Source organism: Accumulibacter sp., assembly GCF_023806625.1.
GTDB lineage: Bacteria > Pseudomonadota > Gammaproteobacteria > Burkholderiales > Rhodocyclaceae > Accumulibacter.
Window position 1 is genome coordinate 114,321 of sequence record NZ_JAMTDX010000008.1, and the last position, 55,637, is coordinate 169,957.

Here is a 55,637-nt window from a genome sequence, read left to right on the forward strand (position 1 = left end):
ATCGAAGACGCTGAAATCGAGTACCAGCCGCGCACCGCGGCGAGCCGAATCCGGGAATACCGTGCGCAGGTCGCAGAGATGCACAAGCTCGCCCACGACGTGATGCTCGTCCGGCTGCGGCTTCCTCCCGGCGAGACGATCGCCTTCAAGGCTGGCCAGTACATCAACGTGATTCTCGATGATGGGCAGCGGCGCGCCTTCTCGTTCGCCAATCCGCCGCACGAACCCGAGTTCGTCGAGCTGCAGATCCGCCTGATGCCCGGTGGGCGATTCACCACCCAGGTCTTCGAAACGATGAAGGTCGGCGACGAGCTGCGCTTCGAGGGACCGCTCGGAGACTTCACGCTACGCGAATCTTCGCGCCCGATCGTTTTCGTCGCCGGCGCGACCGGCTTCGCTCCGGTCAAGAGCATGGTCGAGGACGCCTTCCAGCGCGGCCTGACCAGGCCGATTCATCTGTACTGGGGAGTGCGCAGCCTCAAGGATCTCTATCTGCCCGAACTTCCCGAGCGCTGGGCACGCGACCACGACAACTTCCATTTCATCCCCGTGCTTTCCGAACCGGCTGCCGAAGACGCCTGGTCGGGACGAACTGGCCTCGTCCACGAAGCCATTCTCGAGGACTTCCCCGAACTCAGGGAGCACGAGATCTACGCCTGCGGCTCGGTGCGCATGGTCGAAGCGATCTTTCCGTTCCTCAAGCAGCACGGCGCCGAAGACGGTGCGTGCTTCTCCGATGCGTTCAGCGTCTCGGCGCGATCGATGGCCTTCCAGCCCCGGCAATCGTAGGCCTGCCTCGCGGACGCGCCCGGCCGGCCCGGCCGTTCCCCTCGCGGGCCGGCCGTCGCGGAGACCCATCCGTGCTCAGTTTGCGGTCAGCCGATCGAGAACGGGTTCGAGGGTCTGTTCGTCGAGCCGGCCGAGGCGGCTCATCGCGAAGCGCCCGTGGTGGTCGATGACCACCGTATACGGCAGCCCGCGGACCTGCAGCGCCGCCGTCTGCGTCCCGGCTGCCTCGCCGACAAGCAGCGGATAGCCGACCGGAGTCTTCCGCGCGAACGCCTGAAGACGTTCGGGCTCGTCGATCCCGATGCCCACGAACTGCACGCCCCGCGCCGCATAGCGTTGCTGGAGACGCGAGAAGGCCGGCATCTCTTCGAGGCACGGCGCGCACCAGCTCGCCCAGTAGTTGACCACCAGCACCTTGCCGCGCCACTGCGCGATACTCTGACGACGGCCGTCGAGATCAGGCAGGACCAAGGCCATGATCGCATCGGTGGCCGCCTGCCCCTGTTCCGGCGGCAGCGACTGGGTCGAGATCGATCCCGCGGGTGGGGCGGACGGGGCGAGCGGCGCCGGCTGGCGCCCCTGCTCAAAGACCCGATAGCCGAGCCAGCCGGTGCCGGCCAGGGTCAACAGCACGAAACCGAGCGCCAGAGCGAGCGCGTGTCCCGGCTTCATTGGCCGCTGCGCCGCGACATCGCCTTGAGGCAGACGACGACGAACATCAATCCGCCGACGACGGCAATCAATCCACCGAGGCCCATCATGCCCATGCCGACCTTCTGCGGCCAGGTGGTCAGCAGCTGGTCTGCACCGGCGACCTTGCGCTGTACGCCATAGCCTCCCGACCACGCGAGACCGAGGATGTGGATCAACTGGCCCAGTCCATAGACATGCGGCTGCCAGACGGCGAGCCAGCCCTCGGGCCGAGCAAAGCCGAGCGCCGGCAGAAGAGCGTAGGCCAGACCCATGAAGGCCAGCGTCACGCCGACCGTCGACCCGTGATAGTGCGCAGGAATGACCACGTTCACGCCCTGGATCAGGTAGCCGAGGACGCCGCCGAGCGCAAAGAGCACGAAGGACTCGAGCAGCGCCGACTTCGCCGGATCAGGCGGAGAGCGACGCAGGCCAACGAGGGCGAGGAACCCGACGACGATCAGCGGCAACATGTACGGATGGCCCCAGATCATCAGTCTGGCGAAGAGATCCATGTGCTCCAGCGAGCCACCCGGGACAAGCAGGTAAATCGTCGGGATGGCCAGCAGCGGCAGCGCGGCGACGATGAAGAGGACGGACTGCGCACGCGCCGAGACCCGCGACGGGTGGCCGAGGCCGGCGGCAATCCACAGCCAGGCGACGACCATCAGCAGTGAATGCTGGAACTGCAGCGTGTGTCCGCCGCCCCAGAAGAGCACCTCGAAATAGACTGTCTCCTCGATTTGCGGCACCGTCAGCCACGACCAGAAAAACGCGACCAGCGACAACAGAGCCGCCAGGGCGCCGAGGAAGGCGCCGAGCCGCAACGGCTCCCCGAGGAATTTTTCCGGCCAGGTGCACCATAGCGCACGCACGACGGCAAGACACAGGCCGCCAGCAAAGAGCCAGAGCGAGGCGAAGAACAGTGGCTGCCTGAGCACCGGAATGTAGTTGTTGAGGACCGGCTCGGCCCCGGGGAAGAACGGCGAGATGCTCATCAGGGCGGTTCCGACCGCTGCCAAGGCGAAACCGCTCCAGCCGAGCCAGGCGAGGCCAGCTCCGCCGACACTGCTCCAGATCACCGCCGCAAAAGCCATGAACCAGACGGCCACCGACAAATCGACGTGCACGACGAGCGCCGCGCGAAACAGATCCTTCAGCGGAAAGACGTCCTGAATACCCGGCGTTCGCGAAAGAACGAGCAACACGGCGAGCACGCCCGAGCCGATCAGGGCCATCACGCCGAGCCATAGCCAGGCCCGGGCCAGGCTTGCCGGAGTCCCCGCGAGGATCACCGGAACCCGGCCCTGCCCGGGAGAAACGCTTGCCGAAAGAGAATTCACTGTATCCTCACAGGACAATCACCCGCTGGCGCCCGCATCGGTCTCCGGCCTTCCGGACGGCGTCCTGCAAGGCAACCCGACCCGACCTGCGCCGGAGCAGCAATGCGCCGACCCGAGATCCCCTCAGACCCACGCCACACCGGACCGCCGAACTGCCCGGAAAGGCGACGATTATAGGCGATGAACAATCGATCCTCGCGCTTCCCGCCGAACAAACGACGATCGCGCTCGTCGTCGTGCTCATGTATTTGAGGCCGGAACACGCCGGACGCACAACGAGCCGCCGCGAGTGGCCGCGGCGTCCCGGAGGACCCGGCGATGGAAGCGTCCATCCTCCGATCCGGGGTCCTATCGGTTCAGCAGCGCGGCCATCGCGTTGCGCAGGTCGGCAAGGAACGGCAGCGGATCATCGGTCGACCAGACGTAGTAGCGAACCTTCGGGCGAAAGAAGTCGGCCACGAAGCGCGAGACCTCATGCCAGGGTCTGAGCGCGAAAGCCGGATCGGCTATCCGTCCGGGCTGGAAAAGGATGCGCCACAGCCGCTTGACTTCGGTCGCCACCATTCGGCAGCGGAGATCGGCGCGCGGCGGAGGCAGCGAAGCCGGCGGAAGACCTGCGGCAGTACGGTAGGCGAGCCAAGCAAAACCCGCTCCCGAATGGACTGCCAGCGGAAAACTGCCCCAGAAGCGCCCGTTGACCTCCATCAGACGAGCCTCCTGGCGCAGCGGATCGAAGCGGTATTCGACCATCGCCACCCCCTCCCAGCCAATCGCCCGGAGCAGGGCGATCGATCGCTCCTGCAGTTCGGCGTGCTCGTCCAGCGGAACGGCGTCGCAGACACTCGAGAACCCACCCTCGGGCGGCCATTCGGCGATCCGTCGATGCTGAAAGCGGCGCAGCACCTGCCCCTGATCGATCAGGAAGAACTGGCCCAGTCCGTAACCGGGGCAGTACTCCTGAACCAGCGGCCACTCGCCAATGGGCGTGTAGCGCTCAAGCGCAGCCTGCAGATCGGATGGACGAAGAACATGTTCGGCCTTGAGCAGTGGCAGGCCGTGCGCCGCCAGCAACGGCGCCACCGACGCCGGATCACTCCACTTGAGCACTGCCGGCAACGGGCAGCGGCGCAGCAGGTCGGCGAGATCCCAGCCGCTTTCGGGGAGAATCGAAACGGGCGTGCGGATTCCCGCCGCCTCGGCCGCTTCGAGCGTCGCGCGCTTGTCGAGCACGACGGCCAAGGCCGTAGCGCTGGGGACGACCGGTGTGACCAGGCCAAACTCGCTGCGCTGGCCTGCGAGCCAGACCAGATTAGCTTCCGAAACGGCCAGCAGCGGACACGGTCCATAGCGCTCGCCGATGCCGCGGACGACGTCGATCAGATGCTCGCTACGCGGTTCAGCGACGACGATCCCCTCCGCCAGGTAACGCGAACGCAGCCCGATGGCCGACGGCTCCTGGGCGACACCGATTACCCGAACCCCTGCTCGCCCCAGCTCACGCACGAGGTTCAAGCCAATCTGTGTCTCCAGCCCGAGAACGACACAGGGCGGGCCGTCAACAGGCCAGGCTTTCAGCATGACTATACGGTCTGGGCGTGGGTCATCGCCCGAGACCGGCGCCGCCGACAGCAGCCAGCTGCTCGACGAGGCTGATCACCGCGGAATGGATGAGCGTGAAACAGGTCATGAAATAGTCGTCCGACTGCGAGGCCGGATCGTGCAAGTGCAGCCTCCGCGGGCTCGACCACGCGCCGAGCAGAGCGATGGCCTCGGCCGGAATTCCGCCGGCAATCAGCCGATGGACATGGCGAATCTCCATCGCCAGCAAGAGGTCGCCGGGGGTGTAGCGGAAATCCGTGAAATCGGTAGCCGCGTGAGCGGAGAGATCGATTCCAAAACGCCCTGCCGTGCTGACTGCCGTCTCGAACGCCGGCGCGCCGGTCGTCGTAGCCAGACCGACCGAGCAGGCGGGCACCCCTCGCGCGCGGGCGACGGCCTCGCCAAAGGCACTCCGGTTGATGTTGCCGAGGCAGACGAAAACCAGCCGCCGAACCTTCTCCGGATCGGCGACGACGAAACGGTCCACCCTGCCGGCCAGCCATTCGATCTCGGCCAGGACGTGCCTGACCCACCCGCGAAAGGTGCCGTAATTGGCTGCAATCAGCAGCCTGCCGGTCGCGAAAGCGCGCCGGAAACGCACGAAGATTTCAGTCATCGAAGAAAGGCAATGGACTCCCGGAAACCGGTCGGGAGCGGGACACGAAGCTGCCAGCAGGCCGCGTCGCACATACCGCCCGCAACCAGCCAGCCGACACGCCCCAGGAGCCCGGCTGCGGCGGATTCTATACAAAACGACCCGCTTCCGCTCGGCGGATCCACCGATGACGCCGTTCGGGAGCGGGCGATCGGCGCAAAATGCCCGACTCATTCCTCAACCGGCATGCCCTCCCCCTGCATTGGAGAGCAGCGCGTACGGGCACTGACTCACGGCAGGCGGCGCCGTGGGTCCTTTCGGCATCGTCCCGACCGGATCACCGGTGGGCATGAGACGGCGCAAGACCGTTGGGCAGCCGACCGCTGCTGCCCCTAGAGGACGTAACGCGAGAGGTCCTCGTTCTGCGCCAGTTCGGCAAGCCGACTATCCACGTAAGCCGCGTCGATCGAGACCCGTTCCTGTCCGCGCTTGCCTGCCGAAAACGACACTTCCTCGAGCAGGCGCTCCATCACCGTGTACAGCCGCCGGGCACCGATGTTCTCGGTCTTCTCGTTGACCGACCAGGCGATCTCTGCGAGACGCTGGATGCCGTCGGGCGAGAAGTCGAGCAAGACATCCTCGGTGGCCAGCAGCGCCTGATATTGCTTGGTCAGGCAGGCATCGGTCTGGGTCAGGATGCACTCGAAGTCGGCAACCGACAGTGAATCGAGTTCGACGCGAATCGGCAGACGCCCCTGGAGTTCGGGAATCAGGTCGGATGGCTTGGCCAGGTGGAATGCGCCACTGGCAATGAACAGAATGTGGTCGGTGCGGATCATTCCGTACTTGGTCGACACCGTCGTCCCTTCAACCAGCGGCAGCAGATCGCGCTGTACCCCCTGGCGCGACACGTCCGCACCGTGCGTGTCGCTGCGTGAGGCGATCTTGTCGACCTCGTCGAGGAAGACGATGCCGTTCTGTTCGACGTTCCTGACCGCCTCGAGCTTGACCTCCTCGTCGTTGACCAGTTTTGCAGCCTCCTCGTCGACGAGCAGCCGCCGAGCATCCAGGATCTTGAGCTTGCGCGACCGCTTGCGGCCCGTCCCGATATTCTGGAACATCCCCTGAATCTGTGCGGTCAGTTCCTCCATTCCGGGCGGCGCGAAGATCTCGGCCTGCATCGACGGCACCGCGACGTCGATCTCGATCTCCTTGTCGTCGAGATCGCCCTCCCGCAACTTCTTGCGAAACTTCTGGCGGGACATGCTGTCTTCGGTCGATTGACCGTCGGCAAAGAAACCGCCGCGCGAGGGAGGCAGCAGGACGTCGAGAATGCGCTCCTCGGCCGCGTCTTCGGCGCGCACACGCACGCCCTTCATCGCCTGCTCCCGGCCGCTCTTGACGGCGATCTCGGCGAGATCACGGATGATCGTCTCGACATCGCGACCGACGTATCCGACTTCGGTGAACTTCGTCGCCTCGACCTTGATGAACGGCGCGTTGGCCAGCCGGGCGAGACGCCGGGCGATCTCCGTCTTGCCCACCCCGGTCGGACCGATCATCAGAATGTTTTTCGGGGTGATCTCCTGGCAAAGCGGCTCGGCCACCTGGGCCCGCCGCCATCGGTTGCGCAAGGCGATCGCCACGGCTTTCTTGGCCTTGCTCTGGCCGACGATGTGTTTGTCGAGTTCGTGAACGATTTCCTGGGGGGTCATCGACGACATGATTATTCGAGCACCTCGATGGTCAGATTCTGATTGGTATAGATGCACAGGTCAGCGGCGATGGCCAGCGACTTGCGGACGACCTCGAGCGGGTCGAGATCACTGTTTTCGAGCAGGGCGCGCGCCGCCGAATGCGCATAGGCCCCGCCCGAACCGATCGCCACGATGCCATGCTCGGGCTCCAGAACGTCGCCGTTGCCGGTGATGATCAGCGAGCTTTCCCTGTCGGCAACGGCGAGCATCGCGTCCAGGCGGCGCAGCACGCGGTCGCCTCTCCAGTCCTTGGCGAGTTCGACTGCGGAGCGCAGGAGGTTGCCCTGATGCTTGTCGAGCTTCGCCTCGAAACGCTCGAACAGTGTGAAGGCGTCTGCGGTTCCTCCCGCAAAACCCGCGAGAATCCGTCCCTGATGGATACGCCGAACCTTGCGCGCACTCGCCTTGATCACCACGCTGCCAAGAGTGACCTGCCCGTCGCCGGCCATCGCTACACGGGTGCCGCGGCGCACCGACAGGATCGTCGTGCCATGAAACTGGTCCATCGGATACTCCTGATGCCTGACCTAATTCCTGGCCAGAATGACCTCGGCCACGTCCGCAACCTTGACGACACGAAACAGTTCGGCGACGAGGTGGTTCGGGTGCCGAAGAACGATCTTCTTTCCCTTGCGCCGGATGTTGGTCAGGAGATTGAGCAGTTTGCCGGCGCTGACGAAATCCATCCGCGTGACGGCTGCACAGTCGACGAGCACCGGGTCGTTGGCATCGGCGTAAGACATCAGGTCACCGAATCCGGCAGCCCTGATTTCGCCCCTGATCTGGTAGGCTTCGGAAAGCAGATCTTCGCTCGCCACGGCAGCTATCGGCAGCGGTTCCGCCTCCATGACCCGCCGCGGCTCCCAGGAAGGAGGGGAAATCTCGAAGGTCACCGCGTACTCGATGGCCAGATCCTCGAAGGCCTCACGCGGACCCGAAAGCTGCAGAAACTCCAGCTTCAGAAGCCAGCACGCCCGATTTTCGGCGCAGCCGGAAACCACCCGGGCGTCGAGCAGGCTGGCGACCGGACCTCTCCCGACCAGATCGAGCTCACGCCGCGCCCGGTGCACCCGCTCGAGCACTGCGACGAGCCGCTCGCAACCCGCGGTATCGATCCGCCGCACTTTCGACAGGTCGAGGCGGCAGCTCGCCGTCTTCGCCAGGGCCTGTTGTACCGCTTCGAAACCCGCATCGTTGTCCCCGGTCAGTTCGCCCTTGAACAGCATCGTTCCCGACGCCCGCGCCTGCACCCGGGAAGCGGGAACGACGCCTCGCCAGACCGGGGGGGACTTTTCGAAACACTCGGCATACTCGAGGCCCAGAGCCTCGAAACCCGATTTCTCCCCAGTCAGCCGCAAGACGTCGAAGAGCATCAGCCACAGACGCTCTCCCGGACCCGAGCGGTAGACGCGCGCCGCCTTCTCGAGCAGAGTGCGCGCTGCCGCGTCCTGTCCGTTGGCGTAGAGAATCGCTGCTTGCTCGGCCTCCGCATCAACCGGGTCGGCGTCGAACTGCAGACCCTCCTCGACGCTGACTTCCAACTCGCTGAGACCCAGCGACTCCGGTTCCGACTTCGGCACCGGCTCGGCGAGCGGGATGTCGGCCCTCGTCAGGACTGGTGGGGGCGCCGGAGAACGCCGGGGGTGATCTTCGACCGCCGCCGGGACCTCACCCTTCTGGTCTTCTCCGGGACGCGGGACGGCCGCCGGCCTAGCGACCATTCTCTTCTCGGGCTGCGGCTTTCTGAAAAACGAAAAGACCATCGGACGATCGGCGAGAGCGTAGGTCAAACGAAGTGTCGTTGTAACACATCGGTGAAATCACTGCAATTTCCCTGCACTCGGTAGGTTTCGCGGCGGGAAATGCACAAGCGTTTGCCGAACACGGCTTGCCTCGCTGGCAATCCCGGCTCCCTGCAGGCCGTCGAGCGATTGACCCCCATGCTCCGGAGTCTGATACTGCACGCGTAGCCCTGCAAGACGCCTGTCCCCATGCTCTCGCCCCGTCGACCTGCCCGCCGCTCGCCGTGCCGCGCATCTGGCTTGTTCGCCACGATCGTGTTCGTGTCGAGTGGCTTGGCGCGCGCAGAGACACTGGTCTGCCACGTCAGCTACGGTGGTGAGACACTGATTCTGCGCGCGCAACCGGTCACCTCGCCATACGGCGTCCCGGTGCGGGCGATCGGCTCGTACTTTCTCTTCCGGATGGTTTTCCAGACCGACCCCCCCGATCTCGCGGCGATCAAGCTCTACGTCTTCGGCGAACGCGAAGGCCAGCCGGTGCCGATCCATCAGGCGACCTACCCCTATCCTCCGCGCGAGCAGGGCGCCGGTTACGGGTTCACCGGCCTGCAGGCGGTCTATGAACCGGTCCGCGACGGCGAGATCCAGTACTGGTGCGAGTTGCCTGGCCAGCGCCGGGGTCGTCGGTGACTCGGGTCTCGCGAACGCGCCTGCTGGTCCTCGCGATCGGCGTGGCGTACGTCTTGAGTGCCGCCAGCGAACCTCTCAGCCTCGTTTTCGCCGGCGACATCATGCTCGACGACGGGCCTGGACGTCTGATCGCCCGCGGCGGAGATCCGCTGGCCGGTGTCGCCGCCCTGCTCGCCGGCGCTGACTACGCCATCGGCAACCTCGAATGCCCGATCGCCACCGTCGGCAAGCCGCTCGAAAGCAAGATCGCCAGCTTTCGCGCGCACCCACGGGTGCTGGAGACGCTGGCCGGGCGCTTCGCTGCCCTCGGCGTGGCCAACAACCATTCCGGGGACTATGGTCGCGACGCGTTCCGGCAAACCCTCGATTTGGTCACTGGCCACGGCATCGCCGTATTCGGTGGTGGAGAGAACCTCGCCGCCGCGCACCGTCCGCTGCTGATCGACGCCGACGGCCTGCGCATCGCCGTGCTCGCCTACAACGAGTTCAAACCTCGCTGCTTCGAGGCCGGCGCCGACTGGCCAGGGATCGCCTGGAGCGAGGACACGCAGGTCATTGCCGACATCCGCGCCGCGCGCCGCGCCGGCGCCAGAATCGTCATTCCTTTCATGCACTGGGGCTGGGAACGCGAAGCGCAGCCCAGCCTGCGCCAGCGGCAGCTCGCCCGCGCGATGATCGACGCGGGGGCCGAACTCGTCGTCGGCGGACACCCGCACGTGACCCAGGGAGCAGAGTACTATCGTGGGAAACTCATCGTCTACAGCCTCGGCAATTTCGTTTTCGACGGCTTCGACTACCCGGCTGCCAGGACCGGCTGGCTGCTGCGCCTGAAGCTTGACGGCAAGGGTTTGCTGGCCTGGGATACCGTGGTCGTGGACATCGATGAGCACGGCAGCCCGCGGCCCCGACCCGATCTTCCGAGTCCCTGTGGCCTGCGCGGCGACCTCCAGATCCGCGAATGCCGCCCGGCCGTTGACGAACCCTCCCGACGACCGCAGGCGGGACTTCAGGAGCCGACGAGCAGATAGAGCCCCAGGCCGATCATGACCATACCGCTGCCCAGCCTGAGCCAGCGACCCTCGCGCTCCTGCAGCCTGCGCCGTGACAGCGTGACGACCCCGACGGCCAGCACGATGGCGTCGTCGAACATGTAAGCCAGAACGTAGAGCAGCAGATACGCATGATAGGTCCATGGGTCGAGCTGCCGAAGGGTCAGGATGCGCGTGTACAGCGCCGGAAAGCCCGAGGTGCAGAGGAGTTCGACGATCTGGACGAGCAGGCCGAGAATCACTGTGCCGACGATTGCCGCGCCCGTTCTACGGGCCTGCAGGATGCCGCGCAAGCGCGCGTAGATTCCCGGCCGGGCCTTCTCGGGAATGGCCAGCAACGGCGCCGAGCCGGGTGCCAGCCCGTCGTTCACGTTGAGCAGACCGGCGGCCATCGCAACCGCCGCGATGATCAGTTCCGAGCTGCGGGAGAGGCCGATCAGCAGGTACAGGTGCAGCCACGCGGCCATCAGCAGGTAGTAAACGACCGCCTCGACGAGGACGAAGGTCCCGGCGATGGCCAGCATCCGCCAACGGTCGTTCAACGGAGCGAGGAGCGAAATCATCAGGATCAGCACCCACATCGAACACGGATTGAAGCCGTCGAGCAGCCCGATGGCCAGCGTGAAGGCAGGCAGGCCGACTTCTTCCAGAGACACCCGGAAGCCGAGCAGACTGACCTCGAAAGCCGGTTCCGGCTGGCCGACGGGACAGACGAGACCGGTCTCAGCCGGGCAGGCGGCGGAATTCACACCCGAGGACTCGCCGGCATTCGGAGTCCCGGCGTGTCCTGAAAGGGCTTCGCGAAGCGCACGGTCGCTCCCCGCCTCGACCGAGAACCCTACGTGGAGCGCATCCCCGACCAGGATCGCCGGCACCGCAACGCGGGCGCCTCGAGCCCTGGCGATCGTCTGCAGACGTTCGATCGCCGCCGGATCCCGATCGAGGTGGTGAACGATGAGATGCAGCCCCGGCCGCTCCTCGCGCAGATCGGACAGGAAGGCCTCGGCCGCCGCGCAGTGTGGGCAGCCTTCACGGACGAACAGCTCGACGGTCGGTTCGCTGGCTGCCTCGTCTCCTGGAGCGGCAGCGACGACACGAGGGACGAGCGAGGCCGTCAGGCTGACGGACAGCCAGAGCAGCCAGCGGAGCAAGGCCTCGGCCAGCGATCGCCAGCGCGAGACAGCCAGACCTCGAACCATTCGTCGGGCAGCAGAGCAGACTCACCTGGCCGGAGCACGGTACCGCGCCAGACAGGGCAAGTCTAGCGTCTTCCGGGCCGCCGCGCACGCGTCACGACTGGCCGGGTCGGCGATGAACCCTTGCTCGCCGCGTAGGGTTCTGCCCGGCCGCCTGTGCCGACGCAGCGCTCCCTCGACCGACGCACTCAGTGCTTCGGCGTGCGGACGGTGGTGTGCGACTGATGGTGCGCGAGTCGGCCGGCAACGCTCCAGTCCCCGCCGCGCTGGTGGCTCTCGATGTGCAGGATCCGGTGGTCACCGACGACCATCGCCAGTACCGCGCTGATTGCCGCGACGTCCTCGGGCGGGATCTCCGACTGCGCAGCGAGCTTGGCCGGCGATGCGGCCCTTCCCGCCCTGAGCGGTTCAGCGCCTGGTGACCGCCGCTCGAAGACACGGTTCAGCCAGGGAAATCCCGCGAGCACGAAACCGATGAACGAGATCACCACGAAGCTCAGAAAGAAATCGATCAGGCTGAGGATCAACGCACCTTCCAGCGTGTCGGGAACGATTGCGCTCATCAAGGGACTCCGGTGAATCAGGAAAACAGAAGGAAGCCGATCGGTCGCGCCGCAGGATCAGCCGACGCCGAGCAGGGCCAGGAGAATCCCTCCGGAAATCGCCGTGCCGAAGACACCGGCGAGGTTGGGGCCCATCGCGTGGTAGATCAGCAGGTTGTTCGGGTTCTCCTGGTAGGCGACGATGTGCGAAACCCGCGCCGCGATCGGCACCGACGCGATTCCTGCCGAGCCGATCAGCGGATTGATCGGCGTCTTGAGGAAGGCGTTCATGATCTTGGCGGTGACCACCCCAGACCCCGTTCCGAAGACGAAGGCAATCAGCCCGAGGACGACGATCTCGAGCGTCTGCCAGGTCAGGAATCGATCGGCCGCCATCGTCGACCCGATGGCCACGGTCAGGATGATGATGATCACGTTCATCAGCCCACCGGCGGCCGTCTTCGCCAGGCGATCGGTGACCCCGACTTCCTTGAGCAGGTTGCCGAGCATCAGCATGGTGATCAATGGAGCAACCGGCGGGAAGAACAGGTTGACGATGATCGCGATGACCAGGGGGAAGGCGATCTTCTCCCTCTTGGTCACCTTGCGCGCCTGGGCCATCGGAATCTGACGCTCTTCCGGCGTCGTCAGCAGCCGCATCACCGGTGGCTGGATCATCGGCATCAGGGCCATGTACGAATAGGCCGCCACGGAAATCGGACCAAGCAGATGGGGAGCCAGCTTGACGGTGACGAAAATGGCCATCGGGCCGTCGGCACCGCCGATGATCCCGATCGCTCCCGCCTCGGCCAGCGAGAAGCCGACCAGCTTGGCGAGGATCAGCGCGACGAAGATCCCGAGGTGTGCTCCGGCGCCGAGGATGACCAGCTTGGGGTTGGCGATCATCGGACCAAAGTCGGTCATCGCCCCGACACCGAGGAAGATCAGCGGCGGGATGATCAGCTTGGCGACCCCCTCGTAGGCGTAATGGAACAGCCCGCCTTCCTTGACCGCGTAGAGCAGCGCCGAAATTGCCGGCCCTCCCGGAACATCGTCGGGCGGTCCGGGGACGTTGGCGACGATGCACGCAAAGCCGATGCCGACGAGCAACAACGGCTCGTAGTGGCGGCTGATCGCCAGGTAGATCATCGTCGTCCCGACGACGATCATCACCAGATTGCCCACCGAGAAATGTGCCGCACCCGTCTGATCCAGCAGGGCCTGGAGAAACGTCACGACCTGGTCCATCACCGCCTCCTGCAAGCTGGCAAAGCTGAATCGTCCGCACCGCCGCGCCACGGCCGGCAGATCGCCGCCATGGTGCTTTTGTAGTATAAGGAGCCGGGTGTCGTCGCTCGAACTAGGGTTGACCCCAGTTCTCGTCCTGGTGGTGACCCCCGAATCGCGCCGGCGAACCTGCCGCCCTCCTGCCGATGAAGCCAGATCACCGTTCCACCCGTTCCGTCGATCCAGCAGTCCCAACGGGCCCGTCCCACGCTGGGGCGAGCGACGGCGCGGTCCACTCGCCCGCGCTCCCGTCGCCGCTGCCTGGCGACACGGTGTTCACCAGCCGTTCCGGCTCGAATGGCAAGGGGTGGCTAGCCGTGGCGATCGTCAGCGCCGGACTCGTCGGCGTCCTCGACTACCTGACCGGCTACGAACTGCGTCTCGGCGCGCTCTACCTCGTTCCGGTCGCCCTGGCGACCTGGAAGGCCGGACGCACTGCCGGGCTGGCGATCGCGCTGGCCAGCTGCGCCTGTTGGGTGATCAGCTTCAGCTCGTCGCACGGCTACGCCCACCCGGAGCTGTTCTACTGGGATGGGGCAGTGATGGGCGCGACGCTGCTTGCCTTCGTCGTCCTGCTGGCGAAGCTGCGCCAGGCTCTGGCCAACGCCGACGAGCGCTTCGTCCGGGTACTCAACGAGCTGCACGCGGCGATATACGTCGCCGACGACCAAGACGGGCGGATTCTCTACGCCAACCCACGCTTTTCGAGGCTGCTCGAAGCCGACCCGGCAAGTCTTCCCGACAGTCCCCCAGGCAACCGGAAGGTCGGAGTGCCCGATCATCGTCCCGGTGGACGAGGTGACGCCGATTTCGGCGCGCGCGGCTTCGAGTCGTTCGAGTACCGGGGTCCCGCCTCGGGCCGCTGGTATCTGATGCAGGCCGGCCCGATTCCCTGGCTCGGAGGCCGAACGGCCAGACTGCACCTGATCACCGACGTATCCGACCGGCGTCACGCGCAGCGCCTGCGCCGCGAGAATCAGGACATGCTGCATCGCAGCCAGCGCCTTGCGGCGCTCAGTGAAGCCACCGCAGCTCTGGCGCACGAGATCAACCAGCCGCTGATGGCCATCGCCAGCTACAGCGACGCCAGCCTGCGCCTGCTCGAGAGCGGGACACCGGCGCGGGAAGAACTCGTCAGGGCGCTGAAGAAATCGCGCGACCAGGCCATCCGCGCCGGGAACATCCTCGCCAGGATGCGCGATTTCGTGCGCCGCAAGCGGCCACGGCGAGTCCCCTGCGACCTCAACGCGATCGTCCGCGAAGCGCTGGAACTGATCGACGCGCACCTCGAGGGCAACGGCATCGTCTCCAGCTTGAGCCTCGCCGACAATCTGCCACGCGTGCTCGCCGACCCTTTCCTCGTCGAACAGGTCATCGTCAACCTGCTCGACAACGCAGTCGATGCCTTGCGTCCGCTCGACACTTCGTCCCGCCGCCTCACCGTGTCCACCACTCGTCAGAGCGACGGGATGCTCCGCGTATCGATTGCCGACCTCGGCGGGGGCGTCCCGCCGTCGATCAGCAGGCACCTCGGCACTCCTTTCCGGTCGACCAAGGCGCAAGGACTCGGACTCGGCCTGTCGATCTGCCGCTCGGTCGTCGAAGCCCACGGCGGGAGGCTGTGGCACACCGCCAATCCGGAAGGCGGAGCGATCTTCCACTTCACGATCGCTCCGGAGACGCCGTGAAGGCGTCCCAGGAGACCACGCCGACGGTCTTCGTCGTCGACGACGACGAGGCGGTCCGCGACGCGCTGTCGATGCTGCTGCGCTCCGCCGGACTGCCGGTGAAGGCCTTCAAGTCGGCGACCGGCTTCCTCAAGCATTTTCGGCCTGAACAGACCGGCTGTCTGCTGCTCGACATTCGCATGCCCGGAATGACCGGTCTCGAACTTCAGGAAGAACTGTCGAGGCGACGCTGCCGGATCCCGATCGTCTTCCTGACTGGTCACGGCGACATCCCGATGGCCGTACGTGCGCTCAAGAAGGGCGCCTTCGACTTCATCGAGAAACCGCACGACGCCCGACGCCTGCTGCTCGCGATTCTCGGCGCCCTGCGCTTCGCCGACCAACGGCGCAGCGGTCAAAGCGCACAACGGCCTGCTTCGCCGGACCTCGCCAGTCGACTGGCTCTCCTCTCGACGCGCGAGCGCGAAGTGCTCGACCTGGTTCTCGAAGGTTTGCAGACGCGAGCGATCGCCGAACGACTCTGCGTCAGCGTCAAGACCGTCGAGTTTCACCGCGGCCGGATTCGCGAGAAACTGCAGGTCGGCTCGCTCGCCGAACTGTTTGGCCTGTTCCTGCCGCACGCCAGAGGCGGCAGCGAGCACGGCGAGCCTTGACCGACCGCCGGCGTCGCACCGAGGCGGCCTACCGGGAAGGCCTGCGGCTGCGCGCCTTTTCGAGATGCTCGCAGAACAGCTCGGCACCTTCGAGAAGCCGCGGCGTATGGCGCTGGATCAGGTCGGGGGGGACGAAGAAAAGATTGCTGCGGGCGACCGCCTGCACGGCAGGCCAGCGTCTCCAGTCGTCGAGCCACTCGGGTCGCGACTCGTCCATTCCGCTGGCGACGATCGCCTCGGGATTGGCGGCGACGACGGCCTCGACGCTGACCACGGCGGCCAGTGCTTCGATCTGGGCGAAAACGTTCTCGCCGCCACACAGCCGGATCACGTCGGAAATGATCTGACTGCGACCGACGGTCATCAGCGGCTGCTTCCAGATCTGGTAGAAGGTACGCACCGGCGGACGATCGGAATAGCGCGTCTGCAACTGCACGAGACGCCGGCGGAACGTCGCAGCCGCGGAGCGGGCCTGGGTCTCGCTGCCGGCGAGCACGCCCAAGCGCTCGAGCGAACTGGCAATGTCCTCGATCCGCGAGGTCTGCGAGAGGTACAGCGGAATTCCCGCAGCGCGCAGTCGTTCGAGGTGGGCAGCGGGGTTGCCCCTCTGCCAGGCGACGATCAGGTCCGGCCGCAGCGCGACCACGCGCTCGAGATCGATTCGAGAATAGCTGCCGACCCGGGCAATCGCTCTCGCCTCCTCGGGGTAGTCGCTGTACTCGACCGTGCCGACGACGCGCCCCGCGGCGCCGGCAGCAAAGAGCGTTTCGGTCAGGTCGGGTGCGAGGCTGACGATCCGTCTCGCTGGCGCAGCGAGGCGAACGGTCGCGCCGCTGTCATCGACGACGGCGACCTCGGCACGCGCAGCGCTCGCCGCGGCGAGGAGACACAGCCCGACGAGCAGACTCCGGAGTGCTCCATTCATCTCGAGCAGGGTGAGGCGAGCGGTCGCGCCGCTCCCGGACTAGGCGTCGGGTTGTTCACCGCGGACCAGCAGCAGCGAAGTCTGTCCCTTGCGCACCAGTCGCTCGGCGACGCTACCGACGAAGAAGCGCTCGATGCCTCGGTGCCCGTGCGTGCCGACGATCAGCAGGTCAGCCTGCCATTCGCGGGCGGCATCGATCAGCATGTCCGAAACGTGCTGGTGCTCGGACTCGACGAGCCTGATCTCGGGGTCGACGCCGGACGCACGGGCGGTCTCGGCAAGCCTGCCGAGGAAGCCTTGCGCGCCCAGGCGCAGGCGGGCCTCGGACTTGCCGACGCTGTTCGGCAGCATCATCGCCATGTCGCGTCGGGCGAAGATCGTTTCGTCGATCGCGTGGCAGATGGCCAGCCTTGCGCCACTCGCCCGACTCAGCTCGATCGCCGCTTCGAGCACCAGCGTGGTCATGAAGCTCTCGTCGACGGCCACCATGATCCGCTTGTACATTCGTCTCAGCTCCTCATTCGCCAGAACAGTCGAAGAGCTTCAACGATAGCACCGATTGCGCCGAGCTGGCAGCCGATGTCGATCGGCAAACGCCGGGGCGGGCAACCCGGCGGCACAGTCGGCGACCGAGGCGATCTGCCTGGCGATCGGCGAGCAGGCCGGCCGACGTATAATTGGCCGGTTCCCTGTGCCGGCGGCAACCATGGACTTCTCGATCGAGCCCCTTTCCCCCGTCCCTGGCCTGCGGGAACGCATCGACGGCAAGACCAAGCCACCCGGTTCGCTCGGCCGGATCGAACGACTCGCTCGCCAGATCGGCGAGATCCAGCGGTCAACGAGCCCGCGACTCGACCAGCCGCAGATCCTGATCTTCGCCGGTGACCACGGCGCCGCCCGCGCCGGAGTCTCGGCGTATCCGCAGGCGGTCACCTGGCAGATGGTCGACAACTTCCTCGCCGGTGGCGCGGCGATCAACGTCTTCGCGCGGCACAACGGACTGGGCATCACCGTCGTCGACGCAGGCGTGGCGCATGACTTCGCCGCGCGCGACGGTCTGATCGACGCCAAAGTCGCTCCGGGGACGCGCAACTATGTCGACGAGCCGGCGATGACCGCCAGCGAGAGGGACATCGCGTTGGCCAGCGGCGCGCAGATCGTGCGCAGCATCGCCGATCAGGGCTGCCGCGTGATCGGGTTCGGCGAAATGGGCATCGGCAACAGCGCCGCTGCCTCGCTATTGACCCATCACCTGATCGGAACCCCGCTTGCCGACTGCGTCGGCCGCGGCACCGGACTCGACGACGCGGGGCTCGCGCGCAAGCGCGACATCCTGGCCCGGGCGAGCCGTCGCGCCGCGCTGCCGCTCGACGCCGATCCGCTGGCGGTACTCGCCGAGTTCGGCGGCTTCGAGATCGCCATGCTCTGCGGGGCGCTCCTCGCCGGGGCCGAGCGCCGCCTGGTTCTGCTGATCGACGGCTTCATCGTCACCGCCGCGCTACTCGTCGCCGCACGGCTTTTTCCGGCAGTCTGCGACTACTGCGTGTTCTCTCACCGCTCGGCCGAACCCGGACACGCGGCGCAGTTGCACGCACTCGCGGCGACGCCGCTGCTCGATCTCGGTCTCCGCCTCGGTGAAGGGACCGGCTCCGCCCTCGCCTGGCCGCTGGTCCGGGCGGCTGCCGCGCTCCTCGACGAGATGGCCAGCTTTGCTTCCGCAGGGGTCAGCGAACGACCTTGAGCAACAGCCGAAAGCTTTCAGCCGCGCAGGCGACGGCGAGAGAGCAGGGCGCCAAGCGCCGACAGCGAGAGGAGCAGCGTGCCCGGCTCGGGAACCCGGGGTGGCGGGGCGACCTCGAGCGTCGTGGTGATGGCGAAGTTCGACTGCGTCGTGTGCCGCTCGGCGAAGAAGATGTCGAGATCGTAGAGCGTGCCGGCGCCGAGGCCCTTGGCCTTGAGGTCTTCCTCGGTAAAGCTCGCCGTCGCCGCGCCGTGCACCCCGCCGAGATCGAGCACGAGTTTGCCATCGACGAAAACCCAGAGGTCGTCGTCGCCGGTGAAGCTGAAGATCCGGTCGGCACCCCCAGTTGGATCGCTGAACGCCACCTGACCCTCGAGATGCAGCGTGAAGTGGTAGTTGTGGGAACGGCCCTGATCGCCGTAGAGCTGTCCGTCGATCGGGAAGAACGCGCTGTTGCTGTAGGTGTAGGTTCCCGTCGGCCCCTCGACCAGGGTCAGCGACGCCGGCGTCGCCAGATTGTAGCCAGGCGTGTCGACGTACCACTTCGCGAAATTCGCCGCCGAAGACGCGCCCGCGGCGATGTTCGCGCCGGGGGTCGGCAAGCCCGCCGACAGCGTTGGCGAGACCATGCCCGTGACGACTCCCGGGATCGCACCCTCGAAGTCGGCGAGCTGGTTACAGACGCCGCTGATCGACGGCGCGCAGAAGTCGCGGATCGTTCCGCCGAGGGTCACGCTGCCGCCAAAGCTGGCCGAGCTGAAGCCCAGCCCGAGGAGTGCGACGGCGGCCAGCGTCATGCGCCGGCGAGTGTTGCTGGTGGTTGAGGTCATGGTTCTGTTCTCCGGAAGAATGGGTTCGACGGGCGGAGCCGAGGTCGGCTCGCGACCCGCCGGAAGGTCTTCGCCCCGGCGGAAGCAGCGCCGAGCGGCTTCCTGACCGAGCAGAGCAAGACCGATGCCAGACGCTCCCAAGAACTCAGAATTCATCGTTAATTCAGCAGCCTGGAGCAAGCTGGCGATGTGCCGCGGTCGCCCTCCCCGAAAAGCCGGAAAACAAATGTAAAATCGATCGACGAGCAATATTTCTCGCTGTTCAGAGCAGGATGCCGACGACGCTGCCGCACGACAGCGTGGCCAGCGTGCCCGAAACCAGCGTCAGCGGACCGAGTTCGACGACTTCGCTGCGCCGCGAGGGCACGATCGCACAGATGCCGCCAAGCAGGATGCCAAGGCTGCCGAGATTGGCAAAACCACACAGGGCATAGGTCATGATGACCCGACTGCGCGGGCTGAGCGCTTCCGGCGGCAGTCGCGCCATGTCGAGATAGGCGATCAGTTCGTTGAGGACGGTCTTCGTCCCGAGCAGCGAACCGGCGACCGCCGACTCTCCCCAGGGAACCCCGGCCATCCACGCCAGAGGTGCCATCAGCCAGCCGAGAACGCGCTGCAGCGACAGCGGGGCGCCGGCCACCTCCGGCAGCAGCCCGAGTGCCTGATTGACCAGGCTGACCAGCGCGACGAGAACGATCAGCATCGCAACGATGTTGATCAGCAGATTGACCCCCTCGGCAGTGCCCCGCGTGATCGCCTCCATGGTGCTGCGGTCGGCCCGGGACAGGTGCAGGTCCCGGCCGGTTGGCGATCCCTCGGGCGGGACCAGAATCACCGAAAAGACGATCGCTGCCGGGGCGCTGATGAACGATGCCGCGAGGATGTGGCCCAGGGCGTCGGGCACGACCGGCCCGAGAATTCCCGCATAGAGCGCCATCACGGTGCCGGCGACGCCGGCCATGCCACCGCTGAGAATGATGAACATCTCGCCGCGGCTGACGCTGGCCAGGTAGGGCCGGATCAGCAGCGGCGCTTCGACCATCCCGACGAACACGTTCGCCGCCGCGGACATGCCCACCGCACCGCCAACGGCGAGGGTGCTTTCGAGGACCAGCGAAAAGGCATGCACCAGCCACGGCAGGATGCGCCAGTGATAGAGCACCGCCGAGAGCGCACTCATCACCAGCACCACCGGCAAAGCCTGGAAAGCGAGCACGAAGCTGCTTCCCGAAGCGGTCTCGGCGTAGGGCAGCGAGGCGCCGCCGAGAAAACCGAAGACCAGGCTCGTTCCATCGCGCGTCGCCGCAGCGATCGCCAGGAGTGCGTCGTTGCACGCCGCGAAGCTCTCGCGCGCCCCGGGCAGTCGGAAGATGAACAGCGTCAGGGCCAATTGGAGAGCGGCCCCGGCCAGGACGGTTCGCCAGGGGATCGCCCGTCTGTTTGCCGAGGCGACGACCGCCAGCAGCACCAGCAGCAGGTACCCGACACCGGCCTGAAGCTGCGAATTCACGGCTGCTCATCCCCTGCCGCCCGCTGCCGCCCTCGGGTCAGCCAGAAGGCGGCAGACCTCGGGGGGCCGCGCCGGAACCGACAGACGGAAGGGTGCCGGATCAGCACATCCCGCCGTCTGAGCCGCGCTCGCACAGAGGCCCGGGAACGCCCACGGCCTCTCCCGACTCCGCGAGCGCTCTGCGCCGACGTCGATCCGTCAGTGCTCACCGGCCAGCGGGCGGCCGCTCGCTGGGCGCCGCCCCCGACTCCCCGAACTCCGGACGGACCTGGCTGGCGCCGCGGTAAGCCGGCTGAATGTTTCCCTCCGGCGTCGGCGGCACGTTGCGCGGCCCGGCCGGCGAGGTCGGCGGCGGCTGCTCGGGTAGGAAGCGCTGGCCGTAGTTGCGCTCGTAGCGGTCGAGAAAGCGACGCATCTGTTCGTAATCCAGGCAAGTCATCGGCGTCAGGCAGCGGCCCCAGGGATCGTAGATCACCGCCGGCGGTGCGACCATTCCGAACGGCGTCCACCACGGTCCGACGATCACTTCGCCGCCAGCCACCACGGTGACCGCCCAGCCATCCGCGGCGATCAAGGGGACCAGCAGAAGCAAGAGAAATCTGCGCATGGCGGTCAGTGTACCACCGGCTTGCTTGCCCGACCCGACCGTGAAGTCCGCGGGCGAGGGCTTGAAGTCACCCCGGAGACTCCACCTGAGGCCTCGCCGACCTCGCGGATGACAGGCATTTTTTTGCGCAAAGCACTCGCAGGGTGGCGATCGGTGGTAATATTTTTGATTGATCGACGTGCTAGCCGGTCAACCATCATGCTTTTGGCTCGTTACATAGTCTCCATTGTCGATAAGGAACCCCATCATGAAGAATTCACTTCTGGTTGCTGCGATGCTCGCTCTGGCCGTTGCCGCCTGCGGCAAGAAAGAGGAGCCCAAGAAGGAAGAACCGAAGCCGGCCGCTGCCGCTCCGGCTCCGGCTGCCGCTCCGGCAGCCGCACCGGCTGCTGAACCCGCCAAGCCGGCTGAAGCTGCGAAGCCGGCCGAACCGGCTGCCCCGGCTGCCGCTCCTGCGGCCGCTCCGGCTGGCGGAGCTGGGAAGTAAGGCGAGCCGCCCACGCGGAGAGAAAGCCGGCGCGAGCCGGCTTTTTTTTGCGCTGCGCAGGGCGGCGATCGAGGATTCCGGAAAACCCGGGAGTTCGTCGGCTGCTCCCCGGCCTGTCCAGACGTATCCAGCACTCCCCCGCGATCGCGACAGCCGCACAGGGCTTGCCCGCCCGGCAGCGGGTCAGAGGATCTGGCGCCAGGCGAAACCGCCCTCCTGGTCGGCTACCCCGATCCAGTCCTCGGTGCAGCCCAGGGCCTCGGCAAGAGCCCTGGCCGCGAGATGCGGACGATTGTTTTCTGCGCTGAGATGCGCGGCGACGACGTGCTGTAGATGATGCCGGTCGATCTGCGTCAGCAGCGCTGCCGCCTGATCGTTGGCCAGATGTCCGAGATTCCCGCCAATCCGCCGCCTGAGCACGGCAGGGTAACGCGAACTACCGAGCAACTCCGGGTCGTGATTGCACTCGACGACCAGGCCATCGCAGTCCCGGAGAACATCGACGATATGCGCGGTGACAGAACCGCTGTCGGTGAGCACGCCGAGTCGGCGGCAACCATCGCTGAACGTGTACTGGACAGGCTGCCGTGCGTCATGGGGTACGGGAAAAGGCTGGACTTCGAGCGCGCCGATGCTGAAAGGGGTTTCCCCGTCGATCAGCCGGCAGTCAGGCAACGCAGCCTCGCGCGGCCAGGCCGCCGCGCGCGTTCCATGAGTCAGGTACACCGGCAACCGGTGGCGCCGAGCCAGCGCGAGAACGCCGCCGACGTGATCGCCGTGCTCATGGGTGACGAGGATTGCGGTCAATTCGTCGGCCGAGACCCCGAGTCTCGACAGGCGCAAGCTCGCCGATCGCTGCGAAAACCCGCAGTCGACGAGCACCCGCGTGTCGCCGGCATCGACGATCAGGGCGTTGCCCCGGCTGCCGCTGCCCAGCGACGCAAAGCGGATCACTTGAGCTGATCGTAGAGCAGACCGAGAATCTTCCTCGCCGTATCAGACTGGTCGACACCCCCCTCGGCGGACAGTACCTGGACCGTCGACCGGCTTCCCTCCTCGCGGACGAAGATCCGGTACTGGGTCTGGACCTTGCTCGACGAACTCCTGAACGGGTTCAGCCGGGCCAGGAACCCAGCGTCCTTCTTGTCGTTGTCCGATTCCGGATCGACATAGCGAACGAAGTACAGACCTCTCGATCGATCACGATCCTCGACGGTGAAACCGACTCGGTCGAGCGCCAGACCAACGCGTCTCCAGGCCCGATCGAACGACTCCTCGACTTCGAGCGTTCCGGCACCGTCGGCCCCGCGGGTCAGTCTCGCCCTTTCGGCGGGCTTTTCCTCAGCGGCCTTGACTGCGGCAGTCGCCCGCTTGTCCTCGGTGCCCAGGAAGACCATCAGGCGCCGGAGCATCTCGGCCTCGAGTTCAGGGTCGGCCGGACGCGGCTGCCATTTGGTCTGATCCTTGCCTTCCGAGACGAAGATCTCGTACATCCCGCGGTGACTGACGAAGATGTCGATCGTTCCCGGGGTCACGCCGGGCTCCAGGCGAGTACGGAACTTGTCGCGTTCAGCCGTCGAATAGACCGAATCGATGACCTTGCCGAGAATGTTGCGAATGAAATCCTGGGGGATCTTCGCGCGGTTCTCGGCCCAGTCGGTCTCCATGACCCCGGCGTCGGGCAACTCGAGCTTGATGACGAAGCCGTTTTCCTGCCAGAAGTCCTTGACCTGACCCCACAACTTGTCCGGAGAACCCGTCACGACCAGCCAGCGCTGGTTGCCCGAACGCTCGATGCGCGCCTTCTCGACCTCGGGCAGGACGTCGCTGCGCTGCTGGGCACGTCCAGCCGGCGAGCGATCGGCCGTATAGGCCGAATAGGTGGCCGTCCCCTTGCCTGCGGTATCGGGTACCGCGTATCGGTCGTCACGCGTCGGAGAGGTCAGGTCCGGCGGCACTTCAAGAGGCGGCACGTTGCTGCTCGATGCGGTCTTGTATTCGATCCGCTTCGGTTCGAGCAGCGAACCACTGCACGCAACCAGCGCGCCGAGAACGACGACCACGGCGCAACGGGAAAGAACTGCATGTTTCATCGCCGCTCCCCGCTCCTAGGCGATCACACCGGCCTGCACCATCGCCGCTCGAACTCGGGCATGGTATTCGGGCGCAAGCGACGTCAGAGGCAGTCGCAACCCGCCTTCGATCAGGCCGAGCTGCTGGCACGCCCATTTGACGGGGATCGGATTGGCCTCGCAGAAGAGCTGGCGGTGAAGGCCCAGCAGGCGGCCGTTGACCGCCCGCGCCCGGGTCGCGTCGCCAGCTACGGCGAGCGCGCACATCTCATGCATCAGGCGTGGGGCGACGTTGGCGACGACCGAGATATCCCCACGGGCTCCCATGAGCATCAGCGCACACGCACTGGCATCGTCACCGCTGTAGACCGCAAAGCCCTCCGGCGCACGCGCAATCAGCTCGATGCCACGGTCCATGTTCCCCGTGGCGTCCTTGATGCCGACGATATTCGGTATTTCCGCCAGGCGCAGAGCCGTCTCGTTGGCCAGATCGGCAACCGTACGGCCAGGAACGTTGTACAGGATCAGCGGAATGTCCACCGCTTCAGCCACCGATCGGAAATGACGGTAGAGCCCCTCCTGGGACGGCTTGTTGTAGTACGGAACGACGGACAGCGCGGCGTCAGCCCCGGCCCGATGCGCAAAGCGCGTCAGCTCGATCGCCTCGGCAGTCGAGTTGGCACCTGTCCCGGCAATCACCGGAACCCGACCGGCGGCCTGTTCGACCGCCACACGGATCAGCTCGCAGTGCTCGTCGAGGCTGACCGTCGGCGACTCGCCGGTCGTGCCGACGATCACGATCGCGTCGGTCCCCTCCTCGACGTGATGATCGACGAGCCGGCGAAGACCCGGCCAATCGAGGCTGCCGTCTTGGTGCATCGGGGTGACTATCGCGACGATCGATCCTGTAATCATGGGGTAATTCGGAGCCTGAGCAATTGACCGGGATAAATCCGCTCGGCAGACCCGGGCGGAGCGCGGAATACTGAATCACGGAATGTTGAATTCTAGCCCAGACTGGCCTGCGCCGGAGCGCCGGCGCACCCTTGAACCGGTGCACCGCGCGCAGGCACCGCAGTCAGATCTCGGCCAGGACGCGCAGATGGGCGACGACGCTGCGTGCCAGCGCCGACAGCGAGTAACCTCCTTCGAGAACCGAGACGATCCGCCCTTGAGCGCACTCTTCGGCGAGAATCTTCAGTTGCTCGGTGACCCACGCGTAGTCCTTCTCGACCAGCCTCAGGCCGCCCATCTCGTCCTCGTAATGGGCATCGAACCCGGCCGAGACGAGAATCATCTCGGGCCTGAACTCGCGTAGACGCGGCATCCAGATGTCGCTGACCACACGGCGGAACTCGTCTCCGTCGGTACCCCGTCCGAGCGGCACGTTGAGCATGTTCGCTGCCGGATTCTCGGTGCCCGAATAGGGGTAGAAGGGATGCTGGAAGGTGCTGACCATCAGCACGCGCGGGTTTCCCTTGAAGCAGTCTTCGGTACCGTTGCCATGGTGGACGTCGAAATCGACGATCGCCACCCGCGACAGCCGGTAGGCATCGAGAGCATGCGCCGCCGCCACGGCGATGTTGTTGAAGAAACAAAAGCCCATCGCCGTCCCACGCTCCGCGTGGTGTCCAGGCGGGCGCACTGCGCAGAAGGCATTCTGCACCTCGCCACGCATCACCAGATCGACGGCCAGGATGCCGGCCCCGGCGGCACGCAGCGCAGCCTGCCAGGTATGCCGGTTCATCGCGGTGTCCGGATCGAGGTGTACGATCCCCAACTCCGGAGCGGCGCGCTTGAGTCGCTCGAGATGCCTCGTCGTGTGGACGCGCTTCAGCTGTTCGAAGGTGACCAGCGGCGCATCGTGGTAGACGAAGTAGGAGTCGATCCCCTGGGCGATCATGTGGTCGCTGATCGCGTTCAGGCGTTCCGGAGTTTCGGGGTGGTAAGACCCCATGTCGTGAAGCTGGCAGTCGCGGTGGCTGATGAATGCCGTCGTGGTCACTATGGCCTTTCCCTCGCAGAAGGGTGGCGCCCTGGGGAAGTCGAATCTGAGGGACGTCGGGTTGCTCGCTGATGGTTTATTATCATCCGAATTGCACCACGACGACAAGCCATGCAACCCTCAGCAGGTCATTCCCGGGTCAGCGAGATCCTCGCCGCCGCCAATGCCGTGATCCTCGGCAAGCCGACCCAGACCCGCCTGGCGCTCTGCTGTCTGCTGGCCCAAGGTCACCTGCTGATCGAGGACCTGCCCGGGGTGGGCAAGACGACCCTGGCGCACACGCTTGCCCGGCTGCTCGGCTTCCACTTTTCACGCATCCAGTTCACCAGCGACATGCTCCCGGCCGACATCCTCGGCGTATCGATCTTTGACCGCGAACGCGGCTGTTTCCGTTTCCTTCCGGGGCCGGTCTTCTCGCAGGTCCTGCTCGCCGACGAGATCAACCGGGCCACGCCGAAGACGCAGAGCGCCTTGCTCGAAGCCATGGAAGAAGGTCAGGTGACCACCGAGGGAGAAACCCGGCCGCTGCCCGAACCGTTCTTCGTCATCGCCACGCAGAATCCGTCTACCCAGGTTGGCACGTTTCCGCTCCCCGAGTCTCAGCTCGACCGCTTCCTGCTGCGCATCGAGATCGGCTATCCGGACCGCAATGCCGAACGCCTGCTGCTCGAGAGCGGCGGCCGGCGCGAGCAGCTACCCGGCATCACGGCACGGCTCGCGGCCGGCGAATTCACCGGACTGCAGAAGGAAGTGGCTGGCGTCTACGCTTCGCACCCCCTGCTCGACTACGTGCAGCTGCTGGTCGAGGCGACGCGTCAGGATCAGCGCTTCGTGCATGGTCTGAGTCCGCGAGCGGCGTTGTCGCTCGTCTCGGCGGCGCGCGCCTGGGCGTTTGCCGCCGGCCGCGACATGATCCTGCCCGAGGACGTACAGGCCGTGCTGCCCGCCGTCTCCCGCCACCGGCTGCGCCTGGTGAGCGGCGGGCAGGCCAGTGCCGAGGACATCGATACCCTGGTCCGCTCGCTGCCACTACCCTGATGCGTGTCCTGGCAGTCCTCCAGCGCTGGCTCTTTCGCCTTGGCCACGACGACCATTTGCCGATCGTCCTTGGCCAGCGGAGGATCTTCATCGTGCCGACGGCTGCCGGCCTGCTCTTTGCCATTGTCCTGCTGGTCATGCTCGTCGGCGCGATCAACTACAGCCTGAGCCTCGGCCATGCACTCGTCTTCCTGCTCGGCGGATTGGGGCTCGTCGGCATGGTGCACAGCTTCCTCAACCTGCACGGCCTGCGCCTCACCCCCGGTCGGGTCCAGCCGGTCTTTGCCGGTGACGTCGCAAGCTTCGCTCTCGACGTCGAGAATGTCCGCCCGCAAGCGCGACGAGCGCTCGAGTTCGCCTTCGCCGGGCAGGCCATGGTCACCCTGGACCTCGCCCCGGCGAGCCGTGCGACGGTCGCCGTGCCTTTCGTCACGTCGCGACGCGGGCTGATCGAACCGGGACGCGTGACGCTCACCACGCGCTACCCGCTCGGCCTTTTTCGCGCCTGGAGCTATCCGCAACCGGCGTGGTGCTGTGTCGTCTATCCGAAGCCGCTGCGCACCCCGTTGCCGGTGGCGACCGGCGGCACACCCGCCGACGATCGTCACGGCACGAGCGGTCGTGACGATTTCGCTGGCCTGCGCACGCGGGAACCCGGCGACCCCACCCGACACGTCGCCTGGAAGGCCGTGGCCCGCCGGTCAGACGACCAGGAATTGCTCGTCAAGCAGTTCTCCGGTGCCCTGCGCGACGAACTGTGGCTCGACTGGGAGCGGACTCCCGCCAGGCTGGGCATCGAGGAGCGACTGTCGATCCTTGCCGGGTGGGTACTCACTGCCGACGAGCAGCAGGCGCGCTACGGGCTGATTCTGCCCGGACTGCGCATCGACCCCGGGCAAGGCGGGGTCCATCGCGGCAGTTGTCTGCGCGCCCTGGCACTTCATGAGCAGAAGCAGACCCGCGTTGGCGGCTAGCCCGACGAGTCCGCTCGACCACCACGTCCTGCCATGGCTGCTCGCGGTCGCCCTGGCCACGGCCGGTCCGCACGCCGCGCACCTGCCGATCTGGCTGTCGGTGCTCTTCGTCACCGCCCTGCTCTGGCGAGCCTGGATCTGGCGCCGGCGGGTGCTTCTCCCGCCACGCTGGCTGCTCGCGCTGTTGATCCTCGGCACGACCAGCGGCATTGGCTGGCAGTTTCGCAGCCTGTTCGGCAAGGACGCCGGGGTGGCGATGCTCGTCGTCTTCATGGCCCTCAAGCCGCTCGAGACGCGCAGCCGCCGGGATGCGCTGATGATCATCATGCTCGGCTTCTTCCTCCTGCTGACCCACTATTTCTACTCGCAGAGCATTCCCACCGGGCTGTGGCTGCTGGCTGCCTGCACGCTGCTCACCGCCACGCTGATCAGGCTGCACGGCGGCGGCCCGTCGATACCCGAGACGCTCCGTCACGCCGGGCTGCTGATGCTCCAGGCGCTGCCCTTCATGCTCATCCTCTACCTGCTCTTCCCGCGCGTCTCGGGCCCGCTGTGGGGCCTCCCGCAGGATGCCTATTCCGGGCTGAGCGGCCTGAGCCACGAGATGGCCCCGGGATCGATCAGCAATCTGATCCAGTCCGGGGCGATCGCCTTCCGCAGTCAGTTTGCCGGAGAAGTTCCGGAAAAGGCTGAACTTTACTGGCGGGGCCCCGTCTTCGACGAGTACGACGGGATGACCTGGCGGGCGCGAAAGCGCCCGCCAGGCGAGCCCCCGGGGCAACCGGTGATCGAGGCCAGCGGACCCGGGCACGCCTACACGACGATTCTCGAGCCGCACAACGAGCGCTGGCTGCTCGCTCTCGATCTGCCGATGCGCCTGCCTGCCGACAGCGCGCTGGCTCCGACGTTCGAGGTTCTCGCGCGCGAACCCGTGCGTGTCAGATCGCGGTTCAGTTTCGTCTCGTCGGTCGACTACCACGCCAACCGCGCCGAGACCCCCGAAACGCTGCGCGAGTCCCTCGCCGTGCCGGCAGACATCAATCCGCGTGCGCGGGCCCTGGCCAACACTTGGCGGGGCCAGTCAACTGCGGCCGTCGCTGAGACGGTGCTGCACATGTTTCGCGAACAGGACTTCCGTTACACCTTGCGGCCACCGCTGCTCGGAGCGCACCCCGTGGATGAGTTTCTCTTCGAAACCCGGCGCGGCTTCTGCGAGCATTACGCGTCGGCCTTCGTCTTCCTGATGCGCGCTGCAGGCGTTCCGGCGCGGGTCGTCGCCGGATACCAGGGCGGCGAGATCAACCCGATCGACGGCTACCTGATCGTTCGCCAGTCCGACGCCCACGCCTGGGCGGAAATCTGGGTGGCCAATGAAGGCTGGACGCGCGTCGACCCCACCGCGGCCGTCGCCCCCTCACGGATCGAGCAGGGGATCACTGCGGCACTGCCGGCTGGCGAGCCATTGCCAGGGATCATCCGCCTCGACGCCGGCTGGCTGCGCGGCCTGCGCCATCGCTGGGAAGCAACCAACAACGCCTGGAACCAGTGGGTCCTCGGTTACAATCCGCAACGCCAGCGCGAAGTCCTTTCGCGGATCGGCGTGCCTGACCCCGACTGGCGGCAAATGGCCGCGCTGCTCGCGGCACTCTGCGCGCTGACCCTGCTGCTCGTTGCCGTGTGGGCACGGCCGCCACGCCGCCGCGAAGACCCGGTCGAGCTTGCCTGGCGGCGATATTGCAGCCGGCTCGCGCGCCTCGGCCTGGGCCGCGCAGAATGGGAGGGACCGCTCGACTTCGCCGAGCGCGTCGCGCGCGAGGAGCCCCGCCTGGCCGCCGTGACCGGCGAAGCCGCGCGCTGCTACGCCGAGTTGCGCTACGGACGGAACGGCGCCGATCAGCTTGCCCGGCTACGGCGCTGCCTGCGCGAGTTGCCCAGTTACAGGAGAAAGACGTTTTGAAATTGCCAACCCTGCCCGCACTGGCCATCGTACTCGGCGGTCTGGCCGCAACCCCGGCGTACGGCGAAGCGCCGGCCAGCTTCAGTCAGGATCCGGAAGTCCGGGAGTTCATCATCGGCATGCACGAGCGCTACGGCTTCGACGTCAGCCACCTGACCCGCCAGTTCTCGGCGATCCGGCCCAATGCGACGGTGCTGCGAGCGATCCGTCCGCCTGCGTTTCCCGAACGGCAGCGCTCATGGGAGCGTTATCGCGAGCGCTTCGTCAATCCTCAGCGCATCGCCGGCGGCGAGTCGTTCTGGCAGCGACACGCGGCGACGCTACAGCGCGCGGAAGCGATCTACGGCGTTCCGCCGGAGGTCATCGTCGCGATCATTGGCGTCGAGACGATTTACGGCCAGCACATGGGCAGCTTTGGCGTCCTCGAAGCGCTCGCCTCGCTGGCCTTTCGCTATCCACCACGGGCCGAGTTCTTCCGCGGCGAACTCGAGCAATTCCTGCTGCTCGCTCGCGAGAACGGCATCAGCCCGCTCGAGATCAAGGGTTCCTACGCGGGCGCGATCGGCATCCCGCAGTTCATGCCAAGCAGCCAGCGCCTTTACGCGGTCGATTTCGACGGCGACGACCGGATCGATCTACGCCGGAGCTATGCCGACGCCATCGGCAGCGTCGCGCGCTTCCTCAATCAGCATGGCTGGCAGAAAGGCGAGCCGGTAGCCATACCCGCACGCGTCGTGCAGGATCCTTCGGAGCTGATCGCCACCGGCATCAAGCCGTCGCTGACCGTCGAGGAACTGCGCGCCCGCGGAATTCTCGCCGACGGGGCCGAAGCCGACCGGCGTGCTGCGCTGATCGACCTCGTCAGCCCCGGAGAAGCAACGGAATACTGGCTTGGCTTCGACAACTTCTACGTGATTACCCGCTACAACCGGTCGAGCTTCTACGCGATGGCGGTCTTCCAGCTCGCCGAGGCGCTTCGGGACTCGCGCAGCCGCTTCGCAGCCAATCGCTAGAGCAGATTCTCGACGGTTCCACCGCCACGCTTGATGATCCGCCGCAACTGATCGAGCGCTTCGATCTGAATCTGGCGAACCCGCTCACGGGTCAGATTGAGGTCGGCGGCGATTTCCTCGAGCGTGCTGGCCTCCCTGCCGCAAAGCCCGTAACGACGCTCCAGGACCTGCTGCTGCTTTTCGGCGAGCTGTCCGACCCACTTGCTTAGCAGGTCACCGATCTCGCTGTACTGCAGCAGTTCATCGGGTTCGATCAGACTGTCGTCGGCGATCACATCGCCGATCGTCCGGCTGGGATCAACCTGCAGCGGCGCGTCGAGCGATGCGATGTGCTCGTTGAGGACCATGACCCGGCGTACGTCATCGAGCGGGCGGTCGATCAGATGGGCGATCTGATCGACGCTGACCTCCCTGCCGTTGGCCGCCTCGATATGCCGGATTGCGCGCAGCACCAGGTTGATTTCCTTGACCACATGGACCGGAAGGCGGATCGTTCGCGACTGGTTCATGATCGCTCTCTCGATGCTCTGTCTGATCCACCAGGTCGCATAGGTCGAAAAGCGGAAACCACGCTCGGGGTCGTACTTCTCGATCGCGTGAATCAGCCCGAGGTTTCCTTCCTCGATCATGTCGAGGAGCGGCACACCCCGGTTGAGATAGTGCTTGGCGATATTGACCACCAGCCGCAGATTGTGCTCGATCATCTTCTGCCGGGCGACGAAGTCACCGGCGCGGGCACGCCGTGCCCAAAGCGCCTCCTCGCTGGGCGAGAACAGGGGCTTGGCCCCGATCTCGTTGAGATAATGCTGGGTGACGTCGTTGAGCAGGTCCGTTTCGGACGGCGGGAAAGTCTCGGCCGAGTCGACCACGCCTGGCTCATCGGTCACCGGGAGGTCAGCGCCGTCGAGGTCGTCGTCGAACGGATCGGCGTCCTGATCGAGGAAGGCAGCCATGCTCAACGCGGCGGGAGATGCTTGAGCGGATCGACCGGCTTGCCCTGGCGCCGGATTTCAAAATGCAGCTTGACCTGGTCGGCATCGGTATTGCCCATTTCAGCGATCTTCTGCCCTTTGGTCACCGACTGCCCTTCCTTGACCAGGACATTCTGGTTGTGCGCGTAGGCGGTCAGGTAAGCATTGTTGTGCTTGACGATGACCAGCTTGCCATAGCCGCGAAGACCGGTCCCGCTATAGACGACCTTGCCCCCGGCGGCGGCCAGCACCGCGTCTCCAGCCTTGCCCTGGATGTCGATTCCCTTGTTCCCCCCTTCGCTGAAGGTACCGATCAGCTTGCCACTGGCCGGCCAGCTCCAGACGACCTCCTCACTCGTCGCAGCTGCGTCGTCCGCCGGCGCCTCGTCCCTGGGCTCGGTCGGCGACGCCGACCTGGTCGCCGCGCGAACCTCGCTCCTGATCTCGGTCTTCGCCACTGGCGCTGGAGCGGCAGCCGGCTCGGGTGCCTTCGCCTGTGCCTGGGCGCGCGCCAGTGCCTGCTCGGAGTACGGTTCCTTGCCCGCGCGCGGTTCGCGCTTGACCGGCTCGGCGCTGCCCGCCTGTGGTCGCTGCTCGACGACTGCCCCGGCGCTGCCAGCCAACGGTCGCTGTTCGACGCCGGCCCCGGCGCTGACCGGCCGGACGACTGCCGTCTCGGCCGTCGCTGACGCGCCGGGAGGCCTGATGCGCAGTTGCTGGCCGACGAGGATTCGGTTCGGATTCTCGATGTTGTTCCAGGCGGCGAGTTCCCGATAATCGACGCCTTGGTCGAGGGCAATCGAATGCAGCGTGTCGCCCTTCCTGACGACATAAATGTCCCTGCCCGAAACGGCGGCTCCGCCTGCAGCCGCCGGCGCACCCGCGCCGCGCTCGGCGACCGGCGGCTTGCTCGCGCAAGCGGCCAGCATGAAGACCAGCGCGACAGTCAGGCCCCGGCAATGACGCGCGACGAGCCGTGGCAAATCGTTCATTCCACTCCCGATCGTAACGGTACGAAGCGAACGGCGTCGAGACGGGTTTCGACCCACGCATCGGCCCGTCGTTCGATCAGCGCCAGTTGTTGACTGACGGTGCCCAGCGGCAGGATCAGACGACCGTTCAGGGCGAGTTGCTGCGTGAGCAGCGGAGGAACGCGTGCCGAGGCAGCAGCGACGACGATCGTGTCGAAAGGCGCCGCTTCCGGCAAACCGAGTTGGCCATCGGCGTGCTTCAGGCGGACCTTCTGCTCACCGATCGCGCGCAGGTTGACTCTTGCCCTGGCCAGTAACGGCCCGATCCGCTCAATCGCATACACCTCGTCGGTCAGCTGCGCGAGGACGGCCGCCTGATAGCCACTGCCGGCGCCGATCTCGAGAGTCCGGCCAAGTGCTGCGCGCCCGGCGCGCAGCACCTCGATCATCCGCGCGACGACGTAGGGCTGCGATATGGTCTGCGCGAAACCCAGCGGCAAGGCGGTGTCCTCGTACGCGCGAGAGGCGAGCGCTTCCTCGACGAAGACGTGCCGGGGAACCGCGGCGATTGCCGCCAAGACGTCCTCGTCGGCGATGCCCTGCTCACGCAGGCGCTCGATCATCCTGCCGCGCGTGCGCTGGGAAGTCATGCCGACTCCGGCCAGCGAGCCGCTCACTGACCGAGCCATCGGCGAACTAGTGGCAGGTGGGCAACGTGCGTGAGGTCGACCTGCAGCGGAGTCACCGATACGCAGTCGTTGTGCACCGCGTGAAAGTCGGTGCCCTCGCCGGCATCCTGCGCCTCACCCGCCGCGCCGACCCAGTAAACGGTTTCATTGCGCGGCGACGAAGTGCGCACCACCGGCTCGGCCTTGTGCCGCTTGCCCAACCGGCTGACCGCAAGACCGCGCAGCGCCTCGTAGGGCACATCGGGGACGTTCACATTCAGCAGAACCGGCTCGGAGAGCGACTGACGCTGGAGCATCAGGACCAGCTCGCGTGCCACTCTCGCCGCGCAGGCGAAGTGCTCACCCGTCTTGCTGCATAACGAGACGGCCAGCGATGGAACGCCGAGCAGGAAACCCTCGGTCGCCGCAGCGACGGTTCCCGAGTAGATCGTGTCGTCACCCATGTTCGCCCCGATGTTGATTCCCGAGACGACCATGTCGGGGAGATCGTCGAGCATGCCGGTGACCGCCAGGTGCACGCAGTCGGTCGGCGTGCCGTTCACGTAATAGAAGCCATTCGCCGCACGCTTCAGCGACAGCGGGCGGTCGAGGGTCAGCGAATTGCTCGCCCCGCTGCGATCACGCTCGGGCGCAACGACAGTGACCTCGGCCACTTGCGAGAGTGCTTGCGCCAGACACTCGATTCCCGGCGCGAAATAACCATCGTCGTTAGAAAGCAGGATGCGCATGACACTCCAGGAACCGCGACGAACTCGGCGTGACCGAACTGACCAGCCGGCCTGCCTCCCCGCCTGATCTGCGTCGCGCACAGCCGGGACCGCTCGCCCGACTGCGAATCGACGCCGGAATAATGGCAGCAGTCGGCTGCTGGCCCGCAGCACGCCGGACGCGCGCCGATTATACCCGGCTCTGGCGACCCCTGAAAGCAGATGGTCGGGCCCCGGCCGGCATCCCGTCTGGCGGCTCCGGACCTTGCTTGCAGTACGCAGGAAGCGAAGACACGATGGGCACGACACAATGCCCGCTCAAGTTCGCCAAGAGCCAGTCGTTAGAAAAACTGCTAGCAAACGAATCACCGACTGGAGTGCCAGGCCAGCAGCCGGCCAGCCCCCCAGCCGAATCCAGACTGATCGCAACAGGAGAAGGACCATGCCGCAAGTCATCAATACCAACGTCGCGTCGCTGAACTCACAGCGCAGCCTCAACGCCTCGCAAACCTCACTCGCCACCTCGCTGCAGCGCCTGTCCTCCGGCCTGCGCATCAACAGCGCCAAGGACGACGCCGCCGGACTGGCCATCTCGGCACGGATGAGCTCGCAGATCAGCGGCCTGAATCAGGCGTCGCGCAACGCCAACGACGGCATCTCGCTGGCCCAGACCGCCGAAGGCGGGCTGCAGAGCATCACCGATTCGCTGCAGCGGATGCGCGAACTCGCCGTCCAGGCGTCGAACGCGACCAACACCGCGACCGACCGCGCTGCCCTGCAGCAGGAAGTCGACCAGCTCGTCCAGCAGATCAACACCGTCGCCACGCAGACCGCGTTCAACGGCGTCAAGCTGCTCGACGGAACGTTCAACTCGCAGGCCTTCCAGATCGGGGCGAACACCGGCGAAACGATCTCGGTCAACTCGATCGCCAGCGCCAAGGCCGACGCCCTCGGCGTCGGCACGACCTCGTCGTATCTGACGACACTGACCGCGACGGTGACCAACGGCGCCGTGTCGACCGGTGGAATCACGGTTAACGGCTACGGCGTCGGGCCTTCGGTCAGCGACGGCGTGTCGAGTTCGGCGCAGGTGACCGGAGTAGTCAACACGACGCAGAGTGCGATCACCGCCGGTGACCTGTTGATCAACGGCGTCTCGGTCGGGGCAGTCGCCGCCGGCGCCAATGCTACTGCGCAGGGCGCGAACCTGGTCACGGCAATCAACGCCCAGACTGCAACTACCGGCGTTGTGGCCACCAACAACGCCGGCGTACTGACGCTGACCTCGCACGACGGTCGGGATATCAAGATTGATATGAGCGGCACGGCGACGCTGGCCACCACCGGCCTGACCGCCGGCACGACGAGCGTCGGGTCGGACAGCGCGATCGCCAAGGCAGCCGCGTTCAATACCGTCACCGGACAGACCGGCGTGTCGGCCGTCGCCACGTCGACGAGTGTGACCAGTGGTGCGCTGTCGGCGAATGCAGCCGTAGCCGGAGACACTACCGACTACATCAAGATCAACGGCGTCAAGCTCGGAGCGATCGCCGCCGGCACGTCCGCCGACTTCACCGCTCAGGGCAACAACGTCGTCGCGGCGATCAACGCCGTGTCGAACCAGACCGGCGTGACCGCGGCCTTCGATAGCAGCAGCAAGAAGATCGCCCTGAGCGCCGTCGATGGACGGACGATCACCGTCGAGACCAAGGGAGCGGCGGCGGCCACCAACACCGGCTTCACGGCGAACACGACGGCCAACACCTACGGCGGCATCAAGCTCACCTCGACGAGCAGCGCAGGGATCAATCTCGGCGGAGCGAACATCGCCACGACCGCGCTGACCGCTGGTTATACGGCGGCAACGGCGACCTTCGGCGCCGGAATCTCGAGCGTCAACGTGAGCACGGCAACGGGCGCGGCGAACGCGATCGCGACGATCGATTCAGCGCTGGCGAACATCAACTCGAGCCGCGCGAATCTCGGCGCGGTGCAGAACCGTTTCAGCAGCGTGGTCAGCAATCTGGCGACGACTTCCGAGAACCTGTCGGCATCGCGGAGCCGGATCCTCGACGCCGATTTCGCGGCTGAAACGGCCAACCTGACCCGCGCGCAGATCCTGCAGCAGGCCGGCACGGCGATGCTCGCTCAGGCCAACGCGCTGCCGCAGAACGTCCTCTCGCTTCTCCGCGGATAAGTGGCAGCAAGGGAATCGCGGTAAGATCGGGGCGCGCGACCGCGGTGACGTGGTCGCCCCCCGACGCCTCTTTTCTGAGGAGTGAGAGATGAACATCCAACCCACTGGCGCTGCACTGACCCACCAGGCCAACACCTCACCCGGAGCACCGCCGCGCGAAGTCAGAGTCCCCGCAGAACAGGCGCTTCGCTCACCCGATTCGCCGCAGGCGGCAGCGGCCGAAGCGGCGGTCGATCGCCGGCAGCTCGAAGTGGCCACGAAGAGCGTTCGCGACTTCGTCGAACCGATCAACAGCAACCTCGAGTTCAGCATCAACGCCGACACGCGACAACTCGTCGTCAAGATCATCGACCGCACGACCAAGGAGGTCATCCGGCAGATTCCCTCCGCCGAGATGCTCGCTCTGGCCAAAGCGCTGGACAGCATCAAGGGGCTCTTCGTGCGTCAGACGGCCTGAGACGGGACTGCGGGCAAGAAGCGAAGGACTCACGGATGGCCATTTCCTCACCCGGTCTGGGGTCCAACCTCGACGTCAACAGCATCGTGAGCCAGCTGATGGCCCTCGAAAAGCGCCCGCTGACCGAGATCGCAACAAGAGAGGCGAGCTACCAGGCCAAGCTTTCGGCGCTCGGGTCGCTGCAGGGCGCGGTGTCGGCCGTACAGACGGCGGCCGCGAGTCTCGTTCCAGCCAGCGGTTCGACCGCGCTGGAGAGGTTCTCCGTCTTTCGGACGACCGTCGCCGACAACAGCGCGGCCTCGGCGAGCGCGTCGGCGACGGCGGTGAGCGGCAGTTACACGCTCGAGGTGACGCAACTGGCGCAAGCGCACCGCATCGTCAGTGCAACCGGATCTGCCTCGCCTTTCTCGGGCGTCGGCAACACGCTGCCTGGCGGCGGCACGCTGACCATTTCGCTGGACAGCCTGAATGGCGTCAGCCCCAACCGGACGACGAGCGTCAGCATCGCCAGCGGAGCGACTCCGGAAAACGTCCGCGACGCCATCAACGGCGCTGCTGCCGGCGTTTCTGCGGTGGTGATCAACGGCGTGGCCGGCAAGCAGCTCGTCCTGACCAGCGACACGGCGGGCAGCAATCAGTTGATCACGCTTTCGGGAATCATCGGCCTGGCCTACGACCCGAATGCCGCGCCGCAGCCGGCAACCGACCCCTTCTCCGAAGCGCAGGCCGCGCAGGGAGCGAGCCTGCGGATCAACGGCATCGACGTGCACAGCGAAACGAATTCGGTCACTACCGCGATCGAAGGCGTGACCCTGACCCTGCTCAAGGGACCCGAGGCGCCGGCTGCCGCGCTGACCACGACGCTCGCGATCAGCAGGGATACCTCGAGTCTGAACAGCGGCGTCAGCGCGCTGGTCAAGGCTTTCAACGACTTTCAGGCAACCGCCAGCAGCCTCGGCAGCTACGATGCGACGAGCCGGAAGGCAGCTGCACTCACCGGCGACAGCACCCTGCGGACGGTGCAGAACAGCCTTCGCGCGGCGCTCGGCAACGTGCCGTCGGAGCTCTCCGGCGCGGCGCTGCAGCGGCTCTCCGATGTCGGCGTCAGCGTCCAGAAGGACGGCCGGCTGAGCGTCGACTCCACGAAGCTGTCCGCAGCGATCAGCGACAACCTCCCCGCCGTGGCCGCCCTCGTCGCTGCCTACGGCAGGGCGATCAGGAGCGCTGCCGACGGCCTCGTCGGCACGAGCGGACTGATCGCCGCGCGTACCGAGGGGATCAATGCGTCGATCAGGGGTCTCGGCTCCCAGTCGGCAGCCCTCTCGACTCGCCTCGACGCGATCGAGGCGCGCTATCGCCGACAGTTCACCTCTCTCGACACGCTGATCTCCGGAATGACCAAGACCAGCAATTTCCTCGCCCAGCAGCTGGCCAACCTGCCAGGAGCCAAAAACAGTTAGGAGCGTCGAATGTTCGGCAATGCACATCACGCCATCTCTGCCTACCGGAAAGTCAGTGTCGATGTCTCGGTCGAGGTCGCTGATCCTCACCGGCTGATCCTGCTGCTCTTTGCCGGTGCCCAGGCGGCGATCGCCAACGCCCGGGCCGCGATCGCGAGAAACGACGTCGCCGCCCGCGGCGAGGCGATCTCGAAGGCGATCGACATCATCGGCAACGGGCTCAAGCTGAGTCTCGACCCGGAAAGTGGCGGACAGCTCGCCGATCGGCTCGCTGCGCTCTACGACTATCTGGTCCTCCGACTGCTCCGGGCCAACATGAACGGCGACCTCGCGGCGATCGACGAAGTTTCTGCGCTGATCGAGGAGATTCACGGCGCTTGGCGGGAAATCTCGCCGGCAGCCCGCGAGCAGGCCGTTGCATGAGTGAGTGCCTGGATTCGTTCGAGCGGCTGCTCGACCTCTCCGAGCGAATGGTCGAGGCCGCTGAAGGCGAGAACTGGTCGGTCCTGACCAGGCACGAAGCCAAGCGCCGTGAGCTCGTCGAATCCCTGCCGGCCGATCTGTGCGCCGGGCTTGCCGACGCCGAGCAGGTCAAGGCACGCGTCCTGCTCGAGTCGTGCCAGCGATGCGACGCGAAGGTTCGTCCGCTCGTCGAGACCCATCTCGACGAACTGCGTGTGCTGCTCGGCCCAGGCCCGCAGTCTGGCTCGGGATGATCCCGCCGCCGAGTAGCGACCGGTGAGCGAACGGCAGACGCTTGACAGCACCAGCCTTGGCTGGCTGCTCCGCCGGTGATCCGCGCCGACCTCGACAACCGGCTGCCCGCGGCCGGCGGATCGGCGCCGCGCGCGACCCTCCCCTTGCGCCAGCTCGCCGACAGCCTCCAGGAACTGATTCCCGGCCAGCGCCTGCTCGCCGAAATCCAGGCAGTCCTGCCGGACGGATCGTACCGCGCGCTGATCAACCAACGCAGCGTGACGCTCGCGCTGCCTCACGCGGTGAAGGCCGGCGACGTCATCGAACTCGAAGTCAGGGCGAGCGATGGCCAGCTGACCCTGGCCGTGCTGCGCGGCGCATCCCCGGCGGCCACGAGCGCCGAGCTCGAGTCGGCTGCGACTCGCCTCAGCGTTGCCGGACGCCTGATCGGCCAACTGCTCGGTCAAGCGCTCGATGCGGGCAAGACGCCGATGCCGCTCAACGCGAGCCAGCCGATCGCCAGCGGGTCGTCGGCGCACGGAGCCGAACTGCTGCCCCTGCTCCGGCAGGCGATCGTCGAGAGCGGGATGTTCTATGAAGCGCACCAGGCGCGCTGGGTCGCAGGCGATTACAGCAAGTCACTGCTGCTGCGTGAGCCGCAGGGCAGACTCGAGCCCCGCGTCCCGGCGAGGACAGCGTCTCCTCCGCTCACTCCGGACGACGACCGCGCCGGCAATGCACGGTCGGAGACGACCGGCACGATTCGCGCGGCTCCAGCCTCCGGTGAGTCTGCCCTTTCGTCAAACGCGGTCGAGCCGGTGGCAGAGCCGCTCCGGGCGATCGTCCAGCAGCAGCTCGAAGCCCTGGCCACGCATAGCTTCATCTGGCAGGGACAGGTCTGGCCAGGCCAGTCGATGGACTGGATCATCGACCGGTCACCCGACGGCCAGGCGGGATCCGGAGCGGACAGTGAAGCGACCTGGGAAACCCGGCTGCGCCTGACGCTGCCACGACTGGGCGAAGTCGACGCACGTATCGGCGTACAGGGCAGCCGGATCGTGCTTTCGCTGCTCTGCGCGAGCAGCGAGTCCCGCGAGATCCTCGTCGGCAGCGCGCCCTCCCTGCACGGACAGTTCGAGCAGGCCGGACTGGCGATCGTCTCGCTCGGCTTTGCCGGCCCCGATGATACCGGGCACGCGGCACCGGCGGCCTGATGATCAACGCCCGGATGCGGCTGCCGCCAGCTCGGCTGCACTGATGCCTGAAAGACCGGTTGAGCCCCTGAAGAACGCCGTTGCACTGGCCTACGGCGAAGCTGACGCAGCCCCACGGGTCATCGCCAAGGGACGAGGGCTGCTTGCCGAACAGATCATCGCCCGTGCTCATGAACATGGGGTTTATGTCCACGAATCACCCGAACTCGTCTCACTGCTCATGCAGGTCGACCTCGACCAGCGCATCCCGCCGCAACTCTATGTGGCGGTGGCCGAGTTGCTCGCCTGGATCTACCGCCTCGAGAATGGCCAGACGCAGTCGCCGGCGTAGCCTGAGCGCGGGAAGCGGATCCTCTCCCCGCGCTCGACTCGGGCTGTCCATGACCGCTCGCCGGATTTTCCTCTACACTCTCGTCTGCAGCCGAATCCGGGAGTTTGAATGGAAGAGACGGACCTCGCGGCACCAGAAGAACCGGTACCGGTCGGTTTCGAGATCGAACGCCGCGACGATTACGGCCGCTACCTGATCCGCGCGCGAGCCGAAGTCGTCGCCATCCTGCGCCTGCTGGTTCAGCGAAAGTCGCTGATCAGCGCCTATTTCAACGATCGCCGATCCTTTTTGCTGACCGCCATTCTGGAGGTCGACAGCCAGGCAGGCGAACTGATCATCGACTGCAGCCGCGACGCGAACATCAACCGGCAGGCTCTGCTGGCCGACAGGCTGACGATGACCACGACACTCGACAAGGTCAAGGTGCAGTTCGTCCTCGGTCGGCTCGACGAGACGCAGAGCGGCGGGCTGCCCGCTTTCAAGGCAGCGATCCCCGCAGAGATGCTGAGGCTGCAGCGACGTGAACACTACCGGCTGACAACCCCGATCAGCCGGCCGGTGAAACTCCAGACGACGATCCGTCGCCCGGACGGCAGCGCGCTGGCCGCCGATGCGACCCTTCTCGACATCAGCGGCGGGGGTATCGGCCTGATGGCCACCCCGCTGCTCGCCGGACTGATCGCCCGTGGTGCGGTGCTCGGCAACTGCAAGGTGACGTTGCCCGAGGAAGGCTTGCTGGTCGCCGACCTCGGCGTGCGCAACCGGATCGAGATGACCACCCGCGGTGGCGCGCGGTACGTGCGCCTCGGCTGCCAGTTCATCGGCCTGCCGGGGATCCGGATGAACATGGTCCAGCGCTACATCGCGCGCGTCGAACGCGAACGCAAGGCCAGACTCAGCGGCCTGGCCTAGAGTCCAGCAAGGCCGGGGGCCTAGAAGCCGACCGCCAGCAGCGCCCAGGCGGCGATCACCGTCCCGACCAACGCCAGACCGTAACAGACCAGCTTGGCGCCCGTTCCGGCATGCACACCGACATCGTGCAGGCTGTGGAAAATGCGGTGGGCCGCGTGCCAGAGAAACAGCGCGATGACCGCAAGGATGAACGCCTTGCCTGCCCAGTTCCTGGCGAAAGCGAGCACGTGCGCATAACTCATGGTGTCCGCCGGCAAGAGCAGACCGAGAGGCACTGCCAGACCGGTGATGAACACGAGCATCGGTCCGATCAGCGCGGAGAGCATCCCTCCAGCCCCGAAGAGCGCCCAGAAGATCGGAGCGTTCGAGCGTTTCAGCGTCGGTTTCATCGGACCATCCCCCAGACCACACCGAGCAGGATCAGGCTGGCCACGACTGCCGCGGCGAGGCCTCCCCCGGTGATCACCCAGGCGGGCAACCGCTGCCCTTCGACGATCACCGGCGGCATCGTGCGCGGCATGATCTTGAACCAGGTGAAGCTGTGGTAAGCGAGCGCGGCGAGCGCGAAAAGGTGAAACCCGACATACCACGGATTCTTCAGCGCCGCGAGCCAGGCGTTCCATGCCGCCTCACCCTCGGCGAGACGGACCAGGCCGGCGAGCAGGATGCCCGCGTAGGCGGCGACGAACAGGGCGGTTCCCTCGTGAATCATGTACTCGACGAAATACGGATTCCTGCGCCACCAGCCATCCATCGAGCGGACATAAGGACGACGCTTGCTCACCTGGCACCTCCTTTCGGAGCGAGAAACCGGAGAAAATAGTCGATCGCGCTGTTGGTCTTGTTCTGGTTGACGGCGTTGGCCGGGTCCACGTGTTTGGGACAGACCTCCGAGCAATAGCCGACCGCCGTGCAGTTGAACACGCCGTCCTCGGAGTTGACCAGTTCCATCCGTTCAGCCTTGCCGCCATCGCGCGAGTCGGCGTTGTAGCGGTGCAGCAGCGCCAGGGCCGCGGGGCCGACGAAGCGTGAATTGAGGCCGAACTGGGGACATGCCGCGTAACACAGCAAACAGTTGATGCACGAACTGAACTGCTCGTAGGCGCCGAGCTGCTCGGGCGTCTGCAGGTACTCACCCTCGGACAGCGTCCGAGCCTCCCTGGGGATGATGTACGGCTGGATGCTTTCGAGCTTCTCGATGAATCCCTCCATATTGACCACCAGATCGCGCTCGATCGGGAAATGCGCCAGCGCCTCGACGCGGACCCGCGCCGGATAGTAGTCACGAAGGAAGGTCTGGCACGACAGGCTCGGCACGCCGTTGATCATCATCCCGCAACTGCCACAGATGGCCATGCGGCACGACCAGCGGAAACTCAACGAGCCGTCGAGGTGGTCCTTGATGTACTGCACACCCTGGAGGACCGACATGTCGTCGGTGAACGGGATCTCGAAAACCTGTGCGTGCGGTTCCGTGTCGTTCTCTGGGTGATAGCGCAGCACTTCGATCTCGATAGTTTTCTGACCTTCAGCCATGGGACGCCTTCCTTTCCTGCTCGGCCTGCTCGCCGGCAGCACCGTAGGCGCGGGTACCCGGCTGCGACCTGGTGATCCTCACGGAGCCGTAGTCGATTCGCGGCGGACCCCCAGCCACGTAATGTGCCTGTGAATGCTTGAGGAAATTGACGTCGTCGCGCTGCTCGAAGCCGTCGAGCCGCTGATGGGCGCCCCGCGACTCCCGCCGCTCCAGCGCCGAGCAGGCCATCGCCTGGGCGACGTCGAGCTGGTACTCGAGTTCGATGGCCAGCAGCCACTCGGTGTTCCAGACGCTCGACTGATCGTCGAGGCGGAGGTTCCGGAAACGCTGCTTGAGCTCTTCGAGCTTGTCGCAGGTCTGCTGCATGGTCGCCGCCAGACGATAGATCCCGCAACCATCTTCCATCGTCTGCGCCATTTCCTTGCGCAATACCGCAATGCGCTCGTTGCCGCGGCCGAGTTTGAGTCCCTGGACGCGCCGCTCGACTGCCTGCGCCTGTCGGTTGAGGCTTGCCGAATTGCCCGCGGCAACTGACCGGGCGAATCGTGCCGCCTCGACTCCGGAGACCTTGCCGAAGACCAGCAGTTCCGAGAGCGAATTCGACCCGAGCCGGTTGGCGCCGTGGATCCCGACACTCGAGCATTCGCCGGCGGCGTACAGACCGGGCAGCGGCGATGCACAGCGACCGTCGACGAGGATCCCGCCCATCGTGTAGTGCACCGCCGGGCGAACCGGAATCGGTGTGCGCGCCGGATCGATGCCGAGAAACTGCTCGGCGAGCTCGTAGATTTGTGGCAGACGCTCGCGCAGCTTGGCTTCGCCGAGGTGACGCAGGTCGAGATGGACGACCGACCCGTACTGCCCCTCTATCGTCCGGCCTTTCTGCTGCTCGTACCAGAACGCCTGGCTCAGGCGGTCGCGCGGCCCGAGTTCCATGAACTTGTTGCGCGGCTTCTCCTCGGCCGGACCGAGTCCGTAGTCCTGGAGATAGCGATAGCCGTCCTTGTTCACCAGAAAGCCACCCTCGCCGCGACAGGCTTCGGTAAACAGCAGACCGGTCCCCGGCATGCACGTGGGGTGATACTGGACGAACTCCATGTCGCGTAGCGGAACGCCGTGACGGTACGCAAGCGCCATGCCGTCACCGGTCACGACGCCACCATTGGTGTTCTCGCGGAAAACGCGGCCCGCCCCGCCTGTGGCGATGACCACCGCTCGCCCCTCGATGCACAGCAGTTCACCGGAGGCGATCTCGATCGCCACGACCCCCTGGACACGACCGTCGTCAACCAGCAGATCGACGCAGAAATGCTCGTCGAATCGCTTGATCGAAGGGTATTTGATCGAGGTCTGGAACAGCGTGTGCAGCATGTGGAAGCCGGTCTTGTCGGCGGCGAACCAGGTGCGCTCGATCTTCATGCCACCGAAAGCGCGCACGTTGACCCGCCCGTCGGGCGTGCGGCTCCACGGGCAGCCCCAGTGCTCCAGCTGCGTCAGCTCTTCGCTGCAATGGGCGACGAAATAGTCGACGACGTCCTGCTCGCACAACCAGTCGCCACCATGAACCGTGTCGTTGAAATGGTACTCGAGGCTATCGCTGGCCTGCTTGACCCCCGCCGAACCCCCTTCGGCGGCGACCGTGTGGCTGCGCATCGGATAGACCTTGGATACCAGGGCGATCCGCAGCTCGGGATCGGCTTCGGCTACAGCGATGGCCGCTCGCAGGCCCGCGCCACCGCCACCGACGATGACGACATCAGCCCTGTAACTCTCCATGCTCGCTCCTTTCTCGGCCGGGCTCTCCGCCCGGCGCGGTCAACATCTGGAGTCCCGCAATTCCCGATCACGGAACCCGTCTGACTATCGATCCACGCTTCGATCGACAACCCTGAGCGTCAACATCTGATACATCCCTCCGAAGAAGCTCTGCCTGCCGACCGTCTCGTAGCTGCCGTCCTGCGGCAACCAGGCCTCGACGTCTTCACTGAACAGATCCCTGGCGAAGGGCTCGAGCCGATCGAGGACCGGCTTCCAGAAGTAGCGAAGCGGGTTGAGACGACTCGGGGGAGCATAATCGACGATGGTCAGCGTCCCGCCGGGACGGACGACCCTGAGCGCCTCGGTCAGCGTCTTCTCGCGGACCCCCTGCGGCTGCTCGTGCAGCAGGAAGAAGAGCAGCGCCCGGTCGAAACTTGCGTCGGCAAAGGTCAGCGCGGCCGAATCCATGCAATGCAGGCCGATCGGCGCATCGCTCGCCAACTTCGCCGACAGGTTGTCGAGCTGGATCGGCAGGATATCGACGACTTCGAGCAGACCGCCCGGACCCACGCAATCGACGAGACGCTGGGTCAGATCTCCGTAGGCACAGGCGATCTGCAGTGTCCGCCCCGGCAGGTCGTGGCCGAACTCGTCGAGAACGGCGTTGCACAGGCGCCGGTAATTTCCCCAGAGAATCAGATTGACCAGCCACTGCCTCTCGAAAACGTGTACGGCTCGCGGATGGACGTAAGCCCACCAGTAATGCGCCTGGAGATAGTGGGGCACAGCTGGCAGGCCCTCGTTGACGGCCACGCAGGTGACCGCAGTCTGGTCGACGCTGTTCTTCATGATGGGGCCACACCCTACCCGATCAGATCGGCAAACGCAACTCGGGCAGAACGGCGGCTGCGTTTGCCGAAGTGACGCGGGCCAGTTCCCCGGCCGGGATGCCGCGCAACCCGGCGAGCAGCGCGTTGATCCGTGGCAGCTGATCGGGCGTGTTGCGCGCCCCCGCGAGCCATTCGGGAGGCATGTCCGGCGAATCGGTCTCGAGGACGATCGCCTCCAGCGGAAGGGATGTGGCCAACTGCCGGATGCGCGTCGAGCGGGCATGGGTCACCCCCCCGCCGAAGCCGAGCCGGAAACCGAGCCGGATCAGTTCGTCGGCCTGCTGCCGGCTACCGTTGAACGCATGCGCGATGCCTCCAGGCACCGGGATCCGGCGCAGGTGCGCGAGCACCAGATCGACGGCCCGGCGAACGTGCAGGAGCACGGGAAGCTGCGCCTGCCGAGCGATCTTGAGTTGCTCGACGAAGAAGTGCTCCTGTTTGGCCAGGTCGGGCTCGGCGACGAAGCGGTCGAGGCCGATCTCGCCGACAGCCACCGCAGGAAGCCGGCCGCCCCGGCTGTCGGCCAGCTGCTCGCGAAGCCGTTCGAGGTCGGCTTCGGCGGCCTGAGCGACGTACAGCGGGTGGATGCCGTAAGCCGGAAAGCAGCCGGGGAGATCCGCGCAGCAGGCGCGCACGGCGGCGAAACTCGCCCGGTCGACCGACGGAACGACGATTGCCGACACCCCGGCGTGCCGCGCCGCCTCGGCCACCCGCTGGCGATCCCCGGAGAACTCGGTGGCAGCGAGGTGGCAATGCGTGTCGACGAGCAAGACCGTCTAGCCTCGCGCGTAGTTCGCCGGACGGCGCTCGAAGAAGGCGGCCAGGCCTTCACGGAAATCGGGCTCCGCACCACAGGCGGCAAAGGCGCGTTGCTCCGCATGCAGCTGTGCTTCGAGCGAAGCGGCCAGCGACTGGTTGAGCAGCGCCTTCGTCCGCGCCAGGGCACCTGCCGGGCCGGCAGCCATTCGCCGTGCCAGACTCAGCGTCTCCGAAGCCAGATCGGCCAGCGGAAGAACCCGGTTGACCAGACCGAGCTCGCGCGCCCTGATCGCGTCGAAACGCTCACCGAGCAACGCAATCTCCATCGCCTGCCTCAGCCCGACCTGCCGCGGCAGCGACCAGGTCGCGCCGCCATCCGGAGACAGCCCGATATTGCAGTAGGCGAGCGTGAAATAGGCGTTGTCAGCGGCGAGGACGAGGTCGCAGGCCATCATCAGCGACATGCCGAAGCCGGCAACGGCACCCTGTACCCCGGCGACCACCGGCTTGCCCATCCCCCTGAGGTTGAGAACCGACGCGTGGAGATCGGCCAGCATTCCCTCGAAGCGGGCCTGGCGCTGGTGCGGCGGCTGGGCAAGCTGTTCACGGAACCACTTCAGATCGCCGCCGGCCATGAAATGATCTCCGGCTCCGCGCAGCACGACGGCGCGGACCTGCGGATCGAAGGCAATTTTCGTCGTCAGCTCGCGCAACTGCTCGATCATCAGCAGGTTGAGCGCATTCAGCGACTCCGGGCGATTCAGCGTGAGGACGGCGACCTCGTCGCTGATCTCGAGAACGACAGTGCTCATCGAATCTCCTTCGGCTCCGCGGCCGGGCTAAAGAAACCGGAAATCGGGTTCGGGTCGGCAACCACTGACGATGTCGGCGAGGGCCGCGCCCGAACCACAAGCCATCGTCCAGCCAAGCGTCCCGTGCCCCGTGTTGATGAACAGATCGGCCACCGGTGAGCGGCCGATCAACGGCACGTTCGACGGCGTCGCCGGGCGCAGCCCGCACCAGAAAAGCGCCTCGCCAGCCGGGCGCAGGTCCGGGAACAGCTCGTTGACCCTGCTGATCAGCGCTGCGCAGCGCACGGCGTTGAGCTCGAGGTTGTAACCGTTGAACTCGGCTGTCCCGGCGACTCGCAAGCGCTGGCCGAGGCGCGAGATGACGATCTTGCGGCCGTCGTCGGTCAGACTGACCCGGGGCGCGACGCTCTGCGCAGTGAGCGGGATCGTCGCCGAATAGCCCTTGGCCGGATACACGGCCAGACGCAGGCCGAGCGGCCGCAGCAAGAGCGGCGTGTAACTGCCGAGCGCGGCTACGTACGCGTCGGCCGAGTGTACCTGGCCACCGGCGAGCACCCCGGTCATCCGCCCGGAGTCGGCGAGCAGCCGGTCGATCGCCAGCCCGAAGTGGAACTCGACGCCGCTCTCGACGCAGCGCTCGGCAAGTTGCCGCGTAAAACGATGCGCGTCGCCCGATTCGTCGGCCTCGGTGTAGTCGCCGCCGACCAGCAGACGCCGCGCTGCGACCAGCGCGGGTTCGATCGCCAGACATTCGTCGACACTCACCGTGCGTCGGTCGCAACCGAACTCGCGCATCACCGCGGCAGCGCCGATCGCCGAGGAGAATTCGCGGCGATCGGTATAGACGTGGAGGATTCCCCGCCCGAGGTGGTCGTAGTCGAGCGCAAGCTCGGAGCGCAGTTCCTGGAGTTTCCGCCGGCTGTACAGCGCCAGCGCAACGATCTGGCGGACATTGTCGCGCGCCCGCTGCGCGGTGCACTCGCGCAGGAAACGCAGGCTCCAGTCGAACAGTGCCGGGTCCCAGCGGGCCCGAAAGAGCAACGGCGAGTCCTCGCGACGCATCCAGGCCAGGGCGCGCAGCGGAGTGTGCGGGTTGGCCCAGGGTTCGGCGTGCGAAACCGAAATCTGGCCACCGTTGGCAAAGCTGGTCTCCAGGGCGGCAGCCGGCTGCCGATCGATCACCGTCACCCGATGTCCGGCCCTGGCCAGATACCACGCGCTGCTGACGCCGACGACGCCGGCTCCTAGAACCAGGACCTTCAAGGCTTCAGCAGGCCGGCACGAAGACGGCACCAGGCTGCGCAGCGCCGACCGGCGATCGCCCGCGAAACGACCCAGCGCGGCCAGTTGCGCAACCGTCGGCGATCACTCGGCGCCTCCCTGATCGCGGGTGATGCGCACGACCTCGGGAAGCCGGCGCAGACCGCGCATCAGGCGCGCCAGTGAAGTGCGACTGGTGACCTGCACGGTGAAGTGCAGCGTGGTGTACAGCCCGGGATGCTTCTCATCCATCTTGACGTGCTCGATGTTCGTCCCCGAACGCGATATCTCGCTGGCGATCCGGCCCAGCGCGCCGACCGTGTTCTGCAGGACGATGCGCAGGCGGACGCTGAACAACTTGCCCGGCTCGGGCTCCCACTCGACCTCGATCCACTTTGCCGGCCTGGCGCTGCGCACCCTGCGGATCGCCGGACAGTCGTGGGTGTGGATGACCAGCCCCTTGCCCTTCCAGATCGAACCGATGATCGGATCGCCCGGAATCGGCTGACAACAGGGAGCAAACTGCACGGACATGCCCTCCGTGCCGCGAATGACCAGCGCGGCAGGGGGCTTGCCGGCCGGCTCACGCGACTCCTCGCGGGCCAGCAGCCGCCTGGCAACGACGCCGGCCATACGGAAGCCCAGGCCGATGTCCGCGTACACCTCCTTGATCAGCTTGTTCCCCGAATCGCGCAGGACGTTCTTCCAGCTCGACACCGGCAGCTCGGAGGCGACGACGCCAAGAGCCCTGAGTTCCTGATCGAGCATCTTCTCGCCGAGTGCCGTCGACTCGTCGTGATGAGCGCTCTTCAGATAGTGACGAATCTTGCTGCGCGCCCGGCCGGTCTTGACCGAACCCAGCCAGGCCGCGTTGGGATGGGCGTCGGCAGCGGTGACGATCTCGACGCGGTCGCCGTTGGTGAGCTCGGTCGACAGCGGCATCGGCTTGTAGTTGATCTGCGCAGCGACACAATGATTCCCGATGTCGGTGTGCACTGCGTAGGCAAGGTCGATCGCCGTCGCCCCGCGCGGCAGGGGAATGATCTTGCCTTTCGGGGTGAACACGTAGATCTCGTGCGGGAACAGGTCGACCTTGACGTGCTCGAAGAACTCGGACGTATCGCCGCTGGCGTTCTGCAGGTCGAGCAGCGACTGGAACCACTTGGTCGTCTTCTGCTGCAGGTCGGCGCCGAAGTGCTCATTGTCCTTGTACAACCAGTGCGAGGCGATTCCCTCCTGAGCGACGTAGTCCATCGACTCGGTGCGGATCTGCACTTCGAAGGGCGTGCCGTGCGGACCGATCAGCGTCGTATGCAGCGACTGGTAACCGTTCGGCTTGGGGATCGCGATGTAGTCCTTGAACTTCCCCGGAACGGGCTTGTACAGGGCATGCAGAGCGCCAAGCGCAAGGTAGGCGGTCGGCACGTCCTTGACCAGGACGCGGAACCCATAGACGTCGAGCACCTGCGAAAACGACAGCCGCTTCTCGATCATCTTGCGATAGATCGAGTACAGGCTCTTCTCGCGGCCAACAACCTGAGCCTCGATGCGCGCCTCGCGCAGGCGGCCCCTGATCCCGTCGAGGATTCGCGACAGCAGCTCGCGCCGGTTGCCCCGCGCGGACTTCAGCGCGCGCGCCAGTACGCCGGCGCGCATCGGGTAGATCAGCTCGAAGGAGAGGTCCTGCAGCTCGTGGTAAAGCTTGTTCAGCCCGAGCCGATTGGCGATCGGTGCGTAGATCTCGAGCGTCTCGCGGGCGATCCGGCGGCGCTTGTCGGCGCGTACTGCAGCCATCGTCTGCAGATTGTGGTGTCGGTCGGCGAGCTTGATCAGCACGACGCGCAGATCGCGCGCCATGGCCATCAGCATCTTGCGGAAATTCTCGGCCTGGGCTTCCTCGTGCGACTGGAACTCGATCTTGTCGAGCTTCGATAGACCATCGACGAGTTCGGCGACCGGCTCGCCGAAGCGCTCGGCGATCGTTCTCTTGCCCACCGCCGTGTCCTCCATCACGTCGTGGAGCAGTGCGGCGACGACGCCCTCGACGTCCATCTGCCATTCGGCGATGGCCCCGGCGACGGCCAGCGGATGAGTGATGTAGGGTTCGCCCGAGAGGCGCCTCTGCCCGCGATGAGCCTGTTCGCTGAACAGATACGCGTCACGAACGGTGGCGATTTCTTCCGGAGGAAGGTAACTCAGGCTGTCGATGAACACCCGGTACGCCGGGTCGTCCTCCGGGTCAGGAAAAACGACCAAGTCGCTCGCCGGCGAGTCGGCGGAAACGCTCGCTGGCGCGAGCGCATCCTCGACCGGGCGACCGAGTTCCCTGCGCATCGACTCGGAGGCTGCGAGTGGATCTGCTGCGCCGCCGATCTGCGACGCTGCTCGCTCGCCCACTTCTCGCCTATCCGTCCGACGTCTCTCGTCGGTCGCCCACACCTTGCATTCCGGCCCGCTCGCTAGGATCTTTTCACCCTTGCTCAGGCCTGGCCCCGGTTGAGCATCTCCTGCCCGACTTTTCCGACCGCGATCTCACGCAAGGCGATCACCGTCGGCTTGTCGCGACCGGCGTCGATCAGCGGCGATGCGCCGGCAGCGAGCTGCCGCGCCCGATAGGTCGCCGCCAGCGTCATCCTGAACCGGTTGGGAATACGTTGCAGACAATCGTCCACGGTCACTCTCGCCATACCAGACTCCCGAAAAGCTCAGCGGTCCGAGAAAAAACGGACCTGCGCGATCCGCAGCCTCGCCCGATCCCGGCCAAGGCCGCATCATTCACCCTCATCTCCCCGACAGCCGGCGCCCTCCAGAGTTCCCGTGAACGCCCTGCCTCGCCTGTCGACCCCAGGCCGGCGATCGCCGCGTTCACTGGCCTGTCCGGTTGCTCCTTGTCCCCTGCCGGTGCTCACTGGCTACCCGGCGAACTCGGCGAACAGGCTGGCATGGCGGCGATGCTGCGCGGCGTAAAGCAGACGGTTCGCCCGAACCACCGCCAGGAGATCGCGCACCGCGTCCTGCAGATCGTCGTTGATGATAACATAGTCGAATTCGGCCGCATGGCGCATCTCCTCGCGTGCTGCCGCGAGGCGTCGGAGTATCGTTTCGCTGCTGTCGGTCGCCCTTTGGCGCAGGCGGGTCTCGAGTTGGTCGATTGAAGGAGGCAGAACGAAGACCGAGATACTCTCGGGAAACAGCCGGCGAATCTGCCTCGCCCCCTGCCAGTCGATCTCCAGAAGCAAGTCCTGGCCCTGAGCCAGGGCCGACTCGACGGCGCCGAGCGACGTGCCGTAGTAATTGCCATGCACCTGGGCCCACTCCAGGAACTCGCCACCAGCGACCTTGTCGACGAACTCCTGAACACTCACGAAGTGGTAATCCTGGCCGTCGACTTCGCCGCTTCGCGGCGCACGCGTGCTGTGCGAAACGGACAGGCGAACCTGTGGATCGTTCTCCAGAATCAACCGCACCAGCGACGACTTCCCAGCGCCCGACGGAGCGCTGACAATGTACAGCTTCCCGGTCATCAACGGCTCCTCACCTCCGATTGCCGCTCATTCTACGCGCGCGCCGACCGATTCACCCCTTCCGGATGCCTCAGGGGGCTTGGACGGCCGCGGCCCGAGCGAAGAAAATGATGCCCGTGAAGCCTTCCCGATCCCAGGAGACAAGAGATGCCCCCGTCGAAGTTGATGCTGGCCGCAGCCCTGGCCCTCGTGGCCGTTGCCGGACTGTCGGTCGGCGCGGCAACGCCACTGAGAGTACTCGGTTTCGACGACATGTCGTGCCGCGCTTGGGCGGCATCCAGGGACGACGCCGAGCAACGCGCGCTTTATGTCGCCTGGATCCGCGGCGTTCTCACCGGACACAACTACGCCAACCAAAGCCAGCAGGTGACGACGATTTCGAGCGGCACCGTCGACCAATGGGTCACCCGCTACTGCGCAGAGAAACCGCTGAGCCAGTTCAGCGACGCGGCTTTTCGCCTCAGCGACCAGTTCTCCGGCCGCAATTCGGCGATCACCAAATAGACCGGGCCGCTGCCGGAGCTTTCGCTCCGGCCGGCGATCGCCGGCCCGGGAGATCGACGCGATCTCGCGTCAGTTGCCCCGCTGCTGTTGCTGCTTGCCCTTGATGTTGCCGACGGTGCCGCCGACGACTCCGCCGACCGCTGCGCCTGTCCAGCCGCTGCCCCCAGAAATTGCCGCAATTCCCGCCCCCGCAGCCGCACCGATCGCCGCACCGCTGACCGTTCCCTGCTCGCGCGGCGTCATGCTCGTGCATCCGGCAGCAAGCAGCACCGCGGCCGTTGCCAGAACCCATCCCTTTCCGCTCATCGGTCCATCCTTTCTCACGGGCGCTTCGGCAGAGCCGGGACGACCATCTCGAACCAGATCGTCTCGACGACCGGACGGCGCAACTCTTCGGGATGCGCCGCGTACCACCGGTCGAGCGCCTCGAGGACGCCGCCGAGCGTCTGCCCCTTCATCCCAGCCACGACGCGCGGCGAGAAACCCGTCCCCGCGAGCGACGGGTTTTCGGCGTGGTACGCGGCCTCGACCTGAACCACGTTGGCGAGACCGACCAGATACGCCTTCTTGACGTCCTCGCTCGATTTCACCCACATCGTCCCATCGACCAGCGGGATCTCCTCGACCACCGCGGCAACCGGGCCGGCAACCAGCGCCAGGCACGCAGCCGAGAGCGGCAGCGCCCATCTGCGCAACACTGATCCGACCATCGTCATCCTCCTTCCCACGTCACGCGAAGAGCCAAGCGTAGCACGATTCGGGCGCGCCGACGCCGCTCGCCTGAAGCCCGCCCGCGGCGACCGCAAGGCGACGCGGACAGCGTGGCCGACGCGCCACGACGCCCCCCGGCCGCTTCGACGGCCATGGTGGAGCCCACCGCCCGGCGTTTGGCGGATGCGTTTCGCGACGCTTTCTAGGATAATCCAAAGCCTTCGATACCCTACCGTCGCCCGTCCCCGGGCGACCGACCCGCCGAGTGAAGCGCAAGACAGTGAGCGAAGCCCTTTTTGAAACGAGCATCAGCAGTCTGCCGCTGATTGGACGCGGCAAGGTGCGCGACATCTACGCGGTGGGTTCGGAATCGCTGCTGATCGTCACCACCGACCGGATATCGGCGTTTGATGTCGTGTTGCCCGATCCGATTCCCGACAAGGGAAGGGTGCTGACCCGGCTGGCCAGCTTCTGGTTCGACAAGCTTGCGACGATCGTCCCCAACCAGCTGACCGGAATCGACCCGGAGACGGTCGTCTCGGCCGGCGAGACGGAGCAGGTGCGCGGACGGGCACTGGTCGTCAAACGGCTCAGACCGCTGCCGATCGAAGCGGTCGTCCGTGGCTACCTGATCGGCTCAGGCTGGAAGGACTACCAGAGCACCGGCTGCGTCTGCGGAATCGCGCTGCCGCCCGGGCTGATACTGGCCAGCCGTCTCTGCGAACCGATCTTCACCCCGGCGACGAAGGCGACGATCGGGGAGCACGATCAGAACATCTCTTTCGGGCAGGCCCAGGCTGCCTGCGCAGCGGCCTTCGCAGACATCTCGCCGGCGCCCGGGCTGCGCTCCGAGGGCATCGCCGATCAAGTGAGAAGAGTAGCCATCGCCCTGTACGCCAGCGCCGCCGAGTACGCTGCAGAGCGTGGCATCCTGATTGCCGATACCAAGTTCGAATTCGGTCTCGACGTGCACGGCCGGCTGCACCTGATCGACGAAGTGCTCACCCCGGATTCGTCGCGTTTCTGGCCGGCGGACGGCTATGTTCCGGGCAGCAGCCCGCCGTCGTACGACAAGCAGTTCGTTCGCGACTATCTCGAGACGCTCGCCTGGGACAAGCAGGCGCCGGGTCCGCGACTGCCACCGGCGGTCATTGCCCGAACCCGGGCCAAGTACGTCGAAGCTTGCGAACGCCTGACCGGCGAACCGTTTGCCGTCTGAGGATCGGCTCGACGGACCACGCGGCCCGGGCAGAAAAGGAGGAACCATGCGACAGACCGGTCAGGACGAGACTCGGGGGGCGACGAGAACCGGCTACCCCGAAGTGTGCAGAGTCGAACTCGATCGGCCACTGTCATGGCTGGCGGCAGGCTGGCGCGACCTGCGCGCGAACCCGATCGCCAGTCTCGCCTATGGTCTGCTCTTCGCGATCGCCGGCGACCTGATCACCATCTTCGCCTGGCGCAACGGGCACCTGTTCATCGTCGCGACCTCGGGCTTCTTCCTGGTCGCCCCACTGCTCGCCGGCGGACTATACGAAATCAGCCGGAGGCGCGAGGCCGGGCTGTCGTCGACCTTCTTCTCCTCGCTCGCCGGCGGCCGACGCAACGCCGTCGAACTGTCCAAGTTCGGCCTGCTGCTCGGACTGATCGGTGTCTGCTGGGAACGCCTGTCGACGCTGCTCTTCGAACTGCTCGCCCCGGGACTGCCCGCCGACCTGCTCGCGTTGCTCGCCGAGATCCACTTCCCGCCCGAAAATCGCGACCTGCTGGCCATATGGATCCTCACCGGCGGGACGGTCGCGGCGATCGTCTTCGCGATGACCGTCGTCTCGGTTCCGCTTCTGCTCGACCGCCCGGTGCGCGTCGGCACGGCGATCCTGACCAGCGTCCGCGCGGTCGACGCCAACCTCATGGTGATGGCGTTCTGGGGAGCGATCGTCGTCGCCCTGACCGCGCTCGGCTTTCTGACGCTGTTCTTCGGTCTCGTCGTCCTGATGCCGCTGATTGGACACGCCTCCTGGCACGCCTATCGCGACCTCGTCCGGGCCGACGCGGGCGAATCCTCCTCGCCGCATCCGGAATACCGATGACCACCGACACCCCGTACGACAATCCGCTGCTCGACTTCTCGGGCCTGCCCCGCTTTTCAGCGCTGGCGCCGACCCACGTCCGGCCGGCGATCGCCGAACTCCTCAGCCGCTGTCGTGGCCTTGTCAAGCGCCTGACCCCGGACGAAGTGCCCGCTACCTGGGCCGACTTTGCCGGACCTCTCGGCGACGGTCTCGAGCAGCTGTCGCGCGCGTGGGGAACGGTCGCTCATCTGCATGCGGTCAACGACATCCCCGACTGGCGCGACGCGTACAACGCGATGCTCCCCGAAGTTGCGCGTTTCTACGCCGAGGTCGGGCAGAATCTCGCGCTCTTCGCAAAATATCGCGCGCTTGCCGGCAGCGACGAGTACCACCGGCTCAGTGACCAGCAGCGACGAGTCGTCGAGC

At 66.1% G+C, this 55,637-nt stretch carries 59 protein-coding genes (2 of these 59 cut by a window edge); 23 read left to right on the forward strand and 36 right to left on the reverse strand.

The window, feature by feature from the left end; genetic code table 11:
* Window positions 1–789 carry the 3' portion of a 2Fe-2S iron-sulfur cluster-binding protein gene (locus tag NFW05_RS01725; protein WP_295302241.1) on the forward strand. The gene continues 1,128 nt to the left of window position 1, outside the view, so 789 of the gene's 1,917 nt are visible here — the last part of the coding sequence; its start codon lies off the left edge, out of view; it ends in the stop codon at window positions 787–789.
* Window positions 790–864: 75 nt separating this feature from the next.
* Here NFW05_RS01725 and NFW05_RS01730 read toward each other — a convergent pair whose 3' ends face one another.
* The 7 genes from NFW05_RS01730 to NFW05_RS01760 all read right to left on the reverse strand — a co-directional run bounded on the left by NFW05_RS01730 (window position 865) and on the right by NFW05_RS01760 (window position 8,494).
* Window positions 865–1,461 carry a TlpA disulfide reductase family protein gene (locus tag NFW05_RS01730; protein WP_295302243.1) on the reverse strand — a complete coding sequence of 199 codons (597 nt, stop codon included), beginning with the start codon at window positions 1,459–1,461 and terminating at the stop codon, window positions 865–867.
* Window positions 1,458–2,822, reverse strand: a complete 1,365-nt coding sequence (locus tag NFW05_RS01735; RefSeq protein WP_295302245.1) for a cytochrome C oxidase subunit I — start codon at window positions 2,820–2,822, stop codon at window positions 1,458–1,460. The genes NFW05_RS01730 and NFW05_RS01735 overlap by 4 nt, the downstream gene beginning before the upstream one ends.
* A 348-nt stretch (window positions 2,823–3,170) precedes the next feature.
* The gene (locus NFW05_RS01740; RefSeq protein WP_295302404.1) at window positions 3,171–4,325 is read right to left on the reverse strand and encodes a carboxylate--amine ligase; all 1,155 of its coding nucleotides are present in this window, start codon (window positions 4,323–4,325) and stop codon (window positions 3,171–3,173) included.
* 97 nt (window positions 4,326–4,422) lie between these two features.
* A complete protein-coding gene (locus NFW05_RS01745; RefSeq protein ID WP_295302247.1) occupies window positions 4,423–5,037 on the reverse strand; it encodes a phosphotyrosine protein phosphatase in 615 nt (204 codons plus the stop codon).
* 371 nt (window positions 5,038–5,408) lie between these two features.
* Window positions 5,409–6,740 (reverse strand): ATP-dependent protease ATPase subunit HslU, encoded by a 1,332-nt coding sequence (gene hslU / locus NFW05_RS01750; RefSeq protein ID WP_295302248.1) that lies wholly within the window; start codon window positions 6,738–6,740, stop codon window positions 5,409–5,411.
* A gap of 2 nt (window positions 6,741–6,742) precedes the next feature.
* Window positions 6,743–7,279 carry an ATP-dependent protease subunit HslV gene (gene hslV, locus NFW05_RS01755; RefSeq protein WP_295302250.1) on the reverse strand — a complete coding sequence of 179 codons (537 nt, stop codon included), beginning with the start codon at window positions 7,277–7,279 and terminating at the stop codon, window positions 6,743–6,745.
* 21 nt (window positions 7,280–7,300) lie between these two features.
* On the reverse strand, window positions 7,301–8,494 hold the full coding sequence (locus tag NFW05_RS01760) for an STAS domain-containing protein (protein ID WP_295302252.1): 1,194 nt from the start codon (window positions 8,492–8,494) through the stop codon (window positions 7,301–7,303).
* 321 nt (window positions 8,495–8,815) lie between these two features.
* Between NFW05_RS01760 and NFW05_RS01765 the strand changes: the two genes are divergently transcribed.
* Entirely contained in the window at window positions 8,816–9,205 is a 390-nt protein-coding gene (locus tag NFW05_RS01765; protein WP_295302254.1) for a hypothetical protein, read from the forward strand.
* Window positions 9,202–10,233 carry a CapA family protein gene (locus tag NFW05_RS01770; RefSeq protein ID WP_295302256.1) on the forward strand — a complete coding sequence of 344 codons (1,032 nt, stop codon included), beginning with the start codon at window positions 9,202–9,204 and terminating at the stop codon, window positions 10,231–10,233. The genes NFW05_RS01765 and NFW05_RS01770 overlap by 4 nt, the downstream gene beginning before the upstream one ends.
* On the opposite strand, the gene NFW05_RS01775 is transcribed toward NFW05_RS01770, so the two are convergent.
* The 3 genes from NFW05_RS01775 to NFW05_RS01785 form a co-directional block, all read right to left on the reverse strand.
* Window positions 10,212–11,453 (reverse strand): glutaredoxin domain-containing protein, encoded by a 1,242-nt coding sequence (locus NFW05_RS01775; protein WP_295302258.1) that lies wholly within the window; start codon window positions 11,451–11,453, stop codon window positions 10,212–10,214. The two genes, NFW05_RS01770 and NFW05_RS01775, sit on opposite strands and share 22 nt — an antisense overlap.
* Window positions 11,454–11,638: 185 nt before the next feature.
* Complete coding sequence (locus NFW05_RS01780) at window positions 11,639–12,013, reverse strand: OadG family protein (protein ID WP_295302259.1); 375 nt, start codon at window positions 12,011–12,013, stop codon at window positions 11,639–11,641.
* A gap of 57 nt (window positions 12,014–12,070) precedes the next feature.
* The gene (locus NFW05_RS01785) at window positions 12,071–13,243 is read right to left on the reverse strand and encodes a sodium ion-translocating decarboxylase subunit beta (protein WP_295302261.1); all 1,173 of its coding nucleotides are present in this window, start codon (window positions 13,241–13,243) and stop codon (window positions 12,071–12,073) included.
* 308 nt (window positions 13,244–13,551) lie between these two features.
* Between NFW05_RS01785 and NFW05_RS01790 the strand changes: the two genes are divergently transcribed.
* Both NFW05_RS01790 and NFW05_RS01795 read left to right on the forward strand, forming a co-directional pair.
* On the forward strand, window positions 13,552–14,967 hold the full coding sequence (locus tag NFW05_RS01790; protein ID WP_295302263.1) for a PAS domain-containing sensor histidine kinase: 1,416 nt from the start codon (window positions 13,552–13,554) through the stop codon (window positions 14,965–14,967).
* A complete protein-coding gene (locus NFW05_RS01795) occupies window positions 14,964–15,620 on the forward strand; it encodes a response regulator (RefSeq protein WP_295302265.1) in 657 nt (218 codons plus the stop codon). Before NFW05_RS01790 ends, NFW05_RS01795 begins: the two co-directional genes overlap by 4 nt.
* Window positions 15,621–15,648: 28 nt before the next feature.
* Here NFW05_RS01795 and NFW05_RS01800 read toward each other — a convergent pair whose 3' ends face one another.
* Both NFW05_RS01800 and NFW05_RS01805 read right to left on the reverse strand, forming a co-directional pair.
* Window positions 15,649–16,545, reverse strand: a complete 897-nt coding sequence (locus NFW05_RS01800; RefSeq protein WP_295302266.1) for a cobalamin-binding protein — start codon at window positions 16,543–16,545, stop codon at window positions 15,649–15,651.
* A gap of 39 nt (window positions 16,546–16,584) precedes the next feature.
* Window positions 16,585–17,049, reverse strand: a complete 465-nt coding sequence (locus NFW05_RS01805) for a universal stress protein (RefSeq protein ID WP_295302268.1) — start codon at window positions 17,047–17,049, stop codon at window positions 16,585–16,587.
* Window positions 17,050–17,251: 202 nt separating this feature from the next.
* On the opposite strand from NFW05_RS01805, the gene cobT reads away from it, so the two are divergent.
* The gene (cobT, locus tag NFW05_RS01810; RefSeq protein WP_295302269.1) at window positions 17,252–18,286 is read left to right on the forward strand and encodes a nicotinate-nucleotide--dimethylbenzimidazole phosphoribosyltransferase; all 1,035 of its coding nucleotides are present in this window, start codon (window positions 17,252–17,254) and stop codon (window positions 18,284–18,286) included.
* Between the two features lie 17 nt (window positions 18,287–18,303).
* Here cobT and NFW05_RS01815 read toward each other — a convergent pair whose 3' ends face one another.
* From NFW05_RS01815 to NFW05_RS01825, 3 genes are all read right to left on the reverse strand, one after another.
* Entirely contained in the window at window positions 18,304–19,116 is an 813-nt protein-coding gene (locus NFW05_RS01815) for a fibro-slime domain-containing protein (protein WP_295302270.1), read from the reverse strand.
* A 262-nt stretch (window positions 19,117–19,378) separates the two neighbouring features.
* Window positions 19,379–20,626, reverse strand: a complete 1,248-nt coding sequence (locus NFW05_RS01820; RefSeq protein WP_295302272.1) for a nucleoside transporter C-terminal domain-containing protein — start codon at window positions 20,624–20,626, stop codon at window positions 19,379–19,381.
* Between the two features lie 205 nt (window positions 20,627–20,831).
* Complete coding sequence (locus tag NFW05_RS01825) at window positions 20,832–21,233, reverse strand: hypothetical protein (protein ID WP_295302273.1); 402 nt, start codon at window positions 21,231–21,233, stop codon at window positions 20,832–20,834.
* Between the two features lie 247 nt (window positions 21,234–21,480).
* Between NFW05_RS01825 and NFW05_RS01830 the strand changes: the two genes are divergently transcribed.
* Window positions 21,481–21,720: a hypothetical protein gene (locus NFW05_RS01830; RefSeq protein WP_295302274.1), complete on the forward strand. Its 240-nt coding sequence runs from the start codon at window positions 21,481–21,483 to the stop codon at window positions 21,718–21,720.
* 183 nt (window positions 21,721–21,903) lie between these two features.
* On the opposite strand, the gene NFW05_RS01835 is transcribed toward NFW05_RS01830, so the two are convergent.
* The 4 genes from NFW05_RS01835 to NFW05_RS01850 all read right to left on the reverse strand — a co-directional run bounded on the left by NFW05_RS01835 (window position 21,904) and on the right by NFW05_RS01850 (window position 25,797).
* A complete protein-coding gene (locus NFW05_RS01835; protein WP_295302406.1) occupies window positions 21,904–22,671 on the reverse strand; it encodes an MBL fold metallo-hydrolase in 768 nt (255 codons plus the stop codon).
* Complete coding sequence (gene bamC, locus NFW05_RS01840) at window positions 22,671–23,813, reverse strand: outer membrane protein assembly factor BamC (protein ID WP_295302275.1); 1,143 nt, start codon at window positions 23,811–23,813, stop codon at window positions 22,671–22,673. The genes NFW05_RS01835 and bamC overlap by 1 nt, the downstream gene beginning before the upstream one ends.
* Window positions 23,814–23,828: 15 nt before the next feature.
* Complete coding sequence (dapA, locus tag NFW05_RS01845; protein WP_295302276.1) at window positions 23,829–24,707, reverse strand: 4-hydroxy-tetrahydrodipicolinate synthase; 879 nt, start codon at window positions 24,705–24,707, stop codon at window positions 23,829–23,831.
* 163 nt (window positions 24,708–24,870) lie between these two features.
* Window positions 24,871–25,797 (reverse strand): histone deacetylase family protein, encoded by a 927-nt coding sequence (locus NFW05_RS01850; protein WP_295302277.1) that lies wholly within the window; start codon window positions 25,795–25,797, stop codon window positions 24,871–24,873.
* Window positions 25,798–25,908: 111 nt separating this feature from the next.
* On the opposite strand from NFW05_RS01850, the gene NFW05_RS01855 reads away from it, so the two are divergent.
* Genes NFW05_RS01855 through mltB form a run of 4 tightly spaced genes read left to right on the forward strand, consistent with a single transcriptional unit; the run spans window position 25,909 to window position 30,779 of the window.
* A complete protein-coding gene (locus NFW05_RS01855; protein ID WP_295302278.1) occupies window positions 25,909–26,835 on the forward strand; it encodes an AAA family ATPase in 927 nt (308 codons plus the stop codon).
* Complete coding sequence (locus NFW05_RS01860) at window positions 26,835–27,809, forward strand: DUF58 domain-containing protein (protein ID WP_295302279.1); 975 nt, start codon at window positions 26,835–26,837, stop codon at window positions 27,807–27,809. Before NFW05_RS01855 ends, NFW05_RS01860 begins: the two co-directional genes overlap by 1 nt.
* Window positions 27,799–29,766, forward strand: coding sequence for a DUF3488 and transglutaminase-like domain-containing protein (locus NFW05_RS01865; protein ID WP_295302281.1), 1,968 nt, complete (start codon window positions 27,799–27,801; stop codon window positions 29,764–29,766). Before NFW05_RS01860 ends, NFW05_RS01865 begins: the two co-directional genes overlap by 11 nt.
* Window positions 29,763–30,779 (forward strand): lytic murein transglycosylase B, encoded by a 1,017-nt coding sequence (mltB, locus tag NFW05_RS01870; RefSeq protein WP_295302284.1) that lies wholly within the window; start codon window positions 29,763–29,765, stop codon window positions 30,777–30,779. Before NFW05_RS01865 ends, mltB begins: the two co-directional genes overlap by 4 nt.
* Here mltB and rpoS read toward each other — a convergent pair.
* Genes rpoS through surE form a run of 4 tightly spaced genes read right to left on the reverse strand, consistent with a single transcriptional unit; the run spans window position 30,776 to window position 34,138 of the window.
* Complete coding sequence (gene rpoS / locus NFW05_RS01875) at window positions 30,776–31,732, reverse strand: RNA polymerase sigma factor RpoS (RefSeq protein ID WP_295302285.1); 957 nt, start codon at window positions 31,730–31,732, stop codon at window positions 30,776–30,778. The two genes, mltB and rpoS, sit on opposite strands and share 4 nt — an antisense overlap.
* Before the next feature lie 2 nt (window positions 31,733–31,734).
* Entirely contained in the window at window positions 31,735–32,742 is a 1,008-nt protein-coding gene (locus NFW05_RS01880; protein WP_295302286.1) for a peptidoglycan DD-metalloendopeptidase family protein, read from the reverse strand.
* On the reverse strand, window positions 32,739–33,371 hold the full coding sequence (locus NFW05_RS01885) for a protein-L-isoaspartate(D-aspartate) O-methyltransferase (protein WP_295302288.1): 633 nt from the start codon (window positions 33,369–33,371) through the stop codon (window positions 32,739–32,741). The genes NFW05_RS01880 and NFW05_RS01885 overlap by 4 nt, the downstream gene beginning before the upstream one ends.
* A 23-nt stretch (window positions 33,372–33,394) precedes the next feature.
* Window positions 33,395–34,138, reverse strand: a complete 744-nt coding sequence (surE, locus tag NFW05_RS01890; RefSeq protein WP_295302290.1) for a 5'/3'-nucleotidase SurE — start codon at window positions 34,136–34,138, stop codon at window positions 33,395–33,397.
* 421 nt (window positions 34,139–34,559) lie between these two features.
* Here surE and NFW05_RS01895 point away from each other — a divergent pair, with 421 nt between their 5' ends.
* The 8 genes from NFW05_RS01895 (at window position 34,560) to NFW05_RS01930 (ending at window position 41,384) form a co-directional block, all read left to right on the forward strand.
* Window positions 34,560–36,314: a flagellin gene (locus NFW05_RS01895; RefSeq protein ID WP_295302291.1), complete on the forward strand. Its 1,755-nt coding sequence runs from the start codon at window positions 34,560–34,562 to the stop codon at window positions 36,312–36,314.
* Between the two features lie 88 nt (window positions 36,315–36,402).
* Window positions 36,403–36,771 (forward strand): flagellar protein FlaG, encoded by a 369-nt coding sequence (locus tag NFW05_RS01900; protein ID WP_295302292.1) that lies wholly within the window; start codon window positions 36,403–36,405, stop codon window positions 36,769–36,771.
* A gap of 35 nt (window positions 36,772–36,806) precedes the next feature.
* Complete coding sequence (gene fliD, locus NFW05_RS01905; protein WP_295302294.1) at window positions 36,807–38,231, forward strand: flagellar filament capping protein FliD; 1,425 nt, start codon at window positions 36,807–36,809, stop codon at window positions 38,229–38,231.
* Window positions 38,232–38,240: 9 nt separating this feature from the next.
* Window positions 38,241–38,654: a flagellar export chaperone FliS gene (gene fliS, locus NFW05_RS01910; protein WP_295302296.1), complete on the forward strand. Its 414-nt coding sequence runs from the start codon at window positions 38,241–38,243 to the stop codon at window positions 38,652–38,654.
* Window positions 38,651–38,947: a flagellar protein FliT gene (locus NFW05_RS01915; RefSeq protein ID WP_295302297.1), complete on the forward strand. Its 297-nt coding sequence runs from the start codon at window positions 38,651–38,653 to the stop codon at window positions 38,945–38,947. Before fliS ends, NFW05_RS01915 begins: the two co-directional genes overlap by 4 nt.
* 75 nt (window positions 38,948–39,022) lie before the next feature.
* Entirely contained in the window at window positions 39,023–40,141 is a 1,119-nt protein-coding gene (locus NFW05_RS01920) for a flagellar hook-length control protein FliK (RefSeq protein WP_295302299.1), read from the forward strand.
* Between the two features lie 43 nt (window positions 40,142–40,184).
* Window positions 40,185–40,472 (forward strand): EscU/YscU/HrcU family type III secretion system export apparatus switch protein, encoded by a 288-nt coding sequence (locus NFW05_RS01925; protein ID WP_295302301.1) that lies wholly within the window; start codon window positions 40,185–40,187, stop codon window positions 40,470–40,472.
* 108 nt (window positions 40,473–40,580) lie between these two features.
* Window positions 40,581–41,384 (forward strand): flagellar brake protein, encoded by an 804-nt coding sequence (locus NFW05_RS01930; protein WP_295302303.1) that lies wholly within the window; start codon window positions 40,581–40,583, stop codon window positions 41,382–41,384.
* A 20-nt stretch (window positions 41,385–41,404) separates the two neighbouring features.
* Here the strand turns inward: NFW05_RS01930 and frdD are convergent, their stop codons facing one another.
* From frdD to gmk, 11 genes are all read right to left on the reverse strand, one after another.
* Complete coding sequence (frdD, locus tag NFW05_RS01935) at window positions 41,405–41,773, reverse strand: fumarate reductase subunit FrdD (protein WP_295302304.1); 369 nt, start codon at window positions 41,771–41,773, stop codon at window positions 41,405–41,407.
* On the reverse strand, window positions 41,770–42,168 hold the full coding sequence (locus NFW05_RS01940; RefSeq protein ID WP_295302306.1) for a fumarate reductase subunit C: 399 nt from the start codon (window positions 42,166–42,168) through the stop codon (window positions 41,770–41,772). Before NFW05_RS01940 ends, frdD begins: the two co-directional genes overlap by 4 nt.
* Complete coding sequence (locus NFW05_RS01945; RefSeq protein ID WP_295302307.1) at window positions 42,165–42,920, reverse strand: succinate dehydrogenase/fumarate reductase iron-sulfur subunit; 756 nt, start codon at window positions 42,918–42,920, stop codon at window positions 42,165–42,167. Before NFW05_RS01945 ends, NFW05_RS01940 begins: the two co-directional genes overlap by 4 nt.
* Complete coding sequence (frdA, locus tag NFW05_RS01950; RefSeq protein WP_295302308.1) at window positions 42,913–44,697, reverse strand: fumarate reductase (quinol) flavoprotein subunit; 1,785 nt, start codon at window positions 44,695–44,697, stop codon at window positions 42,913–42,915. The genes NFW05_RS01945 and frdA overlap by 8 nt, the downstream gene beginning before the upstream one ends.
* A gap of 84 nt (window positions 44,698–44,781) precedes the next feature.
* Entirely contained in the window at window positions 44,782–45,528 is a 747-nt protein-coding gene (gene rquA, locus NFW05_RS01955) for a rhodoquinone biosynthesis methyltransferase RquA (protein ID WP_295302310.1), read from the reverse strand.
* Window positions 45,529–45,550: 22 nt separating this feature from the next.
* Window positions 45,551–46,339, reverse strand: a complete 789-nt coding sequence (locus NFW05_RS01960) for a TatD family hydrolase (RefSeq protein WP_295302311.1) — start codon at window positions 46,337–46,339, stop codon at window positions 45,551–45,553.
* 6 nt (window positions 46,340–46,345) lie between these two features.
* Window positions 46,346–47,140 (reverse strand): enoyl-CoA hydratase-related protein, encoded by a 795-nt coding sequence (locus NFW05_RS01965; RefSeq protein WP_295302313.1) that lies wholly within the window; start codon window positions 47,138–47,140, stop codon window positions 46,346–46,348.
* Window positions 47,141–47,167: 27 nt separating this feature from the next.
* Window positions 47,168–48,433 (reverse strand): D-amino acid dehydrogenase, encoded by a 1,266-nt coding sequence (locus NFW05_RS01970; RefSeq protein WP_295302316.1) that lies wholly within the window; start codon window positions 48,431–48,433, stop codon window positions 47,168–47,170.
* Between the two features lie 72 nt (window positions 48,434–48,505).
* Window positions 48,506–50,734, reverse strand: coding sequence for a bifunctional (p)ppGpp synthetase/guanosine-3',5'-bis(diphosphate) 3'-pyrophosphohydrolase (locus tag NFW05_RS01975; protein WP_295302409.1), 2,229 nt, complete (start codon window positions 50,732–50,734; stop codon window positions 48,506–48,508).
* Window positions 50,735–50,880: 146 nt separating this feature from the next.
* Window positions 50,881–51,087: a DNA-directed RNA polymerase subunit omega gene (gene rpoZ / locus NFW05_RS01980; protein WP_295302318.1), complete on the reverse strand. Its 207-nt coding sequence runs from the start codon at window positions 51,085–51,087 to the stop codon at window positions 50,881–50,883.
* A 225-nt stretch (window positions 51,088–51,312) separates the two neighbouring features.
* Window positions 51,313–51,924 (reverse strand): guanylate kinase, encoded by a 612-nt coding sequence (gene gmk, locus NFW05_RS01985; RefSeq protein ID WP_295302320.1) that lies wholly within the window; start codon window positions 51,922–51,924, stop codon window positions 51,313–51,315.
* Window positions 51,925–52,071: 147 nt separating this feature from the next.
* Between gmk and NFW05_RS01990 the strand changes: the two genes are divergently transcribed.
* Window positions 52,072–52,428 carry a hypothetical protein gene (locus NFW05_RS01990; RefSeq protein ID WP_295302322.1) on the forward strand — a complete coding sequence of 119 codons (357 nt, stop codon included), beginning with the start codon at window positions 52,072–52,074 and terminating at the stop codon, window positions 52,426–52,428.
* Window positions 52,429–52,497: 69 nt separating this feature from the next.
* Here NFW05_RS01990 and NFW05_RS01995 read toward each other — a convergent pair whose 3' ends face one another.
* Together NFW05_RS01995 and NFW05_RS02000 are read right to left on the reverse strand one after the other, a co-directional pair.
* Window positions 52,498–52,734: a YMGG-like glycine zipper-containing protein gene (locus NFW05_RS01995; protein WP_295302323.1), complete on the reverse strand. Its 237-nt coding sequence runs from the start codon at window positions 52,732–52,734 to the stop codon at window positions 52,498–52,500.
* A 14-nt stretch (window positions 52,735–52,748) separates the two neighbouring features.
* Window positions 52,749–53,138: a hypothetical protein gene (locus NFW05_RS02000; RefSeq protein ID WP_295302324.1), complete on the reverse strand. Its 390-nt coding sequence runs from the start codon at window positions 53,136–53,138 to the stop codon at window positions 52,749–52,751.
* Window positions 53,139–53,419: 281 nt separating this feature from the next.
* Between NFW05_RS02000 and NFW05_RS02005 the strand changes: the two genes are divergently transcribed.
* The 3 genes in view from NFW05_RS02005 to NFW05_RS02015 are tightly spaced (at most 46 nt apart) and all read left to right on the forward strand, a layout consistent with a single transcriptional unit that may run on beyond the window.
* On the forward strand, window positions 53,420–54,358 hold the full coding sequence (locus NFW05_RS02005) for a phosphoribosylaminoimidazolesuccinocarboxamide synthase (RefSeq protein WP_295302410.1): 939 nt from the start codon (window positions 53,420–53,422) through the stop codon (window positions 54,356–54,358).
* Between the two features lie 46 nt (window positions 54,359–54,404).
* Window positions 54,405–55,229 carry a DUF2189 domain-containing protein gene (locus tag NFW05_RS02010; RefSeq protein WP_295302325.1) on the forward strand — a complete coding sequence of 275 codons (825 nt, stop codon included), beginning with the start codon at window positions 54,405–54,407 and terminating at the stop codon, window positions 55,227–55,229.
* Window positions 55,226–55,637, forward strand: partial view of a M3 family metallopeptidase gene (locus NFW05_RS02015; protein ID WP_295302327.1) — the 5' portion only. It continues 1,688 nt past the right edge of the window; 412 of the gene's 2,100 nt are visible here — the first part of the coding sequence; it begins with the start codon at window positions 55,226–55,228; its stop codon lies off the right edge, out of view. Before NFW05_RS02010 ends, NFW05_RS02015 begins: the two co-directional genes overlap by 4 nt.

Bases quoted from the DNA above. Each gene is read 5' to 3' on its own strand.
- NFW05_RS01730 (WP_295302243.1), bottom strand. From the start codon at position 1,461: ATGAAGCCGGGACACGCGCTCGCTCTGGCGCTCGGTTTCGTGCTGTTG.
- NFW05_RS01745 (WP_295302247.1), bottom strand. From the start codon at position 5,037: ATGACTGAAATCTTCGTGCGTTTCCGGCGCGCTTTCGCGACCGGCAGG.
- hslU (WP_295302248.1), bottom strand. From the start codon at position 6,740: ATGTCGTCGATGACCCCCCAGGAAATCGTTCACGAACTCGACAAACAC.
- hslV (WP_295302250.1), bottom strand. From the start codon at position 7,279: ATGGACCAGTTTCATGGCACGACGATCCTGTCGGTGCGCCGCGGCACC.
- NFW05_RS01760 (WP_295302252.1), bottom strand. From the start codon at position 8,494: ATGGTCGCTAGGCCGGCGGCCGTCCCGCGTCCCGGAGAAGACCAGAAG.
- NFW05_RS01775 (WP_295302258.1), bottom strand. From the start codon at position 11,453: ATGGTTCGAGGTCTGGCTGTCTCGCGCTGGCGATCGCTGGCCGAGGCC.
- NFW05_RS01780 (WP_295302259.1), bottom strand. From the start codon at position 12,013: ATGAGCGCAATCGTTCCCGACACGCTGGAAGGTGCGTTGATCCTCAGC.
- NFW05_RS01800 (WP_295302266.1), bottom strand. From the start codon at position 16,545: ATGAATGGAGCACTCCGGAGTCTGCTCGTCGGGCTGTGTCTCCTCGCC.
- NFW05_RS01805 (WP_295302268.1), bottom strand. From the start codon at position 17,049: ATGTACAAGCGGATCATGGTGGCCGTCGACGAGAGCTTCATGACCACG.
- cobT (WP_295302269.1), top strand. From the start codon at position 17,252: ATGGACTTCTCGATCGAGCCCCTTTCCCCCGTCCCTGGCCTGCGGGAA.
- NFW05_RS01815 (WP_295302270.1), bottom strand. From the start codon at position 19,116: ATGACCTCAACCACCAGCAACACTCGCCGGCGCATGACGCTGGCCGCC.
- NFW05_RS01825 (WP_295302273.1), bottom strand. From the start codon at position 21,233: ATGCGCAGATTTCTCTTGCTTCTGCTGGTCCCCTTGATCGCCGCGGAT.
- NFW05_RS01830 (WP_295302274.1), top strand. From the start codon at position 21,481: ATGAAGAATTCACTTCTGGTTGCTGCGATGCTCGCTCTGGCCGTTGCC.
- bamC (WP_295302275.1), bottom strand. From the start codon at position 23,813: ATGAAACATGCAGTTCTTTCCCGTTGCGCCGTGGTCGTCGTTCTCGGC.
- dapA (WP_295302276.1), bottom strand. From the start codon at position 24,707: ATGATTACAGGATCGATCGTCGCGATAGTCACCCCGATGCACCAAGAC.
- NFW05_RS01855 (WP_295302278.1), top strand. From the start codon at position 25,909: ATGCAACCCTCAGCAGGTCATTCCCGGGTCAGCGAGATCCTCGCCGCC.
- NFW05_RS01860 (WP_295302279.1), top strand. From the start codon at position 26,835: ATGCGTGTCCTGGCAGTCCTCCAGCGCTGGCTCTTTCGCCTTGGCCAC.
- rpoS (WP_295302285.1), bottom strand. From the start codon at position 31,732: ATGGCTGCCTTCCTCGATCAGGACGCCGATCCGTTCGACGACGACCTC.
- NFW05_RS01880 (WP_295302286.1), bottom strand. From the start codon at position 32,742: ATGAACGATTTGCCACGGCTCGTCGCGCGTCATTGCCGGGGCCTGACT.
- NFW05_RS01885 (WP_295302288.1), bottom strand. From the start codon at position 33,371: ATGACTTCCCAGCGCACGCGCGGCAGGATGATCGAGCGCCTGCGTGAG.
- surE (WP_295302290.1), bottom strand. From the start codon at position 34,138: ATGCGCATCCTGCTTTCTAACGACGATGGTTATTTCGCGCCGGGAATC.
- NFW05_RS01895 (WP_295302291.1), top strand. From the start codon at position 34,560: ATGCCGCAAGTCATCAATACCAACGTCGCGTCGCTGAACTCACAGCGC.
- NFW05_RS01900 (WP_295302292.1), top strand. From the start codon at position 36,403: ATGAACATCCAACCCACTGGCGCTGCACTGACCCACCAGGCCAACACC.
- fliD (WP_295302294.1), top strand. From the start codon at position 36,807: ATGGCCATTTCCTCACCCGGTCTGGGGTCCAACCTCGACGTCAACAGC.
- fliS (WP_295302296.1), top strand. From the start codon at position 38,241: ATGTTCGGCAATGCACATCACGCCATCTCTGCCTACCGGAAAGTCAGT.
- NFW05_RS01915 (WP_295302297.1), top strand. From the start codon at position 38,651: ATGAGTGAGTGCCTGGATTCGTTCGAGCGGCTGCTCGACCTCTCCGAG.
- NFW05_RS01925 (WP_295302301.1), top strand. From the start codon at position 40,185: ATGCCTGAAAGACCGGTTGAGCCCCTGAAGAACGCCGTTGCACTGGCC.
- NFW05_RS01930 (WP_295302303.1), top strand. From the start codon at position 40,581: ATGGAAGAGACGGACCTCGCGGCACCAGAAGAACCGGTACCGGTCGGT.
- frdD (WP_295302304.1), bottom strand. From the start codon at position 41,773: ATGAAACCGACGCTGAAACGCTCGAACGCTCCGATCTTCTGGGCGCTC.
- NFW05_RS01945 (WP_295302307.1), bottom strand. From the start codon at position 42,920: ATGGCTGAAGGTCAGAAAACTATCGAGATCGAAGTGCTGCGCTATCAC.
- frdA (WP_295302308.1), bottom strand. From the start codon at position 44,697: ATGGAGAGTTACAGGGCTGATGTCGTCATCGTCGGTGGCGGTGGCGCG.
- rquA (WP_295302310.1), bottom strand. From the start codon at position 45,528: ATGAAGAACAGCGTCGACCAGACTGCGGTCACCTGCGTGGCCGTCAAC.
- NFW05_RS01965 (WP_295302313.1), bottom strand. From the start codon at position 47,140: ATGAGCACTGTCGTTCTCGAGATCAGCGACGAGGTCGCCGTCCTCACG.
- NFW05_RS01975 (WP_295302409.1), bottom strand. From the start codon at position 50,734: ATGCGCAGGGAACTCGGTCGCCCGGTCGAGGATGCGCTCGCGCCAGCG.
- rpoZ (WP_295302318.1), bottom strand. From the start codon at position 51,087: ATGGCGAGAGTGACCGTGGACGATTGTCTGCAACGTATTCCCAACCGG.
- gmk (WP_295302320.1), bottom strand. From the start codon at position 51,924: ATGACCGGGAAGCTGTACATTGTCAGCGCTCCGTCGGGCGCTGGGAAG.
- NFW05_RS01990 (WP_295302322.1), top strand. From the start codon at position 52,072: ATGCCCCCGTCGAAGTTGATGCTGGCCGCAGCCCTGGCCCTCGTGGCC.
- NFW05_RS01995 (WP_295302323.1), bottom strand. From the start codon at position 52,734: ATGAGCGGAAAGGGATGGGTTCTGGCAACGGCCGCGGTGCTGCTTGCT.
- NFW05_RS02000 (WP_295302324.1), bottom strand. From the start codon at position 53,138: ATGGTCGGATCAGTGTTGCGCAGATGGGCGCTGCCGCTCTCGGCTGCG.
- NFW05_RS02010 (WP_295302325.1), top strand. From the start codon at position 54,405: ATGCGACAGACCGGTCAGGACGAGACTCGGGGGGCGACGAGAACCGGC.